The following is a 55,853-nucleotide window of genomic DNA, read 5'->3' as shown; positions in this document are numbered from 1 at the left end:
GTCTTGTAATTCAGCCTTGTCACCTTTTAAGAATTCTAACATATGCATCGCTACTGATAAGCGAGCAAATGATGCATCTACTTCTTCTTGAGTTGCATTATCATTAGCTAAGATTACTCTTGCTTCTTCTAATGCTGCATTGAATTCAGTTACTACTGCTGGTACTACTTTATTTAACTGTTCTTGAGTTACTGCTTCAGCCATATTAATCGCAATAGATAATGCTGTTTTATCAACATTTGGTGTTTCAACCGCTACTAATGCATCTTTTGCATTTATTAAAACTTCTAATGCTTCAGTAACTTCTTGTACAGTTGTTGCATTTACAACTACAGTTTTTGCATTTGCGAGAGCTGTTTCAAATACTTGATAAGATTCAACAGTATACATACTTTCATCAACTTTATCAGCTTCAGCAATTATACTATTAAGATCAGCAACATTAATTAAAGCTTCTTTTAATGAATTGTATTCAATTCTCAATAATTCTAAGGCATTTTCTGAAGCTGAATTCATAACTGCTACTTTTGCTAAAAGATTAGCTAAAGGATCTGCAGTAGCCTTTGAATAATTTGCTAAATCAATTTCTTTTGCATCTTCGATAATTGTATTCTTAACCTGAGTAATTTCTTCTTCTGTTGCCACAACATCATCATGTGCAACATCAATCTCAACTGCTGCTGCATAGTTTTGACCATTATGAGTAGATACAGCAGTTAAACGAATACCATAAGCTGTATAAGTTTGCCCTAATTCAATAATATTGTCAGCACGTTCACTTGAGAATGTACCTTCTTTAATTACTGTATATGTTCCATCAGCATTTTTAATTTCTAATTTATAATCTTTAATTGATCCATTACTTCCTGAACCACGTCCAGTATACAAGAATTTATCAAATGTTTGTTCACCGTTAAAATCAACTGCAATCCAATGTGGATCAGTACATGTATCTTGACCACGATAATTAGTATGCCAATGTGTATTTTTGTTTCCATCAATAGCGGCCATAGCATCTGAATCCCCACTAGCTGCTGGCGCTTCTTGTGAACAAGCTGTTGCAGTCCATCCATCATGAGATGGTGTAATTACAGCATTAACATCCACATCAAAACTCTTTACTTCATCATAGGCAACTGCATTACTTTGAACTATTACTTGCGCTAATTTTCCAGTGAAATTATTATCAGCAATAATAATTTCTCCACCCTCAATATTTTCATTTACATGATCTTCATCATATAATGAACTTGATAATCTTCCATCAATATAAAGTTTTAACATTCCATTTGCTTCACGAACAGCATTGATTGAATGCTCTTTTCCATCATTAACTTTACCTACTGTTAAAACAGTAGTAGAAGTAGGAACATATTCATCTGTCCCAAATGTTCCATGAGCTTTTTCAACAACTGTTGTAATTTCTTCTTTAGAACTTAAAGTAAGATCTTTTACTTTAAATACTACATAACCATCATTATCAATTGATAATGAAACATCATTACCAAATTTAACTAAATTAATATTTGCAGCTTTTGTTTCTACACCAAAATTAACACTAAAATCTTCAATTCCTTTTAACTGATTTTTAGTATCAACGGTATATGCCTGATCTATACCACTTAACCAAATAGTATCTTGATTAGCATTATAAGAAGCAGAAATTCCACTAGCATCTTTTAAATCATTTTCACTAAATACACTTGCTACAACACCATTTTTATAGTATGCAACATTAACATCTTGTGATAATTCATTATTATTAAAATCTCTAACCCCAGATACAGAAACTTTAGTAATATCAGCTAATAAACTAGTTGTATGCAATACTACTGTTCTAAAATCTTCTTTTAATTCAGCAGTTACCTCTTCACCTGCAACAATATAAGTACCACCCTGAATTCTTTCACTAAATTTTAATGTAATTTCATTATTTCCAGTTGCTTTAGCCAAAACAATTCCAGGTTTCTCATTATCAACATGTCCATATTGTTGAATAATTGTTTGATGTGGCTTCAAAGTAACAGTAATTGTATCACCATAAGAAAGAGTATTTTCAATATTTCCTTCAGCATAAGGATATACCTGTACTCCTGTAACATCCTTTAAAGTTGACTTAGCGCCAACAACATCAGTAATTTGTAAAGAATAAGTCTGTTCTTCATCAGTTGGATTTGTAAACGAAACAATTCCTTCATTTCCATTCCAGCTTGAATATCCATATACACCATTTCTTGGCTGATTCCCAAATAATTTAGCATTCTTCAATACTTCATGATTTTCTTCAGCCCAAGATAAAGCATCAGCAGTCACTTTCCATTTAGCATCATCCATAATAGATGGGGAATAGTACAATTCCCAGAAGGCTGTACCACGAACCGCATTAGCGAATAAAAATTCTCTAAATACTTCAGTAGTTGCACTACTTCCATCAGATACACCATAGATTGGATCATGATTATAAATATTCTTTAATGGGAATTGAATCTGATTTTGTTTATATAATTGATAGTAAACTTGATCACGATAATAAATCTTTTGTTGATGTCTTTCACCAGTACCTAATTGACCAGTATCACCAGAATCTTGTACCCAAATCGTATTAACCCATTGTAATAACCACGGACTTAAATTGATATAACATGTAGCATTAATAAATAACCCTTTTCCTTCTTCGGCACGGGCTTCACGAACATTATCAAATAAATCTGTCCATGCTTCCCACATATCAGAAGTAAAGTACATATTTTGATCTCCACCTGTCATATGATCATGACTTGCATCATTACATGGTCTTGAAGCAAAACCATCCCATTTCCAATAATCAATATCAAATTGATCTTGATAATTAATTGCCATTTTTTCAAAATTCTTTAAATATTTTCGAGAACCAGTACAAATAACTTTTCCTAAAGCAGAATTTGGTTGTACAAAAGCAGTTCCTTTTGATTCTAAATATTGAGCAAATGTTCCAAAATAATTATATCCACCTTGTGGTCCTACCCATAACCCAAATGTCGATTGCAATTTATCAGTTAAAGAAGATGATGTATATAACTCATTTGGAAATTTAGCATTAAATTCCCAGAATCCCGTTTGATTTGGTGTAGTACCTTGAGAACTTCCTGGTGTTGTTGTATATTTTCCATCATAGTAATTATTCCAACCATCATCAACTACATAAGAATCAAGCGGTTCCATACCATTTTGTGTCAAACCTTTTTCTGCACCATAGAAAGAATCAGCAATACTTTCATCAGTAATATTCATCATATTATCATACCATGAATTATACTGCTTTCTAAAATCAGTTGGTGTTGCAATATCCTCAATATATTCAAAGAAATCAGTTTGAACTACTGAAGTATCTGTCCCTTGTGCAGCTCCAATAACATTTTGCCAAGTAACAAACTTACCATCTGTTGTAAGCTGATTATCTTGTTGTAGACGTGTAAACGTTTTACCTGAATAATAACGAATTTGTGTTGTATTGTCTTTGATAATTGTATCAGTTGCAGGAAATTCAGATCCCATAAATAAGCCATTTACATATATAGGCTGCCCCAACATTAACTCATGTTGACCAATCCACATTGATGATATTTGACTATCATCTGGATGTGCCCAAATCCCTTGGGCATCTTCTGGTAATACAAATCTATCAGTATCAATATAATCAATTTGTGCTTTATCTTTATCACTTACGCTAATCTCTAAAAATGAACGCATGTAGTGATCACCAGCAGTTAGTACTACAACTTGATCAATATCATAAATAACATCTTCAATTTCATATGGCTCATATGAAATAGTTAATTTCTTGCCATCTTCAATATTTTCAACAGATGTATTTTTATATTGTAACTGACTAGATAAAATAGCTCCTTTTGATATTGGAGTAACTTTAACACTATAATTTGGTCCTTTATATTGATCACTATAAAGATTTAACTCTGCACTAGTAAACTCTTGAACTGAACCAAACGCACATGTTTTTTGAACAATCTTTACATATCTTGTAGTTTGTGGACTGTAAAAATTTACAAATACTCGATCCCCGACATTATGTAATCCATTTTCATCATGTAAATTATAAGCTTCTTTTGTAAAGTTACCAGCTCCTGCTAAATTCCATTTTTCACCATCCGCACTAACATACAATTCAAATTCACCCATAGTACCATTTGTACCATAATTTGCATCTGTAAAGCCAGGACGTTTATCAATTGATAAAGAACGAATAGTTTGCATTGACCCTAAATCAATATCAACTTCAAAAGGATTACCACTTACAGTATATTGATCAGGATGAGTATTTAAGTTACCATCAATCAATTTTGCTGTTTCACCTTCACTGAAAGTAGTTCCATTTGCATTCTTGATCGTCATTGTCCAATCACTACGATCTAACACTTCTGTTGGTTCAACAACCTTTTGTGTTTTTATAATTTCTTGATCATAAAAATCAATTTCTGCACTAGTAAATTCCTGAGCAGTACCAACTGCAACACTAGTTTGAACAACTCTTACATATTGAGTTTCAACTGCAGTATCAAAATTTACATAAACCATATCCCCAACATTGTATAAATCTCCAACTTTATGAAGATTATAATCTTCTCTTGTAAATTCACCTTCAGTTAATTTAGTATAATCCAAACCATTAGAACTTGTCCAAACTTCATATCCACCCATAGTACCATTTATACCATAATTTGAATCAGTATACCCTGGACGTTTATTTACAGACATTCCTGCAATAGTTTGCATTTTACCAAAATCAATATCCAACGTAAAAGGATGTCCGCTTATTTGATAGTAATCCACATATGTATTAAGATCATCATCAAATAAATATGCTATTTGAGCTGCTGGAAAAGTGGCACTACCATTACTTAATGTTGCTTGCCAACCCTCTGTTGATAATGGCGATGTATATATCCATTCAGGGTCATTTGTTATTATGTCATCATCATTTTCAGTTGAGCCTGAAATTATTGTGTTAATAACAAAATCTTCTGAGCCATTTAGAGGTTCCAAATTTTTATTGATTCGTTTATTTAAAATTGAGCTTGTTAGAATTGTTTCATTATTAATAGAAAATTCTCTAGAAATATAATCGTTCCCAATTGATACTGCCTTATCCCCTACTTGAGTAACAACACTATCATTAGTCGCTTTAACACTATTTACACCAGATGCAAAACCACTAACTATCAGGGAACATGATAAAACTGTACTAAATATTTTTCGTATTTTCATCTGTTCAACACCTTCCTGATTTTATATCATTTTTTCTAACTACTATGTGCATATATTATGCAAATAAACATATCATTTCTAACAAAACATTTTAAATAATTCCCTCAAAAAAACTTCCAACACCTCGATATAAATATTATACTATTTATTTTTTCATTTTATTTATACATTTTGTTATAATTTTTATAATTATAGTTCTAAAACAGACAATAATTAATTTATTTATTCTGTATCTAATTATCTTTTATAAATTCCATCCTTCTTAACAAACGTAAATAATTTTATTGAATAAAAATAATATTTATAATATAATAGAAATGGAAAGGATGATAAATATGGAATTTGAGTGGTCAACTAATGATATTGCTAAAAAAACAGTTACTATATACAGTACCAATTTAACCCTGAATAAAGCAGCATGTCGACACTTTGAAGAGGTTAATTTTGTTCTATTAGGCTTAGATCGTAAGAATAATATTCTAGGAATCAAACCAGTTGGTAAACAAGAGATAAATGAAGAAATTTATTCTGAAGATCAGTTGCACCGTATTTCAATAGGAAAAAGTTATGGTCGAATTTCAAATAAAAATTTTATTAGTGAACTTTCACAAGAATATAAATTAGATTTAAGTAATAATAAATGTTTTAAATATGATGCTAAATTTGATGTCATACATCAAATTTTATTAGTCAATCTTTAAAGGAGGGGATAAAAATGATACCAATATGGTTAGGAATCATAATTATTGCAATAATTATTGAAGTAGTTACAATTGATCTAGTCAGTATTTGGTTTGCTACTGGTGCTATTATTGCTTTAATTACATGTTTACTAGGAATAAGCCAAACTATCCAGATTGCACTATTTATTATTATTACAATAGTTTGTGCTATAATAGTTAGACCGTTAGCTAAAAAATATATGCGTGGAAATATCGAAAGAACTAATTACGATCGTGTAATTGGAAAACACGGTTTAATTACTAAAACAATTACTGCTGATAATAAAGGTGAAGTAAAAGTAATGTCAACTTTATGGTTAGCTTCAAGCATTGATAATACAACTATTAATGAAGGTGAATATTGCGAAATACTTGCAGTTGAAGGCGCTCATTTAGTTGTTAAAAAAATAGAAAGATAAAGAGGGTAAAACAATGGATACTATAATTACTATTATTTTATGGACTTTTCTTGCATTAATTGCAATATTCTTTATTGCTTCAACAATTAGAATTGTTCCACAATCAAAAGCTTATGTAGTTGAACGAATCGGTGCTTATAATCGCACATGTAATGTCGGATTGCACATCCTGCTTCCAATTTTTGATCATGTTGCTAATAAGGTTTCTTTAAAAGAACAAGTTGTTGATTTTGCACCACAGCCTGTAATTACTAAAGATAATGTCACAATGCAGATTGATACTGTTGTTTATTATCAAATAACTGATCCTCGCTTATTTACTTATGGAGTGGATCGTCCAATCAATGCAATCGAAAACTTAACAGCAACAACATTAAGAAATATTATCGGTGATCTTGAATTAGATGAAACACTTACTTCAAGAGATATTATTAATTCAAGAATGCGTAGTATTCTTGATGAAGCCACTGATCCTTGGGGAATTAAAGTTCATCGTGTTGAAGTCAAAAATATTATTCCACCTCGTGATATTCAAGAAGCTATGGAAAAACAAATGCGTGCTGAACGTGAAAGACGTGAAGCAATCTTACAAGCTGAAGGTAAAAAGACAGCTGCCATTTTAAATGCTGAAGGTGATAAAGAATCTATGATTTTACGTGCAACTGCCGAAAAAGAGGCAGCTATCGCTAAAGCCGAAGGTGAAGCTGAAGCATTAAGATTAGTATATGAAGCACAAGCTAAAGGTATTAATTATATTAATCAAGCAAATCCTGATAGTGCCTATTTAACCTTACAAGGATTTAAAGCTCTAGAAGAGTTATCAAAAGGTGAAGCAACAAAAATTATTATTCCAAGCGAGATTCAAGGATTAGCTGGTCTTGCTACATCACTAAAAGAATTTGTGACAGATAAAAAGAATAAGTAGTTAATAAAAATGAGCAAATCTGCTCATTTTTTATTAAACCATTTAATAAATCCTCACTGTTTTACTTGAAGATATTCAAGATATCTCAAAAATAAAAAACTTGAAATTATAAAAAAATGTCCTGAACTTGAATACCTAATATCTGCCATTCCAGTTGAAAAATATTCATATTTAAAAGTTATCATCTCATCACAGTATTTCGATAATAATGTGTTTCCACTTTTAGAAATTCCAATTCTTTTTACATGTAATCCTTCTAACGCTTTAGCTAGCGTAACTGATGTTTCATTATCACCAGATAATGAAATAATTATAAAAATATCTTTATTTGTTACATTATTTAAAATCGTATCTATTTCTGTTCCACTACCAACGGGGTGAAAAACCTTATTTGCATAAATAAATTCTCGACGCATTTCACGTGCCATATGATTTTGAACTACTCCTGTTCCATAAACAAAGATTCTTTCTGCCTGGTCTATCATTTCCATTATATTTGTAAAATCTCGTTCTTTCATCATATTCATTGTTTCAATAAATTCATGATATGTATTATCAATAATTTTAAGCTCAAAATTAGATTTTGCCATCAAATCCCATTTAAGATATACCTTTAATTCACTAAATCCCTCTAACCCAATTTTCTTTGTAAAACGAAGTATACTTGTATGGGAGACATTACAATTATGTGCAAGCTCCTTAATTGACATCTTTTGACATTCCCTTTTATGGTGCAAAATATATTGCCAAATATATAAATCATTTTCATTTAATTCATGGTAATACTTGTCCACCAACTTATCTAACTTCACTATTTTTCACCTCTATTATTTACGTACTCAATATAATTGGCTAAAATAAAATCAACTAAGACAAAATATATTCCAACTAAGTATTCACGTCTACCCATATTTGTTATAATCGGCATCGTTCTAACATGTAAGCTATAATCTGATATATGTGATAATGTACAATTATTATTTGCAATTATTGCTATAACAATAATTCCCTTTGTTTTTAATCGATAAATATAATCAAGTAATCTTTTATTTTCACCTGCATATGATATAGCAATAAAAACGTCATCAGCTTCAAATAAGTTAATATATCCCTCAAAATCAGCTAAACAATCTATATCTAAAAATAATTTATTAACCATTGAAAATGATCGTTTTAAATATTGGGCTGTATTTTCTTGAATAAGTCCTGTTCCATAAACAAACAAATTCTTAGCTTCATAAATACATCTGGCAATATCATGATATCGATATCCTTCAAATTGTTGAATCATTTCAATATAACCATTATAAATATTATTAACTATCAAACTATCACTATCACTTTGATTATTAATTCTTAAAAAAACTTTAAATTCCGCATATCCTTTTAACCCTAAACGTTTTGAGAAACGTAAAATTGTACTTCTTGAAACATTACAACGTAACGCTAATTCATCAATAGAAAGATGTTCACACTCTTTTTTATGATGATTTATATAATTCCATATATATAAATCATTCTCATTTAATTGTCTATAATTTTTATTTATTAACTCTTCTAATTTCATAATGCACCTCATTCCAATTTAAAATATTATATCAATATTTTAAATTAAACAAAAGCATTGTAAAACAATTGAATACAAATAAAAAACTGAACAAATTAACTTTATCATTAAAAGCCAATTTGTTACAGTTTCCTATTTATATTCAATTAAAGGAGATTCAATTATATGAACACTTTTATTTACATTAAATTTAATGAATTCATGACCATTATCCCCAACTATTACCATCATAGTAATATCATTAATTCCATTACCATTTATACTATCCTTATCATAAGAAATTAATAATTGACCAACCTTCACATTATCTCCAATAACTACATGTGTTTGAAAGCCCTCGCCCATCAAATCAACTGTATCTAAACCTACATGAATCAACAATTCAACTCCATCATCAGTTTCAATTCCTACAGCATGTTTAGTATTATCCATAACCATTGATATTTTACCATCACATGGTGCATAAATCTTTCCTTCATCAGGAATTACAGCAATTCCATCACCCATCATCTTTGTTGAAAAAACCTCATCTGGTACTTCTTCAATTGCAATACTTTTTCCATTAGCCATCGAATACAATACCTTATTTGCTTGTTTTTTCTTTCCAAATAATTTAATCATATTATTTCAACTCTGGCCAGAATTCTTTATTAGCTTCAATTAAATCATCTAAGATCAATTTCGCTATTCTTGCACTTGGTACTGTTTTTGATAATGTAATTGCCTGCCATAATTTTTGATAACTTCCTGTTATCCATGCATCTACTACCAATTTTTCTACCGATACTTGTTGTTCCATTAACCCTTTTTGGAATTGTGGTATTGATCCTTGACAAATTCTTTCATATCCATTGCTTCCTACGATACATGGAATTTCTACCATTGCACTGCGATCAAAATTTTCTATTGCTCCTTCATTTGGTACGATCAATAACATTTTTTCTTTTGTGTTTTTAGCAATTGCACATGCTAAATCTACTATATATTCTGCATGTGCATCTGGTTCAAAACCACCATCTACAGCTGTTCCTTTTTCAATAATATTTCTACAAGCTGTAAAGACATTCTTTTCACGATGTTCCATTACTTCATTTGCCCGTGTATGGTTCGGATCTGTATGTTCTACTACATAATCAGGGTATAAATAATATTTTAAATATGTGTTAGGAATCGTTTCTGGATCTAAAGCATAAATATCTTTAGCTTTTGCAAACGTTTCGATCCAGCTTTGTTCTACGTGTTGATTTGTTCCTGATAATGCATCAGCAAAACCATTAGCTGCCATATGTTTTTTGATTTCCGGCATTAAATCATTACCATCTTTATCTTCAATTTTATGCCACCATCCAAAATGATTTAATCCATAATATCCAACAGACATCTCTTTACGTGATTTTAACCCTACCATGTTAGCCATTTTTTCTTCAAGATCAATTGGCATATCACAGATATTTAAAATCTTAGAATTTGGACGTAATCTTCTTGTTGCTTCAGCTACGATAGCAGCAGGATTTGAATAATTTAACATCCAGGCATTTGGAGAATATTTTTCCATATAATCTAGGATTTCAATAACTCCACCGATAGAACGCATACCGTAAGCTATTCCACCAGGACCACAGGTTTCTTGACCAACAACATTATATTTCATTGGAATCTTTTCATCTTTTTCACGCATTGCATATAACCCAACACGAATATGACACATAACGAAGTCAACATCAGTGAAAGCTTCTTCTGGATTAGTAGTATAAGCAAACTCAACTTCTGGTGCATTTTCTTTTAAATAAATTTCACAAGCTTTAGCGATAGTTTCTTGACGCTCGGCAAAGTTATCATAGAATTTAATCTTTCTAATCGGGAAACGATCCATATGATCTAACAATAATAAACAAATCCCAGGTGTGAAAGTACTTCCACCACCAGCAATAACAACTGAATATTTCTTTTCCATTTTCTTTTTCTCCTCTTTTTTACATTAATCTAAGCGCTGCAAATAAACAAATAGTTGAAAAGGCTACTACAATGAAGCTTCCACCACCATATTGGAAAATATACTTCACTGTAAATTCCCTAAAGGTCTTGAATACTTTAATATCATAAGTTTTAACTGTTACATAGAACAAATAAGCAATAATCATAAAATATAAACTATTTAATGTTAAGGCTTGAGCTAAAAGCAATAATAAGAAGTTAATACAAGCAAATTTAATATCACCTTCTTTTAATTTTCTTTGTGCAATATTTAGTAAATAAGCAATATACGGATTAATCATTACAATCAAGAAAACTACTGCTACACTAGGCTCACTGCTCAACACTTCTGGTAAAGTAATTGAACGCATCATCGCTAACAACGATAAATATAGATAGGCAATAAACGGTGTAACCATTAAGAACACTTTAGCGATCATATAATATCGATCTAATTTTTTTAACTTCTTTTCATTAATTCTTTTTGCCATTTTCAAGACCATCCTTTTCATTTATTTATAGTAATGCTTCAAAATCTTCTCTTACACTTGGTACTTTTAGTCCTACAATTACTTGAATATTTGTTTTAGTAGCTTTTAAACCATGCGTACCAATAGATTTAAAATAGTTATCTGATTGAACTAGTTTTTCATCTTTTACATTAACTCTTAAACGAGTTGCACAATTAGTAACATCTACAATATTATCTTTACCACCTAATCCTTCAAGAATAGCAGCTGCTAAACTTTGTTTTTCTATTTTTTCACCAGCTTGTTTTTCTCTAAATTCAGCTTTAGTGTGGAATTTAATTTCTTCTTCATCATCTTCACGACCAGGTGTCTTGAAATCAAATTTTAAAATCAAGAATCTAAACACTACAAAATAAATACCTGTAAATACTAAACCTACTACTAATAATGTTAAATATGTTGGCCAATGTGTAGCCATTAACGGAATAAAATTAAGAGCTGAAATTTCAATTAATCCACCTGACATACATCCTACAACTCCTAAAGCATTAGCCACAGTAGCTAAAGTAGCAGCTAACAAGGCATGTACTACAAATAGTACTGGTGCAATAAACAAGAATGTAAATTCAATCGGTTCAGTAACACCACAAAAAATAGCAGTTAAAGTAATTGGTATTAATAAACCAGCAATTTGTTTTTTCTTTTTATCTTTTGCAGTTGCATAAAACGCAAGAGCGATCCCAGGACATCCAAATATTTTTGATAAACCAGTAAGTTGTGGCCATGCCCATGGTGCTAATTCTTTTAATGGTTTAGTTGAAGCAGCTAAGTCTGGTAAAGCGTTTGCCCAAGCTGACATTACCCCACCATTGATTACTACTGAATCATAAAAGAATGGGAAATACATTAAGTGATGCAGTCCAAATGGAATCAAGATACGTTCCATGAAAATAAATACCCAAACCCCCAATAATCCAGCATTAGAGATAAATCCCTGGAATGCTCTCATACCATCTTGTACGACTGGCCAAATTATTGCTGAAGCAAAAGCAACAGGAATTAAAACAAAGAATCCAATAATAACAACAAATGAAGCACCTGAGAATGTTCCTAACCATTCAGGTAACTCAGTATCGAAGAATTTATTGTGTAAATATACAACGATACATGAAATCATTAATGCTCCAATCATCCCCATATCCAGAGTTTTAATACTAGCAATCATTGTTAGACCACTTGTACCTCCAGTTTCTGCTGTGAAGTCAACTCCGAAAGTTCCTCCCCATTGACTTAAGATCGTACTTAAGAAATATTGGAATGTTAGATAAAGTACTAACGCTTCCATACAACATCTTGCTTGTTGTTTTTTTGCAAGACCTATCGGTAATCCAACCACAAAGATCAATGGTAACTGATTAAATACTGTCCATCCTCCTTGGAGAATAACATTCCATATCTGATACCACAATCCATCAGGGTTAGCTATACCACCCATAATTGCTTCAGTTGTAAACAATGTTCCTATACCAATAACTGTTCCTGCAAAAGCAAATAACAGTACTGGGGTAAACATTGCTCCACCAAAACGTTGAATTTTCTGTAACATATTTTTTCCTCCCTCTTTTCTTTTGACAACCATATCATAAAATATTGAAAGCCTTTTCACAATAGTTTAACCTGACTTAGAGACAAGGATATTAATTCTATTACTTATCACATTATCCGTGAATTTTCACGCCATCTTATTATGATGTTATTGGTATATATATTTAAACATCTCATATAATTAAATGGGGTGATAATAATGTGTGGTTTTTTATGTATGTATAACCATAATGATGATTTAACCAAAGAAATTTCTACATTCAATAAAATGTTATCCTTACTAAAATATCGTGGTCCAGATGATTATAATATTTCGCATGATAAGCATGTTTTATTGGGGCATTGCCGTTTATCAGTTATTGATATAGATGGTGGAAGACAACCTTTTAAATATACTTATAACGATGTTGAATATTCTATTGTTTACAATGGTGAAATCTACAATATGGATAGCATTAAAGAACAGTTAATTAATGAAGGATTTCATTTTAAAAGTCAAAGCGATACCGAGGTAGTTGTTGCTAGTTTTGTAGCATATGGAACTAGATGTTTAAATTTATTTGATGGTATTTTCTCTTTTGTTATTGCTTATCAAGGAAAAATATTTGCTGCAAGAGATCAATTAGGTGTAAAACCTTTATTCTATTACCAAAAAGAAGATCTTTTTATCTTTAGTAGTGAAATAAAATGTATTCTTATGTATTTACAATGTTGTATAATTGATGAAACTGGCATAAAAGAACTTTTAGGATTAGGTCCTAGTATATCTCCTGGTAGAACAATTTATAAAGACATATATAGTTTACGACCTGCTCATTACATGAATGCATATAATGGCTTCAAAGAAATAAATCGTTATTGGGCTCTAGAACGATATAACCATAAACGTACTTATGAAGAAACTGTATATGATGTTAGATGTCTTGTAAATAATAGTATTAAACAGCAGTTATTAAGTGATGTTCCTATTTCTTGTATGTTATCAGGTGGACTGGATTCAAGTATTATTACTGGTGTTGCTAGTCAATATGTTTCAAAACTCGCAACTTATAGTGTTGATTATCAAGATCAAGAAAAATATTTTCAACCTTATGAATATCAAACAACTAGAGATGACCATTATATAGAAGAAATGCGTTTACGTTATAACACGAACCATAAAACTGTCACTCTATCTCAAAAACAACTAGTTATGGCACTAAAAGAATCACTTATTGCTAGGGATGCTCCTGGAATGGCTGATATTGATTCAAGTTTTCTGTTATTTTCTAAAGAAATTTCTCAAAATCATAAAGTTGTTCTTTCTGGAGAATGTGCTGATGAAATATTTGGAGGATATCCCTGGTTTTATCGTAAAGAATTAACAAGTATTGATGGCTTTCCATGGATGCGTGAATTAGATAAACGAATGGAATTATTTTCTGATGATATAAAAGCATTAAATATTAAAAACTATGTTTTAGATAAGTATCATCAAACACTAAATGAAATTGATTATCATGACAGTACTTTTGAAGATGAAAATAAAAGAAAAATGATATATCTAAATCTAGAATGGTTTATGCAAACCCTTTTAACCCGTGGTGATAGTCAAACAATGCGCAGCTCAATAGAATTAAGAGTGCCATTTGCTAATAAAGAAATAATTTCTTATCTCTATAATGTTCCTTGGCATTATATGTATCACAACGATATAGAAAAAGGCTTATTACGTGATGCTTTTAAAGATTTTTTACCGTCTGACATATATAACCGTAAAAAGAATCCATATCCAAAAACTCATTCTCCAATCTATCGTGATTTGATTGTAGAATTGTTGAAAGAATCATTAAAAGATCAAGATAATATCTTACTCAAACTATTTAATTATGAAAAATTATTAGATTTAATAAATTCTGGGGGAGAATCTTTTAAATATCCATGGTTTGGGCAATTAATGACTGGTCCACAGCTATTAGCCTATATTTATCAAATATATTTGTGGGGCAGAATTTATCATATAAAAATAGAACTAGAATAATCGAAAAATTATAAATTTATATATTTATTTACACACTATATTAAAGATTTAAAGGCACATACTGGGTTATATGTTAGTATGTGCCTTTTGATATTCAAAAAGTATCGAAAATGTATCAAATTTTTTGAATTATAAATAAATTTATTTTTTTAATGGAATAATATCTTCTTTTTCAATTTTAGTCGAAATTTTATTAATATAATCTCGTATTATTATATTTAATAATATCGCAAGATACTGTTTAATATTTATATCAAAATTATTTATTGAGATTAAATTCAAATAATTACAATGAATCAGCTTATTTCTATAATTACTAATATAAATCTATGATTACCTTTCCGTTCATTGTTCGAGTCAAGTCTAATTTTTTTCATTTATATATTTGTATATCTCATGTGTTTTATCATTAAATAATATACAATCATAAGGTCCTCTTGTAATATCAAACTAAGCGATATGGGTTTAAAACGTTTATTAAATTATATTAGATCGTTGTTTATGAAATATTTTTAAAACACATCTAAAAAGGATACTACTAAAAATGGATGAAGAAACATATATACACCATATTAACGAGCTATAAAAACAAATCATAATGCTCTAAAAACAAATTATGCAATTGTAATAAAATATTGGAGCTGTAATCATTAAAATCTAAACAATAAATCAACCAGGTAAATTTTAGATCCATCAAAACATAATAATATTGCACATGCTATATCAATGTATGGCAATAGATATCAAGTATTTTTTATGTATGTACTTTTTTATATGTACGTTGTTTCTATAAAGCATAATAAAAGGCACAGCCTAAATATTTGCAAAAGAAAAAGAAACCTATTTATAGATTTCTCTTCTATGACCAACATTAATAACAAGTATAATAAGCTTATCATCTTCTATATTGCATAAAATACGATAATCTCCCACTCTATATCTCCATTGATTTTTTAAATTACCTTTTAATGCTTTCCCATAAATACGTTTACCTAGATTTTTTTCAATCCAATTTACTAGCATTAACTTTGTGTAGTTATCCATTTTCTTGAGCTGTTTTAATGCAGTTTTAGAAAAAACAACATTATATCTCATAATCCTAATTCCTTTTTTACCTCATCCATAGAATAGGTAGTTGAATCATTTAAATATTCTTTATGTGCTTGTTCTGCTAATGCGACATCATATTCATCTTCGATTTTTTCAAGTAAAGCTTTTTTTAAAGCTTCACCCAAAGAACATCCATGAAACCTCGCATAACTTCTAAATAATTTTTCTTCTTCTTCATTCAATCTAATTGAGAAACTCATATAGCCTACTCCCTTTCGTAATACAGTGTACTACATCAACTGATATATGTCAATATATCAATATGATTCCCTTGTAACTTAAATATATAATGATTTTCCTCCTACATAAAACAACAACATAACCATGAAATAAAATTACAATCAATATATACTCTTTTTCTTCTTTTTTTAAATTAGTGGTTGATTCTATATCAAGATTTTAGGTCGTAATCAATGCTGATTGCATATATTTCCAATACTTTTTCAGAAAAACAAATATCACAGATACGAATCAATAATTCATCAAAATAGATTCCACATCTAAGATTCTTAAATCGATCATCATCTAATACGAAACCTTTTTTCATATATTCTTTCAAAATCAAAATTACCCATATTCTAAATTGTATTCCTCTAAGGGCTTTTATTCTAGCATCCAAACCCCTTCAACAATTGAAGAAACAAACACTTCATTATCAACCTCTACTTCTCCCATTGTTTTTTACTATATTCAAATTCATCATCTGAAAATTCTAAAGGATTTTCTCTATGAATGAAATCATAAAGCCCATTTTTATCAATACCATGTAAAATCTCTAATTCCAAAACTTGAGAAGAAACTTTCCCTTTGCATTTACTTCTATCCCAAAACCAGATTTCATGATAGCTTTAGGATCTTGCTAAAACGATTGGATTATATGTTCAATATACTCTCCTGTATAGGACAGCATCACCTCAACAGAAAAATCTATTTCCAACATATTATCAATATAGAAATTAGAAAAGCATAATCCGCCAATGTTATTTCAAAAATCTTCAATATAAATGAGTAAGCAAATTACATGACTTTAGCATATATATGCAACAACATTATTTACTAATAATGTAAACCACACAAGATTTATTAAGACATAGCAGTTTTAAAACTACTATGGACGTTTACACACATATTAATAACGATCATAAAAATAGTATCGTTAATGATATTTTCAGTTTAAAAACGTCGAAAAAGCGGCGAAAACAAACAATGATATAAAAACTCTTAACTAATTTGGCTCTAAGACAAAGTTTTTAAGCAATTTATCAAATAATAATTAATAGAACTAGATTAATCGAAAGATTATTTTAGTTCTATACTTACATATTCATCTTTTAATTTTATATCTTTGATATATTCATTATCAATAATAATACTTTCATCATTAATTACTAAATAAGGGATATCTTTAACAGTTTCCTTCAATACCTTATTTAAATCTAAATTAATAATTCCATATTTAATTACTCCTTTAATATCAATAATAATTTCATTTTCTACTCTTATTCTAGCAATTGCTTTTAATTTAGTATCAATATTATAGTAATTCAAATTCGCTTTAATATGAATATAATTATCAATTTTAATCTCTAAATTATTTAAAACAATATCTTTATAATCAAATAATTTAGGATATAAATATTTACACAACTTTTCTAATTCATTTTGATTTATTAACATTTAATCACCTAATTTATATTATGAAATACTTAAAAAAAAGTGTAAAAAAAGGACTAAAAGTCCTAATTATTTTCATGAATGATTTTTAACATCATATTTAATGAACGAACATCAATTTGTCCTAACGCAGAAGCATCATGATCTTTTCCAAAAGTAATTGCAGAACCAAACTGTTCACCTAAAATTCTTGTTGCAGTTCCTAGATTTGACATAGACATTGTCACAATTGGCTTATCATGTATTTCATTAGCTCGTAAAGTCATCTCTAAAACTAATAAAACATCTTTGTAATCTTCTGGCATAACTGCCAATTTAATAATATCTGCTTCTAATGAATCCATTTGTTTAATTTTCTCTAACATAGTATCTAAACTTGGCGTTCTAGTAAAATCATGGTTAGACATAATAACTTTGCAATTTGATTCGTGAATCATATTATTCAACGTAATAATAGTATTTGTCCCACTTGATAATTCAACATCATATATATCAAATGCTCCACTTTCTAAAGCTAAGGAATATAAATTAATGTATTCTTCATAACTTAGATTTCCTAAGCCACCTTCTTTAACACTTCGATAAGTTAAAATAAGAGCCTGTTTTATTTCTAAAGAAGCTATCATTTTAAATAACTCATTTAATTTTTGATGATTTAATAAATCCTTAAAATAATCAATTCTAAGTTCAATTAAATCTATTTCAAGATCTTTCAATCTAATTAGATCCGTAATAATCGCTTGATGATTATCACTTATCACTGGTACACATACTTTTGGAATCCCTTCACCAATTAAGATATCTTTTACTTTACATATTCTACTCATATGTCATCCCCCTAAAACCATGCTTAATCTATAATCAAAGTGGTATATACATAATTAATTACCTTTTATACTATACCATTATTAAGACCAATATGATACTTTTTTATTATAAAAATTTAAATTATTTTGCCATTATATGATGATACAGAGCCCCTATCAAATTTGCCTCATTATAATGTTTACAACCCATGACCTTTGGTATTAATAACTGACTAGTCTGATTATAAATTGACATTACTGCATCATTAATCATGTCAATTAAAATCTCTTGCCTCGATATTCCACCACCAATACAAATAATTTCAGGATCATACATATACTGCAGATTATATAATTGAATTGCAATATCAAAACAAAAAGATGATAATACCTGAGTTACTTTTTTGTCTTTTTGCTTTACCAGTTCAAATATTTCTCTTCCATTTATATTATCTATTCCTAAAACTCTTGCTACCCGTTTACAAAGTGCTTTAGTTGATGCTATATCTGACCAAGTTACAATTTTACATTGACTTTCACCATAATCAACTATAACATTACTAATTTCCCCTGCAAATAAATTAGCACCATGATGAATCTTTTTATCTTTAATTACCACTCCCCCGATTCCAGTACCCAGTACAATTACTACTGCATCTTTATAATTTACACCATTACCACACCACATCTCTGCTAACCCTGCACACTTAGCATCATTTTCAATTGTGACCTTTATACCATTACATGCTTTTGATAGCATCTTTGTTAAACATATTCCTTCTAAATAAGGATAAGCCACAATCGTTTTAATCACTCCTGTTTTAGTGTTTATAACCCCAGGACATGATAAAGCTATCCCTTTAATTTCATATTTACTTTCAAAATATATTTTACTTAAAGTATCAATAAATATATCTAAATCAGTTAATTCAGAAATAAATTCATCTTTATCTATAATTTCCCCTTGTTCATTTAAATAACCATATTTTATTACTGTACCACCAATATCAAATACTAAATACATTTTTATCACCCTATCTAATTATAAAACAAAAGAGCCACAATTAATATGGCTCAAATAATTAAATATCTTTTTTCAACATCGTTTTAAATGATACTCCATATAAAACAGCTGCCCCTATTATATAACTAAATGTCACTAACAAACCATTTAATGATGTATTAATATCATAATAACATACATTAGCAAGAGCTACATCAATATCAACAGCTTCAGAAATATATAAATTAGTAAATATTGTAAATATAGCATTTGTACTTTGTGAAAGTGATAAATCTCCAATACTACCTAAAAAGTTGTTAAATATTAATCCGAAATGATAATTTAAATCAAAGATATATAAATTAAATTGATTATAATATCCAAGTTGAGTCAATATCACTCTTACAATTGGAATAATTCCAAATATTAATCCTGCTAATGCTACCATAATCAAAACAGCAGGCACTTTCTTTTTAAATATTGTTGATAAAAATGTTCCTAACCCACCAATAATAAAAATTACAACCATACCATAAACAATAAATACTAATGTAGCTTTAATAATCAGTAACAAAATATCTTTTTCAACTCCACTAAATAAACAAAAAACCAAGATAAATACTGAAAAGCTTGTAATCAAATAAACAACACTGCCTAAAATCATTCCTGATATTTTACCAGCAACTAAATGCATTCGAGTAATTTCTTTTGATAACAACAATCTAATTGTACCCTCATGTATCTCCTGTGCAAACAAACCAGTAGAACTATTAGAACAAATAATCCAAATCATTATCCCTACAATTATCATAAAAGCCATTAAACTATAAATATTCATAATATTATTAGAAAAACGAGCATAAGTTAAAATACTTTCTGATAAATTATTATATATATATGCAAACAGTAAACCAAATGCCCCACTAATCAACCAAACAACTGTGACAGGAATAACCTTAAACATCTTTGTAAAAGTCTTACATAACAACACTTTCATTCTCATTATCCTCCACAACTTGCTGATAGAGTTTCTCTAAAGTAATTACTTCTTCTTTAAATAAATCTAATTCAACATCATTTTCATAAATAAATTTAATTAAATCCCGCTTACAAACAGCTTTATCCTTTGTTGTAATTCTAAAAACATTTTTTTCTAAATTATAATTATAACCATTAATATCCAGATACTTCTTCAATAAACTATTTTGTTTAGTACTAACCAATACCTTTTCTTGATTAAATCCCTGTTGTACAACCTCAATAGGCTGATTTAAAACAACATGTCCTTTATTAATCATAACTACATGATCAATAATCATTTCTAATTCACTTAATACATGCGAACTTATTAATACTGTCATTTTACGTTGACTAACCAGCTTTTTCAAAGTTTGAATAATTTCGCTTCTACTAGTCGGATCTAGGTTTGCAGTTGGCTCATCTAATAATAATACTTCAGGATCATGAAGCATCGCCTGTATCAAGCCAACTTTTTTCTTCATTCCCGTAGAAAACTTAGCAACTTTTTTTAATTTATGTTCTAATAATCCAAACTCGTCTAATAATTCCAAAGCCCTTTTTACCGCTGTATCAAAATCCAGATTTGATAACTGCCCCATATAAACAAGATATTCCAGACAGCTCATATCACTATAAAAATTAGGAAATTCAGGTGAATAGCCCATTAATTTTTTAGCTTCATTAGAACCTAAAGGATAACCTTTTATTGACCCACTTCCACTACTTGGAAAGATAAGTCCCATTAATAAAGACATCGTTGTTGATTTTCCTGCACCATTTGGTCCAATAATTCCATAAATCTTTCCACCTTCTAATTCAAAGGATAGATCATCAATTGCTTTAAATGATCCAAAAAACTTATTCATCTGCTCAACTTTAATTATTTTTTCCATGTCTTACACCCACTTTCTTTTCCAACCGATATTTTGGGTATACAACAGTAAATATACCTGCTGATACAATTATTAAAGTTAATAAAATTGCGAAATATTTAATTATCGAAGATTTATGCACTTCAATTTGCTTAGTTATATGTGTAACTTTGCCCTGTCCATCATCATAAGAAAAGACAAGTCGATGTTTACCTGCCAATAATTTTAAATCAATCTTTTCTGCTGTACTAGTTGCAATCAGACTTCCTTGATCATAAACACTCATCATCCCTGATTTTTCACTTTGATATTTAATAGTGATATCCCCACTATTAAACTTTTCATGCTCAAAATCAACTAACTTAAAATCACAATGATCATCAAAAGCATATAATTGCCCACCATTATTTTCAATTAAGATTTGTCCACTATTTAATGTTCTTGCACTAACTGCATCAATATTACAACCAGCTACTAATACTTCATTTTTATAATCATAAATCTGATTATTGTCATCACCTTTTATTATGATTTTACTCTGTCCTAAAACAGGCACTATAATTAAATCAGAATATTTAAGATTATCCAAATTACATACCTTCAACTCCTTTAAACTTTTCCCATCCAGAATTCTAAGTTTAATATAATTATTATTTTGACTATAATCAAAATAAATATAACCTAGTTCCCTAACATTATCATCATTTATATCTTCCAATTGATATATAATTTGTCCATTATCATCAATATTAATAGGAATAATATTTTCTAATACAGCTGGTGTACTTTCTTGACCATATTCATCACTTTCTCTTTTAATATCAGTAATTAAAGTTCCATCCTTACCACTTATAATTTTTTGTTTATTTTCTGGTGTATTAAATAACAGATCATCAATTCCATCATGATTATAATCAATTCCTGTTAATGTAAAACTCTCTCCCCAATCAAAAACCCCATCTTCCATTAAATTAAAACGTACTGATAAATTTTTTGGATCAATAGCCTGATAATACTGACATCCATTTTTATTACGAGCATTAATTACAAATAAATTAATTCCTTTATGATCCAAATCACCTATTACTTTAACTTGTTGATTATTTAATAGATTCTTATCATACTTTTTAACAAGATTACTTTTTTGATAAGTTATCTCATATCCATTTTTATTTGAATAATAAACACGCATCTCCGTTTCACCAACACTAACTAAATCACTAATTCCATCATTATTTAAATCTCCAGCATCAATAACTGTTCCATTATCTTCAACTAATTGTTCATAATGTGCTTTAAAAGTATATGTACCACCATCAATAATACAATCATCAATTAAAATTTCTTTTTTACCATCATTATTCAAATCACTAAAATAACTTATTTCATTGCCAGTTAAATACTTATTTTTCTCATCTAGCCCATTATTAATTAAAACTTTTTTATCACAAACAATATTTCCATCTCCTGCATTAATTATTAAAATATGACTTGCAATAACTTCATTTAAACTATTTTTCTCATTAACTAAAGTTAAAATTTCATTACTATCTTCATTATAATTAATTGCCTCAAAACCACTATTTAGATACTGATCTGGTATATTGACTTGCATCAAAACATCATCTCTACCATTTAAACCTAATTTAAGAATTTTATTTATTTTACCATCCTGATTACTAGAAACAAGTATTCCCTGATCCAAATCAGTTATTTTATTAACTATTTTAGAACTTCCTAATGAATTAATCGTTTTTAAATCTTCCTTCAAAATATAACTACTACCATCACTAATCTGTAATAAATAATCATTTCCATAATTACTAATATTTATTTTTACATTCTCTAAACCAACTCCTAAATTTTTTAAATCATTTTGCAAAATTAATTTACCATCTAATGAATAGACAGAAACTCTTAATATCCCTCTATTTACACTACTAGGAATAATCAATACATCTTTTCCCTGATAAGTTGACAAAGTAGTATTAGAACAATCTAAACTATATTGATCCAGTTTAATTTTACTTTTAACCTCTAAATTCTTTGTATCAATCAATAATAATGTCGGCTCAATTCCCTTATTATTAATACCAAAATCAGAAACCAAATAATAATCCTGATCACCTAAATATGCTTCTACTAACATAAGATTATCTTTAAGCATTTTCATTTTATATCCATTAAAAGCTTTAGAAAATACACCAGTAGCATAAACTGTTTCCTTTCCTTCACTAGGATTATATCGTGATTGTTCAGTTAATCGCTTAGATATCTTATCTTGACTAACTACACTTAATTCTAGTTCTTTGATTACTTCACCTGTACCAATATCCATTTGATAAAGTTTATCGATTTCACTAGTAACATATAATTTATCTTTTAAAATTAAGATATCCCAAACATTCATATTTACTTCTTGCTTTTCATTGTTGTGATATTTAACTTCTATATCTAATGGCTTAACAACAGTTGTCCGATAATTGAGATCACCCCTTTTCTTATCAATACTGATTACCTGTCCTTGCTGAGTTGTAAAGATGATTTGATTATCAAATATGACCATTTTCCAAATATTATCTTTGTCCTCATAATCAAAAATAACCTCTTTTTTATCAGCATCTATAGCTAATAAATGATGATCATAAATTAAATAAACTATTTTATCATTACTTAATATTTGTCTTACAATTGAATTTTCTACAATTACACTATTATTTTCATCAATTGTTTTATGTGTTAATGCAGTTTCATATAAAACTTTAGAATTTTTAGAACTAACTATTTGGAAATTGCTATAACCAGTACCTGTTTTTAGATAAACTGCAACATCCTTTACACCATCATTATCAATATCATCAATTACTTCAAAACGTTTAACTGGATGATTAAGATTAATAATAAAATTTACATCATCAACAAACTCTAACCCTTCATCACTAGCAACCATCATCCCCTTTAGTTCATCACTAAGTACAACTTCTTTTGCGACAACATCTCCCTTTACCTCTTTTCCCTGACTATACGATTCAATACTTGTAACTTTCTTTGCCCCTTGAATAGGTATTGGCACAATCATCAACAATATTACTACTAATGATAATAATTTTTTCATGATATTCCTCCTAACTGTATCACTATGATTAATACAGTTTTATTATAACACCACATCAACTGTATTACAATATGTAGTACACTTATTTTATAATTAATTACAGACAATTTTAATTAATATTATGATATACTTAAATTAGAGGTGATTATAAATATATGAAAAAACTTAATATTCTTATTATTATATTAATTATACTTACAGGTTGTAATACAAATAATAAAATTAGACTTGAATATGCTGATAAAATAGATTTAAAACTTACAAGTGAAAAAGGACTTATTGAAATTCAGCTAGATTATGATGAAGCAAAAATATTTGTTGATAATATTAATAAATTAGAAGTTGAAAAAATTAGTAAACAGAATATTAAAGGATGGAGCCTTTATGCAAGAGGTTTTGACAAAAACAATAAAGAATTATTTAAAATATCATTTTTAAATTCACTAGTTAACATTAATAATGACTGGTATCAAACAAATCAAGATAGTATTATAAAAATCACTGATAATTACAAATAAATCGACATTATTCCCCAGGAAATATCTTATAATATTACTATCAAATAACAATTAATAATGATAAAATAAATATATAAGATACATTCGATTTTTATAATATTTTTAGATTCGTTAAAAAAGGAGGTTAAAATTATGGATCAATTACTTAAAGAAATCGAAGTTGCAAAAAACATTGAAAATAAACTAATATTAATTATTGGTAGTCCTGGTAGTGGTAAATCAAAACTTATTCATGAATACAGTGATTATTGTGGTATCCCTATTTTAAATTTAGATAATATTTTTAAAGATAATGCAACTGATTTAGTAAAAATTATGGATGATTTTTTACAAACATATGATAAAGATATTTTATTACTAGATAATAAAAGAATTCTTTATGCTAAAGATTCAAACATTGATATGTTAGCTTTTTTAAAAGCATTAGCTAAAAAAGTTATTGTCATTGCTACTTGGAATGGTAGAATTGAAGATAATAATTTAATTCATATTCGCTCTAATTCCCCTACAGATTTGACATATTCATTAACTAATGAAGACATTAAATTTATTCAAAAATAATTTACATCTTTAATCAATTAAGTTAAAGTGGTTACATTTTATTATGTAATCACTTTTCTTTTAATAACAAAAAAAGACTCAAATAATATGAGTCTCATCGTTTCATTTCTTTAATAACTTTTTGACGTGTAAATTCTTCTCTCTCTTTTTCTTCTAAAGCTTCAGATATAACTTTTATTGTTGATTCAAAACGAGGAATTGAAATATTTTTTAATGCATTAGCTCTTTTTTGTGTCTTTCGGATTGTATTTGCTAAACGATAGACACTATTTTCAACCTCTGCCAATAATACTGTTAATTGTTTTACATTATAAAAACAATTATAGGCATAATCAACTCTTGAATTAGAACGTTCAATATCATATGTCATCTTCAATGGTTGTTTGTTATATGATATTTTTGGTATTTCAACCCCCATAACACTGCGATAAGCAATTGAAATTCCATAATCTTCAGGTGTACTGTTAACTATGTCAGTAATTAATCCCATTGAGATATTAGCTTCCTGAAGAGCATCATATGCTTCTTGATATGAAGATGTAATCTGATCACGAATAATTTTTACATCATCTAATAAAGTCATCATTTCTTTAATCAAAACATTACGTTTTTGATCCATTAGATTATATCCAAGGTTAGCTAATTGCAATGATTTTTTCATTGCAATTAAATTACCTTTAGTAGGAACTACTTTCAAGGCCATAATTATTCACCTTCTTCTTGTAATTCTTTAATAATCTTCTTTTCTTTAATATTAAAGCGCTCAATTGCTTTTTCATGGTTATAATATTGATCCAGCAATGTGTTATCAAGACGATCTAGTGCCTCACGTGGAAGAACTGAAACTAGATTCCATCCTAAATCCAATGTCTCTTCAATACTACGATTAGTATCAAAACCTTGGTTGATAAAATGTTCTTCAAATAAATGACCAAAGCTAATATATTTTTTATCTAAATCTGATAATTCATCTTCACCAATAACAGAAGTCAAAGAACGTACATCTTGAACATGAGCATAACATGCAAACAACTGGTTAGCAATATCTTGATGATCTACACGTGTAAATCCTTCACCAATACCATCTTTCATTAAACGACTTAATGAAGGTAATACTCCTACTGGAGGATAAACACCAGCTGAATTTAAATCAACATCCAATGTAATTTGCCCTTCTGTAATATAACCTGTTAAATCTGGTACTGGATGAGTAATGTCATTGTTAGGCATTGTAAGAATTGGAATTTGAGTAACAGACCCTTCTGCATCCTTAATAATTCCTGCTCTTTCATACAATGAGGCAAGATCCGAATATAAATAGCCAGGATATCCTTTACGACCTGGAATCTCACCTTTACTTGAAGAGAATTCACGCAATGCTTCACAATAAGAAGTTACATCAGTATATATTACTAGTACATGCATATTTTGTTTAAAAGCTAAATATTCAGCAGCAGTTAAAGCACAACGAGGTGTTAAGATACGTTCAATGATTGGATCATTTGATAGATTCAGGAACATAACTACTCTTTCCATAACCCCTGCTTCTTTAAAGCTTCGTTTAAAATATTCAGCTACATCATTAGTTACTCCCATAGCTGCAAAAACAACTGCAAATCCTTTACCAGCCTCATCAGCAATTTTTGCCTGTTTAACGATTTGAACCGCTAAACGATCATGTGGTAAACCAGATACTGAGAAAATTGGTAACTTTTGTCCACGAATCAATGTAGTCAAACAGTCAATTGAAGAAATCCCAGTATTAATATAATTACGTGGATATACTCGTGATACAGGATTTAATGGTAGACCATTAATATCCATTTCAGCTTCAGCATATACTTCACCTAAACCATCAATAGGACGCCCTGCTCCAGAAAAAATTCTTCCTAGAATTTCTTTAGAAACAGGTAATTCCATCGGTTTACCTAATAATCTAGTTTTAGTATTTTCCAGTGATAAGCCATTAGTTCCTTCAAATACCTGGACAACAACTTTTTCACCTTCGATTTGAACAATTCGACCAGCTCGAGTTGTTCCATCATTTAATTGTATATCTACCATTTCATCGTATGAAGCACCTTTAACGTGGTCTAAAACGACTAATGGTCCATTAATTTCATTTAATCCTACATATTGTAGTGACATAATCATTTCCTCCTACGCTACAGATTTTATCGCTTCATCAATATCATGATAATAAGTATCTAATTTATTAATATTATCATTTGGAATATCATATTTCATTTTAATCAATTGATCAAAAATTCCCGTTTGAACGATTTGTCTAACAACCTTGCCTTGAGCAACTGCTTCTTTGCAACGATGGTTTAAGTATAAAATAACTTCCATCATTTTCAACTGTTTTTCCATTGGTACATAAGTATCATCTTTATGGAAAGCATTTTGCTGCAAATATCCAACTCGAACAACTTTAGCAATCTCAATAATTAATTTCTGATCCTCTGGTAAAACATCAGGCCCCATTAATTGAACTATCTCATTTAATTTAGCCTCTTCAGCTAAAATATAGGCAATTTCCTGACGATCACTAACAAATTTATGACCAACATTCTTACTATACCACTTTTCAAGATCATATACATAATCACTATAACTTTGAGTCCAATTTATTGCAAAATAGTGTCTAGCATAAGCCAAAGCCTTATCTAAAGCCCAGAAACAACGTACAAATCGTTTCGTATTTTGAGTAACTGGTTCAGAAAAATCTGCCCCTTGAGGTGATACTGCACCAATAATTGATACTGAACCTTCTTGACCATTTAGCGTTTCCATATATCCAGCTCGTTCATAGAATTGCGATAAACGAGATGGTAAATAAGCTGGGAAGCCTTCTTCAGCAGGCATTTCTTCTAGACGACCAGAAATTTCTCGAAGTGCTTCAGCCCAACGTGAAGTTGAATCAGCCATGATTGCAACATGATATCCCATATCACGATAATATTCAGCTAATGTTACTCCAGTATAAATGCTGGCTTCACGAGCCGCAACTGGCATATTTGAAGTATTAGCAATCAATACTGTTCTATCTGTAAGTGGTTTACCGCTCTTAGGATCAATTAATTCACTAAACTCTTCAAGAACCTGAGTCATTTCATTACCACGTTCACCACAACCAACATAAACGATAATATCAGCATCACACCATTTAGCAATTTGATGCTGTGTCATTGTCTTACCAGTACCAAAACCACCTGGAATAGCTGCAGTTCCACCTTTAGCAATTGGAAATAGTGTATCAATAACACGCTGTCCTGTTACTAACGGTATTGCTATTGGCAACCGCTTAGCTACTGGTCGAGCTTGTTTGATTGGCCATTTTTGACATAATGTACATTCAATAATTTTACCATTAGTGTCCTCAATTTTCATAATTACATCATTAATAGTATATTGACCATCTTCTACTACTTCAATTACTTTACCGCTAATTAACGGACTAACCATACATTTATGAACAATTAAATCAGTTTCTGGTGTAGTTGCATAAACAGTACCACCTTTAACTTGATCACCAGCTTTAACCATCATTGTTACATCCCATTTTTTATCAACATCTAAAGAATCTACATTACTTCCTGCATGAATAAATGCACCAGATTCTTTTTCAAGTGCTTTTAAAGGACGTTCGATTCCATCAAAGATATTTCTTAAAATTCCTGGGCCTAACGTTGCACAGATTGGTGAGCCAGTTGATACAACTGGTTCACCTGGCTTAAGACCAGTAGTAGTTTCATATACCTGGATCGTAGTAAATTCTTTAGAAATGGAAATTACTTCACCCATTAAAGAATCATTACCTACATATACCATTTCCAACATGGAAAAAGAAACTGTATCTTTTACTTTTACAACGGGTCCATTAATCGAATAAATCACATTATTGTTCATATATTAACCCCCTGTCTATTTTATCATTAATCCTGATGTCTTATAGAACCTATCTTTTTGGTTTTCTAAAGCAAAGTCTAGTGATTCATCAACAACAACATTAGTCGCCTTATTTTCAATAATAAAACCACCAATTAAAATCTTATCACTAACTTCGACCTCTATAGGCATACCATATGCTTTAATTAATTTATCTTTATATTTCAAATCTTCTTTTCTTAATTTAAGAATCGAATTTTCCATCTGGTATAATTTACCAATCTTTTCTATATGTTTAATTAAATATGCTTTATAATCTTTGCTATCTACAAACTCTACTAATTTTTCTTTAGCTTCACCAAAGATATTAGCAACATATTCCTCTCTTTTTTCAACCAATTTCTTTGTCTTTTCTTCTTGTGATAAAGAAGCTTCGACACTAGCATTCGAAGAAATCTCAACTAATTCTTTAGCTAACAATACTTCTGCATCTTTTTTAGCCTCAGCTTTAATTTGGTTATATACCTCTTCTTCAAGCTGCTTTGCCTCAGCTAATATTTTTTCTTCTTCAAAACCTGCTAGTCTTTCAATCTCTTCTTTCATATAAAGAAATACTTGTTCTTTCTTTTCCATAGCATTTTCCTTCTATAACTTCACACCAATTGCTTCAGAAACATATTTATCAATAGTTTCACCAATTTTTGATTCACCATGACGGTCTGGTATTTCTACAAGCAATGGTTTTTGTTGTTTTAACTTGATTTCTGAGATAACATCAGGCGCAAGCTCAATTAAATTAGTAGTAATTAAGATGATTCCAATCGAATCATCTTTTAATTTTGTTTCCAGTAATTCAAGAAACTCTCTTCTTTTATGAACTACTTGACCCTCAATTCCTACTAATCTAAGTCCTACCTGAGTATCTACGTTATCACTTATACAATAAAATCGCATAATGACCACATTCTTTCAATTAAATTTTGTTGATAATCAAGATTGAAATTAATAATCCGTAAATCGCAACCCCTTCACCTAAAGCAACAAAGATTAATGATTTACCAAAGTTCTTTTCATTTTCAGAGAATGCTCCAATTGCAGCAGGTGCAGCAGCAGCAACAGCAATCCCTGCCCCTAAAGCAGATAAACCTGTAGCTAAAGCGGCAGCTAAGAAACCTAAACCTTGTGCAATAGTTCCTGTAATTACTGCAGAATCTTGGGCATGTACTCCATTAGTAACTGCTGCTAAATATAATGCTAAACATACAGCTCCTACAAAACCTGCAATATGTGTTGCCAATCTAATCTTAGCACTTTTTGCACTTACTTTTCCTCTAAACATTTTAACTAATGGTAAAGATAATAAAATAACTACTAATGCTGGTAAAATAAATTCTAAAATTGTCATAATGACTTCCTCCTCAATTTCTAATCCTCTTTAATAGTTCTAAATGGAACTCCATTTCCTTCATAGTATCTACTAAACATTTCATAGAACTCTAAACGTAAAACCTGAATTCCAACAATTAATCCTTCTAAGCACATTACAAAAATATTACCAAATAAAATAACGGCTAGTTCACCAACACCACCGACCATTTCCGCCAATGTATATACAACCAACATCATTCCTGCATGAGATAAAACAAATCCCCCAACTCTTAAAAATGACATTGTGTTAGTGATAAAAGATAAGACTACTTCAAATAATTCAAAGAATCCTTCTACAAAAAACGCACCAAAACCATTTGGAAACATTTCTTCATGCTCCACAAATTTCCTAATTAATGGTTCTTTTAGGAAAATCAATAATAATGGTATGGCTATTAACACAATCACATATATTGCATTAACAAACCCTAAACCTAAAAACATATTTATTACTAAGCCCAAAATAGAAATATAAAATATTAAACCACAAACTCCATTTTGGCTCAGCAAAGCTTCACCAATATTCTTCTTTTTAAAATTTAAAACAACATTAAATCCCATTGAGATAATAATTAAAACAATTCCTAAACAAATCGCTGCAATCAATAAAGTCATTGTATTATCAGGCGACATTGCATTAAACATAGGAATTAAGATTTCCTCATTTCCAAATACCGAGCCAAAAACAATTCCAAATAAAGTACTCGAAATTCCTAATCGAACACCAACAGCTCCCAACTGAAATCCAAACTTCTTATATGCAATAAGACCAACTAATGATAAAATTAACCCTTGTCCAACATCACCAAACATTATTCCAAATAATAAAGTATAAGATAATGAAACTAGTAACGTTGGATCAGCATCATTGTATTTAGGAACTCCATACATTTCTACAAACATTCTAAATGGTCGTGAAAACCAGTTACTCTTAAGCAATGTTGGTGGTGATAATCTAACATCACTATTTGCTGGTTTAATATCAACTGTTACCTTTTCTAAAGATTCAAAATCTTCTTTAAATTTTTTAGTACTTCGTACTGGGACAAAACCATTAACAGTAAGTTTATCACCAATTACAACAACATATTTCTGCATGACAAATACATCATTTAAATGTTTTGCAATCGTATAAATTTCATTAAGCTTATCTCGATCATTTGTAAACATCTTATCAATACGCATCTTTAATTTTTTACTTTGTTCTCTTGCTACATTAGCTTCCTCTTGTATCTCACTAATTGCTAGTTCTGGCGAACCATGAACAAATGTTGGAATATGAATCCGCTCAAAATATAACGATGAAAAGATATTATCAACTTCTGGTGCATCACCAGGTGTTGTTATATACATACACCAAATAAATTGATTATCATTGTGAAAAGCTTTAAATACAAAAGGTAGTGTTTCATAATAATCTAATTTAGTGACATTATTTGCTGGAATCTTTCCAAACCTTACCTGAAGATATTTACAACTAAATAAATCATCAAAATCTACATCAATATCAGCTACATGCTGTAACTGAATAATAGCTTCTTGATTTTCAATAATCATTTGGTCCAACTGAACCTTTACTGCATCAATACGCTCAACATCAAGTAATAAATCATCTAAATATTCTTTTACTCGTAATACATTGATTTGGTTTGTTTTTACTGGTACTTCTTCTAATTTAAAATTATATTTATTTGATGCATCATTTAATCTAACCAAAATTTCTTCATATAAATTATCTTGATTATATACACTTAGTCCTGTTACACTATCAATAAACTTAGAGGCTAATTCAGGATGAAAATCATCATGGCTAAAAAGCTTTAATAATACTTCATTATAATGATACTTATCAAAATTAATACTCACTAAGTTTAATCTTGAGATTGCCATTTTATCCCTCCTCTATATCTTAATTGACTTTCGCGTAACTTTTTTAGCAATAATTAAAATAATTATTGCAATAATCCAAACACTGAATCCAAATAAAAATGTATGAATCACATGTAGTGGTAAATTGAACAATGGCTGATATAATTCAATTTGATAAAATACAGTTCCATAAAACAATCCACCAATTAAAATCGCAGCACCAATTCGTTTTAACATACCACCAAAATTATTTGTTTTTTTAATCGTAAATAAAAATCCTAATACTATTAATAATGCTCCCACACCAATATCTCCAACACAAATCGCTCCAATAACCATTGTTATTACAGCTACAAAGATGGTTGGATCAAAAGTATCCCCAAGTGCTACGCTTAATATATTTTCAAATGGTTTAAAGAATGAATTATTTTTAACCAAAATTGGTGCAGTAATATTTCTATTTTCATAAATATTTACAGGTAACTCCATCACCTTAACACTATCTATATTCTTAAATATTGTTTCAATCTCTTTTAAATCATAACTACTAAAAGTATAAATAGATGCTTTTTGTGAAAAATCAACAACATAGCGGCAATGATCATATAACTTTTTCAAATTATATAAACTTGTAAAAGTATCTAATAGTTTTTCCTGATATTTATTTTTAACACCTTCAAGTTTAGAATCCATTTTATTAATATACTTTTCCATAGCAATCGATTCTTCAGTCAATTCATTAATTGCTTCATGAATCTTTCCATGAGCAAAATCTGGTAAAGTAATTTGTTCAAAAGACATTGAAGAAAACGCATTATCTATTTGTGAAATACTATTTGTAAGTCCCGCATAAACAATCCATACATACTGTTTTGAACGATTCAGCTCTTTAAAAATAAACTCGTAATCCCGATAATATTGGATTTTAGTAAACTCATTGACAGGAATTTTTCCAAACCGACAAGTTATATATTTTGTATTTTTAACATCATCTACACTTATCTTTGATTCTTCTAAGTTCCTCAATAAAATGACAGCTTCATCATTTTCTTCTTTTTCCTTAACAATTCCCTCTTTAATATTAACAATATTATCAACTTCATCATTAATTTCATCTATTAACTTATTTACATTATGCAAATTAATTTCTTTAAATTCACTATCCTGCACGTTACTTTCAAGATTTAAACGACTTAAAATATGATAAATATTATCTAGTGGTTCATTATATGGATTAACTGCATCCATAACTGATACCCCTTTAACATTATTTGCTATTTTCCTAGAATCTTGAGGAAACATATTTTCTTGATACTCAGTCATCTTAATTAGCATTTTCATTAAGTCTTTATGTTCAAAGGAAATATTAAAGAAATGTGTTTTCATAATAGCCATTCATTAATCCCTCCTACGCAAAGATCAGCATCTCTTCAATACTAGATGCATCTCTATTATATCTTATACCTTCAATAATATGTTTCAAGTTATCAACCTCAACTTTTTGTAAAATTGAATATGTTAAATACACTAATGGTGCATCACTTGAAAAACGCATATAGCGCTTAGCTATATTATATTTAATTTCTTCCACATAATATTCAATATAGGCATAATCTCTATCACCAATATATAACTTATATTTTGAATTAGCCAATAATTCTAACATTTCTTTAACATCACGTGCTTCAATCAATGAATCCAGCATTCCTTTAGACATCCGACAATGCTCTAAATATAAAGAATCTCTTATTGTTTCATTCGATTCTATAAAATACTTCTTAAAACGATAAATTTTAGTAATATTGATTAATTCAATAGATGTAGATAAAACATCTAATAATTCTTTTTGTTTTTTACCCTTAAAATTTTTCTTAATAGCAGCTACATAAGTACTATAATATAGTGATTTCATTTGTCGTTCTAAAGCATTAATATCAATTGGTGTTGTAAAATCAAAATCAGCTAATATTTTATAATACCTAGTATCTCTTAAATATAATATTAAATCTTTATAATTATCAACATTAATTAACCCATAAATATTGAAACTCATTTTACTCGCTAAATAATCTGGTATCTCTAAAGAAAAACTTGCTTGGTCTTTTTCCTTTATACTGACAACCTTATCAACAATCAATTGAACCTCTATTCCAATAACCTCTTGATTATAAAAATCATGATGCTTCTTTGGCGCATATTTCATCAACCTAGCACAACGTTCAAAATATTCTTTACTTAAAGCAGCCTCTAACTGACGACGATGAACATTTCTAACATTAACATCTTGTAGAACCCCACAATACTTTGTTTGCGATTTTAAATAGGTTACCATCTCACCAAGCGTTTGTTTTCTACATAAATCACTATACCCCTGTTCACCAATCCGATATCCATACATCGCTTTAGCCTTAGCACATAGTGCATTTGACGATAAAGCCATATCTTCACCTTCTTACTTTAAACATCTTTCAACAATTTCATTAATCCATTTATCTTTATTTTGACTATAAAGATTTTCTAATTTAATTACCATATCACTATAATTTTGATCAAGTTGTTTAGCCTCTTGTTGATTTTTATTCATCAATTCAGCTTTATGTTCTTCAATTTTCTTGTTTTGTTCAGCAACAAACCCTTCATATATCTCTTTTCTTTTTTCATTCATGTTGGTTTGTGCATCTAATTTTTTTACTTTTGCAGCTTCAACACGTTCGACACATTTACGGTCTATTTCTACTAACCTTTGAATTACATCATCCATAGTATAACCCCCCCTTTGCCTGAAATAAGTATACTCCTATATTTTAAAAATGCAATGATAATAATCCATCAATTACAAAAAATATCATTTACTCTGTAACCTTTAATATCATATAGACTTACAAAGATTTATTAAACATTTTTATAACTATCATTTTAACTTTTTACTATAATTATCATGCTTTTTTAAACATGATAATTATACTCTTTTGTTTTACAACAAGCATTAGACAATTTAAATAATTTGTCTAGTATATAAAAAACAATTTTTCATATACTTAATTTTTATTACTGTCCTATCCACTTAACTAAATCATACCCATACTACTCAGGATTATTCTTTTACACTTAGCTATCTTTTTTTAAAATTATTTATATATTTTTTTATATTCATTGAGGCTTCAATTTAGTTGTGATAAAGTAATAACAGTGAGGTTATAAAAATGATAAAAGAAAATATTATAAAAATTCAAACATTAATGAAAGAAAAGGGAATTGATATTTATATTATTCCAACTAGTGATTTTCACCAAAGTGAATATGTAGGTGAATACTTTAAAGGACGTAAATTTTTATCTGGTTTTACTGGTTCAGCAGGTACTTTAGTAATTAGTTTGACTGAAGCCCGTTTATGGACAGATGGTCGTTATTTTATTCAGGCTGAACACCAATTAAAGGGTACCAATATCATTCTAATGAAGATTGGAATGCCTGGTGTCCCTACTATTAAAGAATATCTTAATCAAAATGTTGATAAAACAGTGGGATTTGATGGACGAGTAATGTCAAATCAAGAAGTTACTTATTTAAAAAACAGATTAATCTCTGATGTTGATTTAGTTGACGAAGTTTGGCAAGAACGCCCAAGCATTTCTCATCAGCCAGCTTATATTTATGATGAAAAATATTGTGGTGAATCACGTCGTTCAAAACTTGAGCGTCTTCGTAAAGCAATGGATGATTGTCAACATCATATTATTACCAGCTTAGATGATATTGTATGGTTATTTAATATCCGAGGAAATGATGTAGATTGTAATCCTGTAGTTCTATCTTATGCCTTAATCAACCAAGATAATGCTATTTTGTATGTTCAAAAAGATGTAGTTGATGTTAAAACTGAAACTATTTTAAAAAGAGATAATATCATTATCAAAGACTATAATGATATTTATGAAGATGTTAAAAAATTAACAGGTAAAGTATTATTAGATGATCAACTAGTTAACTACCAAATCTTTAACAATTTATCTTGTGAAATAAAAACAGCACCAAATCCAACTCAGCATTTTAAAGCTATTAAAAACCCAACAGAGATTAACGCTACAAAAAATGCTCATATCAAAGATGGGGTTGCAATGACCAAATTTATGTATTGGTTAAAAACTAATGTTGGAAAAATTGAATTAGATGAAGTAACTATTTCTGATAAATTAGCTGCTTTTAGAAAAGAACAAAGTGAATTCTATGATTTAAGCTTTGATACTATATGTGCTTATAAAGCTAATGCTGCACTAATGCATTATAAAGCAGAACGAGATAGTTGTGCTAAAGTTACTAATAATGGGTTATTGTTAATTGATTCTGGAGGACAATATTTAGATGGTACGATTGATACTACAAGAACATTTGTCTTAGGTCCTATTAGTGACATCGAACGTCGTGATTACACAATTGCTTTAAAAGCTATGTTTAGATTACAAACAGCACATTTTCTAGCTGGAACTACTGGTCCTAATCTAGATCTATTAGCTCGAGGAATTGTTTATGAATATAATCTTGATTATCGTTGTGGAACAGGTCATGGTGTAGGTCACTTCTTAAATGTTCATGAAGGTCCTAATGGTTTTAGACCACATGATCGTCCTGGTTTTGCAAAAATGTGTGCATTTGAACCAGGTATGATTACAACAGATGAGCCAGGTATTTATATTGAAAATAGTCATGGAGTTCGTCATGAAAATGAATTATTGTGTGTTGAAGTAACCACTAATGAATATGGTCAATTTCTAAAATTCGAACCAATTACAATGGTTCCATTTGATCTAGATGGTCTAGATTTAGATTTGTTGTCTAATCATGAAATTAAACAGATCAATGAGTATCAACAATTAGTATTTGATCATGTTGCTCCATTTTTAACAAATGAAGAAAGGTCATGGTTACAAGCAAATCTATTAATAAAATAAATATTAATCTACAGGTCTACTAATAGTGGTAGATCTTTTCTTTTGTACTTTTTTAAGTAAACTTTTAATTAAAAAAAGACAGAAAGTACAAACATAGTACCTCCTGTCATCTAAATTCCCAATTCTTTTTTTATTCCATCTTGTAAAATCTTAGAAAAATTAAGCTTATTTTTAATTCCTAATTCATTCAACCACGATGGTAATGTAAGAGTTTTATTTATCGTTTTACTCGAGTTTCTTTTTATCAGCTGATCCACATCAACTTCAATAAGTGCCACACACTGATTACTCTCTACCTTAATATCTTTTATTTGTGATGGCTTAGAAGCATCTTCAAACATATTAAAAATATAATCTTCCAAAACTAATTCCAAAGCATCTTTAGCCATATAAAATGCCTCTTCAGTAGAATCTGCCTAACTATAACATCCATCAACATCTGGAAAATAAACACAAATACCATCATCATATGAAAAAACTGCTGGATAAATTAACTTTCTTGGTAATGCCATATCTTATCACACTCCTATCATTATACAATAAGAGATGGGGTATTGAAACATCATTTAGAGAAGTGAAATATGCACTCGGGTTGAACGCATTGCATTCTAAAAAAAGAAAGCTTATACAACAAGAGATATATGCAAGACTTATCCTATACAATTTTTGTCAAAGGGTCGTACAAGTGATAAAAATACCAAAAAAGAAAGAAGAAAATATATCTACCAAATCAACTTCACGAGATCATGTCATATAATAAGACACTATCTAACTAAAAAAGGTGGGAAAATCCCACCAATAGAACATCTCATAGCTAAAGAAATCTTGCCAATTCGCCCTGACAGAACATATGCACGACACATTAAGCCAAAAACGGTCGTATACTTTAACTATAGATATGACTAGTCGATACAATTATACACCTTATCAGATGTAGTATCAATACTACACTTTTTTAGCTTGCATAAATGAAAAACCAGAAGATAATATCTATTTGATATAAACTTCTGGTTGAAATATTGTCTTCTTAACTTAATGACATTGCCAATCTAGATTGTTCTTTTTTAATTTTTCTATATTATGATCTCATTATATTCATTTGTCTCATATTCAATGACTTTTTCATACTTTAATGATTTTTGAATATTTATTAATCTTTGATTAGTTGAACCTCGATATAATAGTGATAAACTTTTTTTATCCTGCTCAAATTTACCATCTATCAACATATCACAAACTTCTAATAAAGATTTCATTCTTGAATCTTTAATGATTTGTTCAAACATAAAACCACTATAAATCACAATATTTAAACCTCGATATTTAACCGCTTTACAAATCTCTATTAATGGTTCTATCTGAAGCATTGGTTCACCACCAGAAAGAGTAATTCCATCCAATAATTGATTTTCATCAATTTCCGCTATTATCTCATTAATATCTTTTAAATACCCACCATTCATATCATGACTTTTAGGATTATGACACCCTGGACATTTATGATAACAACCTTGGGTAAAAATTGTATACCTTAAACCAGGTCCATCAACAATTGAATCATTAGCTATTCCAAACAAACGAATCTTCATTATTCTATACCATGTTTAACTCGATCATGTTCCTCAGCTTTTTTACCATCATTGAAACGATCTAAAGTACCAACTAAATACCCAGTAATCCTACGAATTCTTTCAAACCCATGATGTTCTTCTTCAGTTCTACCACAAAGTGGGCAAACATCATCAATAATCCCATTATAACCACAAACTGGATCACGATCAACAGGATGATTTATAGCTCCATAACCAATCCCATTATCATGCATTGCTCGAACAACTTTTTCAAATGCAGCTAAGTTTTTAGTTGGATCACCATCCATTTCTACATAACTGATATGTCCTCCATTTGTTAAAGCATGATATGGCCCTTCTAATTGTATTTTCTTAAAAGCACTGATCGGATAATATACAGGAATATGAAAACTATTTGTATAATAATCCCGATCTGTAATTCCCTCTAACTCACCAAATAACTTTTTATCCATTTTCACAAATCTGCCTGATAAACCTTCAGCAGGTGTTGCAATCAAACTAAAATTCAATTGATATTTTTCACTTGCCATCTCCATTGCCTTAGACATATGTTCAATAATTTGTAATCCTAGAATCTGTGCATTTTCACTTTCACCATGATGTACACCAATTAAAGCTTTTAAAGTCTCAGCCAAACCTATAAATCCAACTGTTAATGTACCATGTTTTAAAACTTCCCTTACTTCATCATCCGGTTTTAGATTATCACTATCAAGCCAAATACCCTGTCCCATTAAAAATGGATAATTTTTTACTTTACGTCGGCATTGAATTTCAAAACGTTCTAGTAACTGTGCAATACATAAATCTAACATTTTATCAAGTTTATCAAAAAATTCATTAACATCACCGTTTGAACGAATTGCTAATCTTGGTAAATTTATTGAAGTAAAACTTAAGTTTCCACGACCAAAACTTATTTCATTATCTTTATCACATATATTTGCCATAACTCTTGTTCGACATCCCATATATGCAATTTCAGTTTCTGGAGTTCCTTTATAATATTGTAAATTAAATGGGGCATCAACAAATGAAAAATTTGGAAATAAACGTTTAGCTGAAGTTTTACATGCTAATTTAAATAAATCATAATTTAGTTCTCCTTCATTATAATTTATTCCTTCTTTTACTCTAAAAATTTGGATTGGAAAAATAGGAGTTTCACCATGCCCTAATCCTGCTTCAGTAGCTAATAATATATTACGAACTACCATTCTACCTTCACTTGATACATCCATTCCATAATTAATGGAACTAAACGGTACTTGAGCCCCTGCTCTTGAATGCATCGTATTCAAATTATGTATAAAAGCTTCCATCGCTTGATATGTTTCTTTATCTGTTTCTTTATATGCACTAGAAGTAGCAAAATCAATAATTTCATCAACAAATTGATTAATATTATTTTTAACTAATATCTCTTTTAATTTTTGATTAAAATTTTCATTAAAATCAAGAGTTGGCTTTAAACACATTTTTTCTTTAATTCTAGATACAACTTCATCTCCATCAAGTTTTGTAAGCAAAGTAACAGCTCTACTAAGATTATAATAAAAGTGTTTTATATACGATTTAGCAACCCCTGGTGCCATACCATAATCAAAATTAGGAATAGCTTGTCCACCATGTTGATCATTTTGATTTGATTGAATTGCAATACATGCTAAAGCTGCATACACACTTATACTATTTGGCTCTCTTAAAACACCATGCCCTGTTGAAAAACCATTTTTAAATAATTTAACTATATCTATTTGACAACAAGTAGTTGTAAGAGTCAAAAAATCCATATCATGAATATGAATATCCCCATTTATATGTGCTCGTGCATGTTTAGGATTTAATACAAACATCTCATTGAATTGCTTTGCTGCTTCAGCACCATATTTTAACATTGTTCCCATCGGAGCATCAGCATTAACATTAGCATTTTCTCTTTTTAAATCGCTATCTTTACTATCTGCAAAAGTTATTTCTTCAAATGTTTTCATTAACCGTGAACGCATATCCCTTTCACGAGTACGATTAGCTCGATACAAAATATAAGCTTTAGCTACCCTAACATAACCTTGTTCAATTAATACCTCTTCAACAGTATCTTGAACTAACTCAACTGTTGGTAAAGCACTTTTTTTCATTTCTAATTTATTTTCTACTATTTTTGCAATTTTAATTGCTGTCTTTAATTCATACTTATCACTAGTTGCCTCAAAAGACTTATATATAGCACCAGCTATTTTATCTAATTCAAAAGGAACTAAACGCCCATCTCTTTTTCTAATATTTTCTATCATATGTTTTCCTCCACGCACTATTGCACCATTAGTATATCTTACTTACTATAAAAAATCATTTAAAATACTCTATTACCTAATAATATTTAACCCCAAGATAACACTATATCTTAGGGTATTTATTAATAATCACTTGATAATTTTTATATGTTGCTACTAAATAATAATCATCTAATTCCTCAATAAGACTATATCTAAATATGTCTTCTTGATTTAAATCATACTCTTTAATCAACTTATGCATTATCTTTCTACTATCCTCTTTATTTAAAGTAGCTTTCCACCATCTTTTTGGTTTAACTTTTGCTAGAAGCAAATAATCTTCAATCAAATCACTTAAATATTTATCATTTAAATAACTATTCAAATAACTAAATAATTCATCATTTTGATAATTTATATGTTTATAATTGTGTTTTTTATAATAATTTCCTAAATCCAAGAAGAAATAAAAAGGCGAATCAACCTGTTTCATAATTTTATTCATTGTAATTGGCATTTTTCCACTATTCCAATACTTTTCCAACATATCTTCAACGATATGAATTTTATTTATATCTTCTTTTGATAAATCATTACTAGCAATTAATTCATAAGGAGGATTAATATCATATATATATCCATACTTATTAGCATCTTTTCTTAAACTTGTTCCACGAAGAAGTTTTAAAAAACCAAGTTGTAATTCTTTAGGATAAAAGCTAAAAACATCATCAAATGATTTGGCAAACCTATTTAGATTTTCTAAAGGCAATCCTGCAATTAAATCTAAATGAAAATCTATTTTATGATTAGTTTGCAATTGTTTAATAACTTCACTTAACCTTGTAAAATCTTGATACCTTTTAACTATCTCATTTGTAGGTTCATAAGTTGATTGTATACCAATTTCAAATCGTAATAATCCCTCTGGTGCATATTTATTAATATAATCAATTATTCTTTGATCCAAAACATCTCCATTAATTTCAAATTGAAATTGTATTCCTGGACGATAATGTTGAAAAATAAATTCCAGAATTGCTAGAGCATGGTCGGTTTTAGCATTAAAACTACGATCTAACAACTTAATTATTTTAACATCTGTTTCCATCAATAATTTTAGTTGTTGTTTTAAATAATCAAGACTAAAAAAACGTAATCCTTTTTCTAAAGACGATAAACAATACTGACACTGATATGGACATCCTCGACTAGTTTCAAAATATAAAACCCTTTTTGACATATCCACTAGATCTCGTTTTAACAAATATGGTGAGTCAAGCGATTCAAGATATTTTAAATCAACAGGAACTGTTTGATGATAATCTCGGCTACTCTTATTACTAACACCTTGAATAAATATCTCTTGTTCCTTTTCTAAACAATCCAATAATTGTTTAAAAGCAATCTCTCCTTCCCCACTAATTATATAATCTATCTCATAGTTATCTAAAAAATAATCAATTTCATAACTAACTTCAGGACCGCCTAAAATAATAATCAAATTCTTATTTTGATCTTTTAATTTAATACATAATTCCTTAATTAACTCAACATTCCAAATATAAACACTAAATGCAACAATTTGAACTTTCCTTGCAATAATATCAGCAACAATATTATCAAGATCTTCTTTTATTGTATATTCTACAAAATCTACATCATGATAATCTTTAGTAGAAACATATAAAAGGCGTAAAGATAATGATTTATGTATGTATTTTGAATTTAAAGTAGTAATTAATGTCTTCATTTATTTACCTCATTAAAATAATCTAGAGTAAATTCTCTAGATTATTGTTTTTTAACTTTTGGCATAATATTATTATATAAACAATATTCCTCAAAAGTCCATTTCTTTTCCACTATTTCCTTAGCTACATCTTCACCAACATATCGTAAATGCCATGGTTCATGTGCAATTCCAGTAATACCATCTGTTCCATCTTCAAAACGAATTATAAAACCAAATTTAGCACAGTTTTTTACAACCCATTTATATTCATCAGTATCACCAAATGTAATTTTCTTTCCCTCAACAACACTTTGTGATGTTAGATCTATCCCTAGTCCTGTTTGATGTTCACTAGCCCCAGGTTGAGCAACATATTCATTTGCATACTTAGTATTATAACGTCTTACAAAATCTGCCATTGTATCAACTTGTGTTTGATATGAGCGATAAGCACTGTTTACTACTAACTCTAAACCTTCTTTTTGAGCCGCTTTATACATTTTTGTTAGAGCATCTGATGTTTCCTTGGTCATCTTTGAATTTTGACAATCGGGTGCTACAGGTATTTCGGGATCAACTAAATCTGGTTCATAATCTTCCGATAAATAAAAACCTTTTTTTACTAATGTTAATAAATTACTAGGATTTGTTATAGTATATTTTTCTTTTGGTTCACCATTACTTGATATGATAAATGGATAATTAGTAATGCAAACAGCATAATTATAATCCTTATATATATTATATGCATTAATATAAGATTCTATATTTTGAAGCTGATATCCCTTTACTTTACGATAAGGTGTTATATCCTTAGCAGTATATTTATGATCAATTAAATATTGAAAATCATTCTGTGATGCACCTTCATCTATTAAACTCCAAATTAATTTTTCATTATATCCCATACTTTTTAACTTAGGAACCTGGCCGATAAACAAATCATCAACATACTCAACAACATCAGCATATTTCATTTTTTTATTTATCCCAAAATACCTTTCATACTCATCGTATAAAGTAACTTTAGGAGATTCTTTGATCCAATTAACAATATGGTCCATTTTTGGATGGGATAAAATTTCTTCTTCTTCATCTTTTGGTAAAGATAAGATTTTACTTGTTTGGGAAAAAGAATATCCTTTCACTAATAATTTAATCCGACTTAAATTTAAAAATACTAATAAACCAACAATTAAAGCTACAGCTACAATAGCTGCAATTACAACTCTACCTACTCTTAAACGACTCTTATGTCCACTATTATACGAACTATAATATGAATAGTCTCTTCTTTTTTTAAACATTACAATATTACTCCTTATTTACACATATTTAAATAATCATTTCTACCTAAAATATATTGATCATTACCATAGCTATCAATAATAACTACCAGTGGCATATCTACCACTTCTAATCTTCTAATTGCTTCAGGTCCTAAATCATCAAATGCAATAATCTCACATTTCTTTATACAACTAGACATCATTGCACCAGCACCACCAATTGCACCTAAATAGATACCACCATATTCAATAATTGCATCTTTAACACTTTGAAGACGGTAACCTTTACCAATCATTGAACGTAAACCTAATTTAATTAATGTTGGAGCAAAAGCATCCATTCTTCCAGAAGTAGTTGGTCCTCCACTACCAAAAACTTTTCCTGGTTTACTTGGTGTTGGACCCACATAAAAAATCACTTGATCTTCAAGTGGAAGAGGCAGTTTTTCTCCTTTTTCAATTAATGCCATTAATCGTTTATGAGCAGCATCACGTCCTGTATAAATAGTTCCACTAAGTAATACCTCATCACCAGCATGTAACTTTTTTATTTTTTCAATTGTTAGTGGCGTAGTTAATCTAATCATAATTTTGCCTCCTTATGACGTGCTACATGGCAGCAAATACTAACAGCTACTGGCATCCCCGCTATATGAGTTGGATGAGTTTCAATATTTAATGATAAAGCTGTAGTTTTCCCACCATACCCCGCTGGTCCGATTCCAGTATTATTTATCATTTCTAATAGTTCTACTTCTAAATCAGCATATCGAACATCTTGATGATGACTACCAATTTCTCGCATCATAGCCTTTTTTGCAAGCATAGTTACTTTATCAAATGATCCACCGATTCCTACCCCAATCACCATTGGTGGACAGGCATTCGGTCCAGCATCATTGACTACTTTTAAAATAAAATCTTTGACTCCTTGTAATCCATCACTTGGTTTTAACATCTTTATTTGTGACATATTTTCAGATCCAAAGCCCTTTGGTGCTACTATGATTTTAAATTCATCACCCATAACAATATCAAAATAAATAATTGCTGGTGTGTTATCTTTTGTATTAATTCGATCAAACAATGGATCACTAACAACTGATTTTCTTAAATATCCTTCCTGATATCCCTGACGAACACCTTCATTTATAGCTGCTTTTAAATCACCATTAATATGTACTTCCTGACCTATAGTAATATAAACAAAAACCATTCCAGTATCTTGACAGATTGGCATCATATTTTCATGTGCTAAATTAGCATTATCAATTAAAACATCAATTGTCTTTTTAGCAAGTGGATAAGGTTCTTCATTTTTTTTGTCTACTAACGCACTAAAAACATCACCTGGTAGATCACAGGCAACATCAATACATAATTTTTTTACTGTTTGAATGATATCTTCACATTTTATTTCTCGCATAATTTTTCCTTTCATAAAAAAAGATAAAAAACTTTTTAAATAATTTTATTTTAAATATTTGGATAATATAAAGAATAATATCTAAGTGATATTAACTCTATCATTGTAAGCAATGTATGTTTACCTGTTTTAGGTTGTTCACCATCACCTAAAACAATCATATAATCAATATTAATACCAATATCAATTTCAGGATTACTTGTCATTAAAACAACTTTACATCTTGATTTTTTTAGATACTGTAAAATTTTCGGGTTACTATGGACAAAATACCCATTAACTGTGACAATTATTGCCACACTATTTTGATCTAAAGATTTAGCACAATCAATCTGGCGTTCTGTTTCCATATAAGCCATCGTAAACTTTTCTAACATCAGCAAATCAGTTTGAAAGTTCAAAGCAACAGAATGAGAAAATTGTACTCCAAAAAATACTACTGAATCACTATCATGGATAGTTTGTAAAACTTTATCAATCACATTCCAATCTAGTTGATTTGGTAACTTAGAAATTGCTTTACAAACCTGATTACTATAATATTTAGTACACTCTTTTGGTTTATTCCTCATCATATTTAAAGGAATATTTATTAAGTTATTAAATTCCCTACTATCTAGAGTAAAAGAAGAACATGCCTGTTTCAAATGAGCATAATTTTCATAACCTAAAGTACGACAAAATCTCGATATTGTAGCTGGAGAAACATAACACTCTTTAGCAAGTTGACTAATTCCCATTTTTGCAACTTTAGAAAAATTATGAGCCATATACCATGCAATATTATAATTTGTATCTGCATCATTAGCAGTATCCAAAAAAGTAATCAAGCGATAAAATAAGTTTTTCATTCTTATTCCTCCATCTTAGATGTATTATACACTAAATTTCGACATTTTAAAATAGTGCTAATATTATCAAAAATCATTATCACATATTTTAAGACAATTTTTATACATTATTACCATTGTTTAATTATATACTAACAATGTAGTCAAAAAAGAAATATGATTTTCCCTTCAAAATATTATGGCTACAAAAAATAATAAAGATATCCTTCCCTGATATCATATAAATTATTAGTATCCTTTCCCTGATAGCTAATAATTAAAATGACAAGTTTTTTCCCAACTTGTCATTTTTTCTTTATAAAATTGTCTGATAAAGACGCAAAACATTTTTATAAAATACTTTTTCAATTTCTTCTTCTTTTAAACCTGCCTCAAATAATGCATCTTTTAACATTGGCATCATTGAAGCATCTTTTAATTCAAGATCTTGTGAAATACCATCAAAATCACTACCTAAACCAACATAATCAATACCTACTAAATCCCTAATATATAAAATATGTTTTACCATATCCTCAACACAAGAACGTACTCCACCAGTTTTTGATGCTTTTAAAAAATCTCCACAAAAATTTATTCCCATAACACCATTTCGCTTTGCTAATAATTTAATCATATCATCAGACATATTTCTAGCTACTCCACACACAGAACGGGCATTACTATGAGAAGCCACAAAAGGTTTTGTTGTATACTTCAAAACATCATAAAATCCAGCATCTCCCAAATGAGAAACATCAATAATTATTCCTAGTCTTTCCATCTCTCTAACATATTCAATTCCAAAGTCTGTTAAACCATCCTGGGTATTTATATGATAGAGATCCTTATATTCTTTTGTACTTATAAGATTTGGATATCCAATACCATTTGGATGATTCCAAGTTAAAGTAATCATTCTTACTCCTAAACGATAATAATTACGTAAAATAGCAAGATCATTATTTACTACAGCACCCTCCTCAAGTGTCAACATAGCTGACATTAAACCATCTCTTTGATTATCTTCAATATCTTGATAGCTAAAGATTGGCTTTATTAAATCTTTATTTTTTTCAATTTCCTGATAATAAAGATCTATCAATCGCTGAGCTTTTGTCAATGGATCATCTTTTTCCCCAAGATTTACAAACATTGCAAAATTCTGTAATAAATAATCCCCCTTTACCATTTTTCTTAAATCAATATTAAATTCATTTTCTAATAAATTACCACCCTCATCATATAATCTTAAGATGGTATCACAATGCATATCAACTACTTTCATTTTCTCACCTATTCCATCTTATGCACATAATGTACAGCTATACATCCAAGACCACCATGACATGTTAATACTGCTGGTAATTTATTTATAATTATATCAATTCCTGGAAATGTTTCTTCAAAAATATTTTTTACATTGATTGCTGAATTTTCATTATCCCCATGCGATATGTATAAAGTATAATCCTTTCTATTTACACCATCCTCTTTAAATTTATCAATTATTGTCTTGTTAATTTTTGTTTCAGTTCTACTCATTGCATACTTATCAACACAACTTCCGTCTTCTTTTAAATATAATAATGCTCTCACTTTTAATATTGATGCCATTTTAGCTGCCACTGGAGATAAACGACCACCTCGTACTAATTGTTTAAAATCTTTAGGAACCAAAAATGAAAAACTATTTTTTGTCTTCATTTCCAGCATAGTAAAAATATCATTTACATCATATCCACGATCTGCCATATTTTTAGCAGTAATAGCCATATCCATAACAGGTGCTCCAACTTGACGACTATCATATATATACATATTATTCATTTCTAATTGATTTTTAACTAAATTAAATCCACTCCATGTACCACTTAAATCACTACTACATGTAATTACAATAATGGCATCATACTTCTTTGACTTCCATTTCTCCACCAATTCCTCTAAATAACCTGTATTAGGTTGTGATGTAGTAGGAACATAATCCTCTTTTAATTTTTGATATAATTGATCCGTTGTAATATCAAGTTGGTCTTTATACTCTATCCTATCAATAAGCACACTTAAAGAAACAAGTTCAACCCCATATTCTTTTGCTTGAATACTATTCATAGCACTAGTCGTATCAGTTACAATTAAATAATTTTTCATTATCTTCTATCCTTTCAAAATTCTAATTCTCTTTCTTTATATTCTGTCGTAAGATTCTGATATTTTTTTAACCATTCTATCCCTTCGATATACTCTTCTTCACTTAAAAGTTCATCTAAAATTCCAAACCTTACTAATGAACACACATCATAGATACTTTGCCATAAGGCATCAAACTTATTTTCATCAACTTTGATATCACTTTGTTCACTTTCTTCATAAACTACTAATTGATGAGCTTCTCTAGTTGCTTTATCAATATCTGAAATTGTCATTATTTATCCTCCTTGACATTTGTATATTAAAATTATAACATTATTTTAGCAAAAGGAGACAAAAACATGAAAACTATTTCAATTTTTCAAGTACAAGATATCAATAATTTATTAAATCAAAATAACTATGACTATGTTTTAAAGCTTAATGACACTTGTGGTAATCAAAGTTTATATCTTCAATGTACTGGTAAAACTACAGATATAAATGAACTCTGCAATCTAATTAATAACTATTTAAAAAATAATTATCTACAAGTTATCCCTAGTACTATTAATCCTTATAATCTGACTTTAAAATAATATCTCTATTATAATCATAATTAGATAATTTCTTATTTAAAAATATTTTTATATTTTATTTCAATTTTCATACTTAAATTTATATAAAAATTTAAATTGTAAACAAAAAAAGACATGAACTTATAGATTTTTAGAAAACCTTAAGCTCATGCCCAGACCATAATAATGGTCTTATTTTTATTTACATTCTTTTTTTCTTAAAAATACATAACCCATCCCTAACATAACAATTCCAGATACCCAAAACATACTGATAATTGAATCAATATTTTTTCCATCACTTGTTTGAGGTTGAATTGGTAATAATTCATCTCTCATTTCAATTCGCTGAACTTTGTTAGTATCTTCAACTATAAACTCTATTGCTTTAGCAATTTGATATCCTTTAGGAGCAGCTTCCTCACTAAGTCGATATTTATGTCCAACAATCAAACCTTCAAACATATGTGGTTGATTACCTGATACCCAACGTTCTATAAAAATATTTTCACCAGTTGAAATATCTTCAAGTAGTAACCGAGCTCCTGGCAACTCTTTTGAATTTATTATATCTATTTTAGAAATTTCAACTTTTGTAAATTCATCAACCATCACTATTTCTTGATCTTGCTTATCATCTTCAACAATAAATTCAATATCATCTGCTAATACATAACCATCTGGTGCTTGTAGTTCTTTTAAAATATATGTTTCTCCAGCTATTAACCCTTCAACATTATGATTTTCACCTTCATCTACAACCCACTGATCAACAATATTTTTTGTCTTTGTTGATACAACCTGTAAAAGTGCACCATCTACAACCTTACCATAAATATCTATCTTTTTAACACCTACAACTTTATCAACCATGTGAACTTTTTGTTTCTCACTTGTATTTTCAATTACAAAACTTATCTCCTTTGCCTGTACATAACCAAGGGGAGCAAAGTCTTCTTTAAGAATGTAAGTTTTACCTATTTCTAATCCTTCTACAACATATGGTTTTTTACCCGAAATCCATTCGCATACAACATTTCGATTACTATCTAAAAGCTGCATAAAAGCTCCTTCAAGCTCTTTTGTTCCAGTTACTGCTGTTTTACTTATTTCTATCATAGTTGGTTTATTTACAATATTTTGTGTTACAGTATAAACTTTAGTAGTTAGATCAGTTTGTATAAACTTAATCTCATATTTAATTCCATTATGAACCAAACCTTCTAATGTTGATATCTCTTGTAATTCATATATTCCCATTGGCAAATCAGATACTGTTAATTTCCCATCTTTAGATAGATTATATTCTCCAACTATTGCATTTTTTCCATAAATAATAGTTCCATCCGCCATATCTAATATATTTTCTTTAGCAGTTAATCTAAATTTAATTTTGCTTAAATCGTTATTCTTAATAAATGATTTATCAACTATATTTGATTCTATTGACTTAACTACTTTTAATTGACCCTCTGGTTTATCATTTTTAATAACTACTTCTAAAATTGGATCTCCATCTTTATCTTTATTGTAATCACGAATGTTTTCAATTATAAAATCAATTGGTTTATCTAATGACAAATAACCTGTTGGTGTCTTTATTTCATCAATGTAATATTTACCCACATCTAATTGTAATGGTAACATTACACTTCCTATATCTCCATCATTATTAAATGAACCTGATGGTACTACTATATTATCAGCACTAGTAGTAAAACTATCATAAATCTTTCCACCAATTTTTTGTTTAATCACTTCTCCAGCCTTATAAATAATTCTTCCATTAGACACTATATCTTCTCTTGCTTTCACTTTAAATGTAGCACTATTCAATGTAACAACTTTATTACTATCTAAATCTTTTTTTACAAGCTTTAATTGTGCTGTTGCAGGACGATTATTAATATTAATAATTTTGATTTGCTCAACATCTATATATTCACTATAATCTTTTGTTACTGATACTATAAAATCGGGTGCTGTAATATAATCTTGAGGGGTCTTTGTTTCACGAACTATATATTCACCATATGGTAAATACTTAGTATGTGCTTGACCATTTTGATCAGTTGTAATTACATCATAAATAATAGAATTATCCCATCCAATTTTATCTACTTCACTTTTTAATTTAAAAGTAAATTCAGCATTAGCAAGTCCTACAACAATCCCAGATTCTGCATCTTTTTCACCTGCTTTAAAAATCTGTATTTTTTGCATATTAACACGATTATCAGTGTTTGTAGAACGAAGTATTTTAGAAACTATTTGACCTTCATAGTCAATAGAAACATCAATATCATCAGAATTTAAAACTAATGTTTCATTACTTTTACTCTCTTCTATGTAGTATTTCCCAATATGAAGATCATCAAATTTTAACTTACCTTGTTCATCGGTTGTCTGTATATCAATAACATCATCTCTTTCAAAGTAAGTAACAGTACCAGTTTTATTAGTAATCTTTTCTTTAGCTTTTAAAGTGTACTCATTTCCTTGTAAATATGCATCACCTAATTTACCATCAGTTTTATCTGTATTAATTTCTTTTGTTAAATTAATTTCACCACGTGGTTCTTCATTTACCACCACTTGGGTAGTTGTCTGATCTCTATTTACAGTTAATGTATATATTGTTTCATTTAACAAATAACCCTCAGGGGCTTGAATTTCCTTTAATTCATAAGTTCCTACAGGCAAATATTCAACTAATAATTTACCATTTGTAACAATAATATCTTCTGAATATCCGTCAAAAGAAATAGATTTAAGATTGAATACAGCATCATCTATTAAATCTGTATTAGTATTAGTTTTCTTAATTTCAATTTTTCCAAGATCTATCCAATTGATATCTAAATATAATACTGTACCATCTGGATCCCACATCCAAGTCCCCTCTGTTTGATCACCTTCAATACCTGTTTTAATTGCAAGAGCAGTAAACATCTCACAACCACTTCCACACACATTTCCACTTTGATAATTGGATGGTGAATTTTTACATGGAGTGGTAAAATAAAAAGATTCTCCACCATGAACTGTTGCTATTCCACCTGTTTGAACAAAACCTGTTTTTGTTATGTGAATAGTAACATTATCTTGTAATGGAATATTAATAACTGCTAAATTAGTTCCATTAAAAGTAACTGTATTTGTTTTTTGGGTTTTAGTTTCTTTATCAAATTCAGCATTAAATATAGCTGTTTTTCCAACTGTATTTCCAGACCAAGAAACACCATTACCAGGTTCAGGTAAATTTAGTATATCACGATACATATTCATTATATTTGTACCATAACTTCCACCAAAAGCCTTATTAAATAATTCTTCATTAAATCCGTTCCAATCATTGCTATATGCTCCAGATAAAAATATATGTGTCAAAAGATATTTAACATCATCATTTGTTAAATAATCATCATCTGGACAAATAGCCTCCTTTAAATTATAACCATTCGCAAATTGTCCCCATGCAGCTGGACCTCCAAAACCATAATATAATAATTTACGTACTGCTTCATTATTTTCAATTACTTCAGCAGGATATTGACCATTTTGAGGTGAATTTTTACTCGATTCTAAACAATATGCCCATTTACCATTATACATAGTTGAATAAGTACTCCAACTTGATAGCCCAGATATTTTCCGTCCCCACCATTCTGGATACTTAATATTCTTAATTCTTGTAAATTCATGTGGTACCTTGTCATCCCAAGCATTAACAGAATTTAACTGTGAAAAAGACATAGAAAAAATCACTAAAGATACAAGTAAAAGTTTTCCTATTTTTGTAAAAATTGTTTTCATTATTTTCCTCCATACAAAATTTAAGCAGTTTTAGTCTTACTTAGGACAAATTATCTAAATTGTTTCTTATCTTTAAAAATGAAAAAATAATGACGTTAAAACTGAAAATTATTCCTTTAATATTTTCTAACATCATTTTACTTCTTTAAATTAGTATTATAATCAAACACATTAATCATCCATAAAATAATAAGACAATCATTCGATTGTCTACCTATGGTTTAAATATCCATTTATTTAAAAACATTTTATTACCTTTCTTAAAATAAATTTCCATAATAAAAAAAGACTCATTGTCTTTTTTATTCAACCAATATTTATTTTTCATACATGCCATAACCATAATCAGAACAGTTAGAATATCTATCTGCTTCAATATGCATTATAATTTTATTTTTTGCCTCTTGAATAGATACTGTTGATTCTACATAATATCCGCACTCTTTACATTTAGCCCAATAATATTTAGTTTTTTCAAAAGATGGAGGCAGTGTCTCTCCTGATGAACTTCCTGAATTACTTCCACTATTTGGTGAGCCATTGTTGTTATTCCCATTTGATGATCCACTACTAGAATTATTGTTAGAAGAACCACTGCTACTGTCACTAGTATTGTTTCCACCATCTAATGGACCACTGCTATTAGAATTTTGACTCGAATTTGAGCTGTTGATTGTAGTTGCTTTCTTCTTAGCTATTGTCTTTACAGATTTAGAACCATCATCATTTATAACTATCTCTTCACTAACTTCTTCATCACTATCAGGTGGAGATATAATTATCACTGTAAATTCTTTTTCTGATTTATTTTTATTTACATCCTCAATTGATACTTTAACTCTATATTCACCAATCTTATTTATATCAATAGTACTTATATCAATAATATAATCATTAAGAACTGCTAAATCAGTTGCCTGCATAAATCTCTTAAAATCAAAAGTATCTAAATCTGTTCCTAAGAAAATCTCTATATTTTTAGGAACAATTAATTCTGGTTTAGTAGTATCTTTTACAATTACTTTTACTTCTTTTGTCTCATTTTTATACTTTAAAATTATTCTATATGTACCAATTGCAGCATAGCCCTTATCCCTCTCACTCTTTGTTCCATCGCCATTATCAATAATCTCAATTTCATTTTTTACATTAGACTTAAGTTTAGTATTTTCTAAAACATCATTTTTATCATTCATACTCAATTTATTTACATTTAAATAGTATTTTGGATCTGTAGGAATTACTTGACCATATTCTACTATAATAACCTCATCATTTACTTCCAATAATTCTCTCTTTAAATTTACTAATAGATAAACACTTAATCCAATTAGAATAACTACTACACCCCATATAATTATAATCTTTCTCTTTCTTGTAAACATCATCTATCTCCCTCCTAGTATATTATTGCTATAAACAAAAATGTACCAATAACTGGTACAATCCATCTAATCTATTTAATTATAGCTCTCTACGACATAATATTATCATTGTTATATATTTCTGTCAATCTTACCCAATATATCTAAAAACTATATAAATCTATTATTTTCACAAAAAAACAGTAATTTATTTATATATAAACAAAATAATTATCTTTATAACAATATAAATATGAGACAAACTTGATACTATTATAAAATATTTTCTATATTATATTTAACATATAAACAAAAACTATATAAATAATTCAATCAAAAATAACAATCAGATTATACATCTTTATAAATGTAAATCACAAAAAATTTGCCACACTATCTATGAAAGCAATTGATAAAATTGTCAATTCAAATCCAAAACAGTTACTTCTACATTCAAAAAGGTATCTCAAACCTCGTTAGATTTTAGATACCTTTCTTCAACTTTAAATCAGTTTATGAAGTTGCTATGCCCTATTAAATTTTGAAATTTAATTTCCACTAACCCCATCAAAATTTAGAGACCCTTTTATTGATTAATACAATAAAATTTGAAATCCCTAATTCTTATTAATCTTCTTTTCTTCTTAGTAAACTTAGTCCAGCTAAACTTAACATTGTTAATCCTGCAAAGATTCCCACTAAACCATTATCTCCAGTTTTTATACTTGCAGTTGTATCTCCAGCTTTTACTAGTTCTAATCCTTCAAGAGCTTTTGTCAATGCTTTCTCAGCAGCTTTTACTTCTGCCTCACTTGCTTCTGGATCTTCTAATACTGCCTGTGCTTTTATTACTTCATTTTCTACTACTGCCCATGTCTTTGCTGTATAACTTGCTGCATTTAACCCATTTGCTTTATTGATTAAATCCGCTAATAGATCTTTATTTGGTTTTAATCTTAAGTTCAAGTATCCTCTTGTTAATGCATCACATGCTTCATCTACTTCTGCCTGTGTTGCTTTTTCATTTCCTA

General features: G+C 29.1%; 49 protein-coding genes. 9 read left to right on the top strand and 40 right to left on the bottom strand.

Going from position 1 to position 55,853, the window contains the following annotated elements; all coding sequences use genetic code 11:
- The coding region (locus BMW96_RS04880; RefSeq protein WP_092353082.1) for a discoidin domain-containing protein at positions 1 to 5,262 on the bottom strand (5,262 nt) is incomplete at its 3' end.
- 335 nt (positions 5,263 to 5,597) lie between these two features.
- On the opposite strand from BMW96_RS04880, the gene BMW96_RS04875 reads away from it, so the two are divergent.
- From BMW96_RS04875 to BMW96_RS04865, 3 genes are read left to right on the top strand one after another with little or no spacing between them, the layout of a single operon-like run.
- A complete protein-coding gene (locus BMW96_RS04875) occupies positions 5,598 to 5,963 on the top strand; it encodes a hypothetical protein (protein ID WP_092353080.1) in 366 nt (121 codons plus the stop codon).
- A gap of 14 nt (positions 5,964 to 5,977) precedes the next feature.
- The gene (locus tag BMW96_RS04870; protein WP_092353078.1) at positions 5,978 to 6,403 is read left to right on the top strand and encodes an NfeD family protein; all 426 of its coding nucleotides are present in this window, start codon (positions 5,978 to 5,980) and stop codon (positions 6,401 to 6,403) included.
- Positions 6,404 to 6,416: 13 nt separating this feature from the next.
- Entirely contained in the window at positions 6,417 to 7,328 is a 912-nt protein-coding gene (locus BMW96_RS04865) for an SPFH domain-containing protein (protein ID WP_092353076.1), read from the top strand.
- 53 nt (positions 7,329 to 7,381) lie between these two features.
- Here the strand turns inward: BMW96_RS04865 and BMW96_RS04860 are convergent, their stop codons facing one another.
- The 6 genes from BMW96_RS04860 to BMW96_RS04835 all read right to left on the bottom strand — a co-directional run bounded on the left by BMW96_RS04860 (position 7,382) and on the right by BMW96_RS04835 (position 12,945).
- Complete coding sequence (locus tag BMW96_RS04860) at positions 7,382 to 8,140, bottom strand: MurR/RpiR family transcriptional regulator (protein ID WP_092353074.1); 759 nt, start codon at positions 8,138 to 8,140, stop codon at positions 7,382 to 7,384.
- Positions 8,140 to 8,895 (bottom strand): MurR/RpiR family transcriptional regulator, encoded by a 756-nt coding sequence (locus tag BMW96_RS04855; RefSeq protein WP_092353072.1) that lies wholly within the window; start codon positions 8,893 to 8,895, stop codon positions 8,140 to 8,142. Before BMW96_RS04855 ends, BMW96_RS04860 begins: the two co-directional genes overlap by 1 nt.
- A 132-nt stretch (positions 8,896 to 9,027) precedes the next feature.
- The gene (locus BMW96_RS04850) at positions 9,028 to 9,516 is read right to left on the bottom strand and encodes a PTS sugar transporter subunit IIA (protein ID WP_092353070.1); all 489 of its coding nucleotides are present in this window, start codon (positions 9,514 to 9,516) and stop codon (positions 9,028 to 9,030) included.
- A gap of 1 nt (position 9,517) precedes the next feature.
- The gene (locus BMW96_RS04845; protein ID WP_092353068.1) at positions 9,518 to 10,849 is read right to left on the bottom strand and encodes a 6-phospho-alpha-glucosidase; all 1,332 of its coding nucleotides are present in this window, start codon (positions 10,847 to 10,849) and stop codon (positions 9,518 to 9,520) included.
- Positions 10,850 to 10,868: 19 nt separating this feature from the next.
- A complete protein-coding gene (locus BMW96_RS04840; protein WP_092353066.1) occupies positions 10,869 to 11,360 on the bottom strand; it encodes a hypothetical protein in 492 nt (163 codons plus the stop codon).
- A 25-nt stretch (positions 11,361 to 11,385) separates the two neighbouring features.
- A complete protein-coding gene (locus BMW96_RS04835; RefSeq protein ID WP_092353064.1) occupies positions 11,386 to 12,945 on the bottom strand; it encodes an alpha-glucoside-specific PTS transporter subunit IIBC in 1,560 nt (519 codons plus the stop codon).
- A gap of 198 nt (positions 12,946 to 13,143) precedes the next feature.
- On the opposite strand from BMW96_RS04835, the gene asnB reads away from it, so the two are divergent.
- A complete protein-coding gene (gene asnB / locus BMW96_RS04830) occupies positions 13,144 to 14,964 on the top strand; it encodes an asparagine synthase (glutamine-hydrolyzing) (protein ID WP_244881258.1) in 1,821 nt (606 codons plus the stop codon).
- A gap of 840 nt (positions 14,965 to 15,804) precedes the next feature.
- Here asnB and BMW96_RS04825 read toward each other — a convergent pair.
- The 9 genes from BMW96_RS04825 to BMW96_RS04785 all read right to left on the bottom strand — a co-directional run bounded on the left by BMW96_RS04825 (position 15,805) and on the right by BMW96_RS04785 (position 24,564).
- The gene (locus BMW96_RS04825; RefSeq protein ID WP_157796140.1) at positions 15,805 to 16,059 is read right to left on the bottom strand and encodes a type II toxin-antitoxin system RelE family toxin; all 255 of its coding nucleotides are present in this window, start codon (positions 16,057 to 16,059) and stop codon (positions 15,805 to 15,807) included.
- Complete coding sequence (gene relB / locus BMW96_RS04820) at positions 16,056 to 16,274, bottom strand: type II toxin-antitoxin system RelB family antitoxin (protein WP_092353060.1); 219 nt, start codon at positions 16,272 to 16,274, stop codon at positions 16,056 to 16,058. Before relB ends, BMW96_RS04825 begins: the two co-directional genes overlap by 4 nt.
- A 191-nt stretch (positions 16,275 to 16,465) precedes the next feature.
- Positions 16,466 to 16,693 (bottom strand): RhuM family protein, encoded by a 228-nt coding sequence (rhuM, locus tag BMW96_RS04815; protein ID WP_092353058.1) that lies wholly within the window; start codon positions 16,691 to 16,693, stop codon positions 16,466 to 16,468.
- Positions 16,694 to 17,373: 680 nt separating this feature from the next.
- Positions 17,374 to 17,751: a hypothetical protein gene (locus BMW96_RS04810; RefSeq protein WP_092353056.1), complete on the bottom strand. Its 378-nt coding sequence runs from the start codon at positions 17,749 to 17,751 to the stop codon at positions 17,374 to 17,376.
- Positions 17,752 to 17,813: 62 nt separating this feature from the next.
- Complete coding sequence (gene aroD / locus BMW96_RS04805) at positions 17,814 to 18,575, bottom strand: type I 3-dehydroquinate dehydratase (protein WP_092353054.1); 762 nt, start codon at positions 18,573 to 18,575, stop codon at positions 17,814 to 17,816.
- Between the two features lie 121 nt (positions 18,576 to 18,696).
- Complete coding sequence (locus BMW96_RS04800; protein WP_092353052.1) at positions 18,697 to 19,578, bottom strand: ROK family protein; 882 nt, start codon at positions 19,576 to 19,578, stop codon at positions 18,697 to 18,699.
- 58 nt (positions 19,579 to 19,636) lie between these two features.
- A complete protein-coding gene (locus BMW96_RS04795) occupies positions 19,637 to 20,554 on the bottom strand; it encodes an ABC transporter permease subunit (protein WP_092353049.1) in 918 nt (305 codons plus the stop codon).
- Positions 20,535 to 21,470 carry an ABC transporter ATP-binding protein gene (locus BMW96_RS04790; protein WP_092353047.1) on the bottom strand — a complete coding sequence of 312 codons (936 nt, stop codon included), beginning with the start codon at positions 21,468 to 21,470 and terminating at the stop codon, positions 20,535 to 20,537. The genes BMW96_RS04795 and BMW96_RS04790 overlap by 20 nt, the downstream gene beginning before the upstream one ends.
- Positions 21,454 to 24,564, bottom strand: a complete 3,111-nt coding sequence (locus BMW96_RS04785) for a hypothetical protein (RefSeq protein ID WP_092353045.1) — start codon at positions 24,562 to 24,564, stop codon at positions 21,454 to 21,456. The genes BMW96_RS04790 and BMW96_RS04785 overlap by 17 nt, the downstream gene beginning before the upstream one ends.
- Positions 24,565 to 24,719: 155 nt before the next feature.
- Here BMW96_RS04785 and BMW96_RS04780 point away from each other — a divergent pair, with 155 nt between their 5' ends.
- Both BMW96_RS04780 and brxF read left to right on the top strand, forming a co-directional pair.
- A complete protein-coding gene (locus BMW96_RS04780; protein WP_092353043.1) occupies positions 24,720 to 25,082 on the top strand; it encodes a hypothetical protein in 363 nt (120 codons plus the stop codon).
- 132 nt (positions 25,083 to 25,214) lie between these two features.
- Positions 25,215 to 25,643: a BREX-3 system P-loop-containing protein BrxF gene (gene brxF / locus BMW96_RS04775; RefSeq protein ID WP_092353041.1), complete on the top strand. Its 429-nt coding sequence runs from the start codon at positions 25,215 to 25,217 to the stop codon at positions 25,641 to 25,643.
- Between the two features lie 94 nt (positions 25,644 to 25,737).
- Here brxF and BMW96_RS04770 read toward each other — a convergent pair whose 3' ends face one another.
- Genes BMW96_RS04770 through BMW96_RS04725 form a run of 10 tightly spaced genes read right to left on the bottom strand, consistent with a single transcriptional unit; the run spans position 25,738 to position 35,592 of the window.
- Positions 25,738 to 26,346: a V-type ATP synthase subunit D gene (locus BMW96_RS04770; RefSeq protein ID WP_092353039.1), complete on the bottom strand. Its 609-nt coding sequence runs from the start codon at positions 26,344 to 26,346 to the stop codon at positions 25,738 to 25,740.
- A 2-nt stretch (positions 26,347 to 26,348) separates the two neighbouring features.
- A complete protein-coding gene (locus tag BMW96_RS04765) occupies positions 26,349 to 27,791 on the bottom strand; it encodes a V-type ATP synthase subunit B (RefSeq protein ID WP_092353037.1) in 1,443 nt (480 codons plus the stop codon).
- A gap of 12 nt (positions 27,792 to 27,803) precedes the next feature.
- Positions 27,804 to 29,555: a V-type ATP synthase subunit A gene (locus BMW96_RS04760; protein WP_092353035.1), complete on the bottom strand. Its 1,752-nt coding sequence runs from the start codon at positions 29,553 to 29,555 to the stop codon at positions 27,804 to 27,806.
- Between the two features lie 15 nt (positions 29,556 to 29,570).
- Positions 29,571 to 30,167 carry a V-type ATP synthase subunit E gene (locus BMW96_RS04755; protein WP_092353033.1) on the bottom strand — a complete coding sequence of 199 codons (597 nt, stop codon included), beginning with the start codon at positions 30,165 to 30,167 and terminating at the stop codon, positions 29,571 to 29,573.
- A 12-nt stretch (positions 30,168 to 30,179) separates the two neighbouring features.
- Entirely contained in the window at positions 30,180 to 30,488 is a 309-nt protein-coding gene (locus BMW96_RS04750; protein ID WP_003537296.1) for a V-type ATP synthase subunit F, read from the bottom strand.
- Positions 30,489 to 30,507: 19 nt separating this feature from the next.
- Entirely contained in the window at positions 30,508 to 30,939 is a 432-nt protein-coding gene (locus tag BMW96_RS04745; RefSeq protein ID WP_092353031.1) for an ATP synthase subunit C, read from the bottom strand.
- Between the two features lie 20 nt (positions 30,940 to 30,959).
- Positions 30,960 to 32,852: a V-type ATP synthase subunit I gene (locus BMW96_RS04740; protein WP_092353029.1), complete on the bottom strand. Its 1,893-nt coding sequence runs from the start codon at positions 32,850 to 32,852 to the stop codon at positions 30,960 to 30,962.
- Positions 32,853 to 32,864: 12 nt separating this feature from the next.
- On the bottom strand, positions 32,865 to 34,226 hold the full coding sequence (locus BMW96_RS04735; protein WP_092353027.1) for a V-type ATP synthase subunit I: 1,362 nt from the start codon (positions 34,224 to 34,226) through the stop codon (positions 32,865 to 32,867).
- A gap of 13 nt (positions 34,227 to 34,239) precedes the next feature.
- Complete coding sequence (locus tag BMW96_RS04730) at positions 34,240 to 35,271, bottom strand: V0D/AC39 family V-type ATPase subunit (RefSeq protein WP_092353025.1); 1,032 nt, start codon at positions 35,269 to 35,271, stop codon at positions 34,240 to 34,242.
- Positions 35,272 to 35,283: 12 nt separating this feature from the next.
- A complete protein-coding gene (locus BMW96_RS04725; protein WP_092353023.1) occupies positions 35,284 to 35,592 on the bottom strand; it encodes a hypothetical protein in 309 nt (102 codons plus the stop codon).
- 442 nt (positions 35,593 to 36,034) lie between these two features.
- Between BMW96_RS04725 and BMW96_RS04720 the strand changes: the two genes are divergently transcribed.
- Positions 36,035 to 37,780 (top strand): M24B family metallopeptidase, encoded by a 1,746-nt coding sequence (locus BMW96_RS04720; protein WP_092353021.1) that lies wholly within the window; start codon positions 36,035 to 36,037, stop codon positions 37,778 to 37,780.
- Positions 37,781 to 37,890: 110 nt separating this feature from the next.
- On the opposite strand, the gene BMW96_RS04715 is transcribed toward BMW96_RS04720, so the two are convergent.
- On the bottom strand, positions 37,891 to 38,169 hold the full coding sequence (locus BMW96_RS04715) for a hypothetical protein (RefSeq protein ID WP_244881257.1): 279 nt from the start codon (positions 38,167 to 38,169) through the stop codon (positions 37,891 to 37,893).
- An 80-nt stretch (positions 38,170 to 38,249) separates the two neighbouring features.
- On the opposite strand from BMW96_RS04715, the gene BMW96_RS14450 reads away from it, so the two are divergent.
- Positions 38,250 to 38,537, top strand: coding sequence for a transposase (locus BMW96_RS14450; RefSeq protein WP_335743792.1), 288 nt, complete (start codon positions 38,250 to 38,252; stop codon positions 38,535 to 38,537).
- 316 nt (positions 38,538 to 38,853) lie between these two features.
- On the opposite strand, the gene nrdG is transcribed toward BMW96_RS14450, so the two are convergent.
- The 10 genes from nrdG to BMW96_RS04660 all read right to left on the bottom strand — a co-directional run bounded on the left by nrdG (position 38,854) and on the right by BMW96_RS04660 (position 49,360).
- Entirely contained in the window at positions 38,854 to 39,369 is a 516-nt protein-coding gene (gene nrdG, locus BMW96_RS04705) for an anaerobic ribonucleoside-triphosphate reductase activating protein (RefSeq protein WP_092353019.1), read from the bottom strand.
- Positions 39,369 to 41,669, bottom strand: coding sequence for an anaerobic ribonucleoside triphosphate reductase (locus BMW96_RS04700; protein ID WP_092353017.1), 2,301 nt, complete (start codon positions 41,667 to 41,669; stop codon positions 39,369 to 39,371). The genes nrdG and BMW96_RS04700 overlap by 1 nt, the downstream gene beginning before the upstream one ends.
- A gap of 103 nt (positions 41,670 to 41,772) precedes the next feature.
- The gene (locus BMW96_RS04695; RefSeq protein ID WP_092353014.1) at positions 41,773 to 43,404 is read right to left on the bottom strand and encodes a B12-binding domain-containing radical SAM protein; all 1,632 of its coding nucleotides are present in this window, start codon (positions 43,402 to 43,404) and stop codon (positions 41,773 to 41,775) included.
- A 41-nt stretch (positions 43,405 to 43,445) separates the two neighbouring features.
- A complete protein-coding gene (locus BMW96_RS04690; protein WP_092353012.1) occupies positions 43,446 to 44,693 on the bottom strand; it encodes a M15 family metallopeptidase in 1,248 nt (415 codons plus the stop codon).
- 14 nt (positions 44,694 to 44,707) lie between these two features.
- A complete protein-coding gene (locus BMW96_RS04685) occupies positions 44,708 to 45,262 on the bottom strand; it encodes a Fe-S-containing hydro-lyase (RefSeq protein ID WP_092353010.1) in 555 nt (184 codons plus the stop codon).
- Complete coding sequence (locus tag BMW96_RS04680) at positions 45,259 to 46,101, bottom strand: fumarate hydratase (RefSeq protein WP_092353008.1); 843 nt, start codon at positions 46,099 to 46,101, stop codon at positions 45,259 to 45,261. Before BMW96_RS04680 ends, BMW96_RS04685 begins: the two co-directional genes overlap by 4 nt.
- A 50-nt stretch (positions 46,102 to 46,151) precedes the next feature.
- Entirely contained in the window at positions 46,152 to 46,952 is an 801-nt protein-coding gene (locus BMW96_RS04675) for a MurR/RpiR family transcriptional regulator (RefSeq protein WP_092353006.1), read from the bottom strand.
- Between the two features lie 295 nt (positions 46,953 to 47,247).
- Positions 47,248 to 48,219: a dipeptidase gene (locus tag BMW96_RS04670; RefSeq protein ID WP_092353004.1), complete on the bottom strand. Its 972-nt coding sequence runs from the start codon at positions 48,217 to 48,219 to the stop codon at positions 47,248 to 47,250.
- A gap of 8 nt (positions 48,220 to 48,227) precedes the next feature.
- Positions 48,228 to 49,085 (bottom strand): DegV family protein, encoded by an 858-nt coding sequence (locus BMW96_RS04665; protein WP_092353002.1) that lies wholly within the window; start codon positions 49,083 to 49,085, stop codon positions 48,228 to 48,230.
- A 14-nt stretch (positions 49,086 to 49,099) separates the two neighbouring features.
- Positions 49,100 to 49,360 carry a hypothetical protein gene (locus tag BMW96_RS04660; RefSeq protein ID WP_092353000.1) on the bottom strand — a complete coding sequence of 87 codons (261 nt, stop codon included), beginning with the start codon at positions 49,358 to 49,360 and terminating at the stop codon, positions 49,100 to 49,102.
- 66 nt (positions 49,361 to 49,426) lie between these two features.
- Between BMW96_RS04660 and BMW96_RS04655 the strand changes: the two genes are divergently transcribed.
- Positions 49,427 to 49,663, top strand: coding sequence for an RDAC family protein (locus BMW96_RS04655; RefSeq protein ID WP_092352997.1), 237 nt, complete (start codon positions 49,427 to 49,429; stop codon positions 49,661 to 49,663).
- 177 nt (positions 49,664 to 49,840) lie between these two features.
- Here the strand turns inward: BMW96_RS04655 and BMW96_RS04650 are convergent, their stop codons facing one another.
- From BMW96_RS04650 to BMW96_RS04640, 3 genes are all read right to left on the bottom strand, one after another.
- A complete protein-coding gene (locus BMW96_RS04650; protein ID WP_092352995.1) occupies positions 49,841 to 53,458 on the bottom strand; it encodes a prealbumin-like fold domain-containing protein in 3,618 nt (1,205 codons plus the stop codon).
- A gap of 317 nt (positions 53,459 to 53,775) precedes the next feature.
- On the bottom strand, positions 53,776 to 54,846 hold the full coding sequence (locus BMW96_RS04645; protein ID WP_092352993.1) for a hypothetical protein: 1,071 nt from the start codon (positions 54,844 to 54,846) through the stop codon (positions 53,776 to 53,778).
- A gap of 603 nt (positions 54,847 to 55,449) precedes the next feature.
- The coding region (locus tag BMW96_RS04640) for an LPXTG cell wall anchor domain-containing protein (protein ID WP_177165816.1) at positions 55,450 to 55,853 on the bottom strand (404 nt) is incomplete at its 5' end.

The organism is Thomasclavelia cocleata, from assembly GCF_900102365.1.
Classification (GTDB): Bacteria; Bacillota_I; Bacilli_A; order Erysipelotrichales; family Coprobacillaceae; genus Thomasclavelia; species Thomasclavelia cocleata.
The sequence above is the reverse complement of the archived record's forward strand: the minus strand, read 5'-3'. Positions and strand labels throughout refer to the sequence as shown.

What these genes read in the sequence shown, in the direction of transcription:
- BMW96_RS04875 (WP_092353080.1), top strand. Translation starts at nt 5,598, where the DNA reads ATGGAATTTGAGTGGTCAACTAATGATATTGCTAAAAAAACAGTTACT.
- BMW96_RS04870 (WP_092353078.1), top strand. Translation starts at nt 5,978, where the DNA reads ATGATACCAATATGGTTAGGAATCATAATTATTGCAATAATTATTGAA.
- BMW96_RS04865 (WP_092353076.1), top strand. Translation starts at nt 6,417, where the DNA reads ATGGATACTATAATTACTATTATTTTATGGACTTTTCTTGCATTAATT.
- BMW96_RS04855 (WP_092353072.1), bottom strand. Translation starts at nt 8,895, where the DNA reads ATGAAATTAGAAGAGTTAATAAATAAAAATTATAGACAATTAAATGAG.
- BMW96_RS04850 (WP_092353070.1), bottom strand. Translation starts at nt 9,516, where the DNA reads ATGATTAAATTATTTGGAAAGAAAAAACAAGCAAATAAGGTATTGTAT.
- BMW96_RS04845 (WP_092353068.1), bottom strand. Translation starts at nt 10,849, where the DNA reads ATGGAAAAGAAATATTCAGTTGTTATTGCTGGTGGTGGAAGTACTTTC.
- BMW96_RS04840 (WP_092353066.1), bottom strand. Translation starts at nt 11,360, where the DNA reads ATGGCAAAAAGAATTAATGAAAAGAAGTTAAAAAAATTAGATCGATAT.
- BMW96_RS04835 (WP_092353064.1), bottom strand. Translation starts at nt 12,945, where the DNA reads ATGTTACAGAAAATTCAACGTTTTGGTGGAGCAATGTTTACCCCAGTA.
- asnB (WP_244881258.1), top strand. Translation starts at nt 13,144, where the DNA reads ATGTGTGGTTTTTTATGTATGTATAACCATAATGATGATTTAACCAAA.
- BMW96_RS04825 (WP_157796140.1), bottom strand. Translation starts at nt 16,059, where the DNA reads ATGAGATATAATGTTGTTTTTTCTAAAACTGCATTAAAACAGCTCAAG.
- relB (WP_092353060.1), bottom strand. Translation starts at nt 16,274, where the DNA reads ATGAGTTTCTCAATTAGATTGAATGAAGAAGAAGAAAAATTATTTAGA.
- BMW96_RS04810 (WP_092353056.1), bottom strand. Translation starts at nt 17,751, where the DNA reads ATGTTAATAAATCAAAATGAATTAGAAAAGTTGTGTAAATATTTATAT.
- aroD (WP_092353054.1), bottom strand. Translation starts at nt 18,575, where the DNA reads ATGAGTAGAATATGTAAAGTAAAAGATATCTTAATTGGTGAAGGGATT.
- BMW96_RS04800 (WP_092353052.1), bottom strand. Translation starts at nt 19,578, where the DNA reads ATGTATTTAGTATTTGATATTGGTGGTACAGTAATAAAATATGGTTAT.
- BMW96_RS04795 (WP_092353049.1), bottom strand. Translation starts at nt 20,554, where the DNA reads ATGAAAGTGTTGTTATGTAAGACTTTTACAAAGATGTTTAAGGTTATT.
- BMW96_RS04790 (WP_092353047.1), bottom strand. Translation starts at nt 21,470, where the DNA reads ATGGAAAAAATAATTAAAGTTGAGCAGATGAATAAGTTTTTTGGATCA.
- BMW96_RS04785 (WP_092353045.1), bottom strand. Translation starts at nt 24,564, where the DNA reads ATGAAAAAATTATTATCATTAGTAGTAATATTGTTGATGATTGTGCCA.
- BMW96_RS04780 (WP_092353043.1), top strand. Translation starts at nt 24,720, where the DNA reads ATGAAAAAACTTAATATTCTTATTATTATATTAATTATACTTACAGGT.
- brxF (WP_092353041.1), top strand. Translation starts at nt 25,215, where the DNA reads ATGGATCAATTACTTAAAGAAATCGAAGTTGCAAAAAACATTGAAAAT.
- BMW96_RS04770 (WP_092353039.1), bottom strand. Translation starts at nt 26,346, where the DNA reads ATGGCCTTGAAAGTAGTTCCTACTAAAGGTAATTTAATTGCAATGAAA.
- BMW96_RS04765 (WP_092353037.1), bottom strand. Translation starts at nt 27,791, where the DNA reads ATGTCACTACAATATGTAGGATTAAATGAAATTAATGGACCATTAGTC.
- BMW96_RS04760 (WP_092353035.1), bottom strand. Translation starts at nt 29,555, where the DNA reads ATGAACAATAATGTGATTTATTCGATTAATGGACCCGTTGTAAAAGTA.
- BMW96_RS04755 (WP_092353033.1), bottom strand. Translation starts at nt 30,167, where the DNA reads ATGGAAAAGAAAGAACAAGTATTTCTTTATATGAAAGAAGAGATTGAA.
- BMW96_RS04750 (WP_003537296.1), bottom strand. Translation starts at nt 30,488, where the DNA reads ATGCGATTTTATTGTATAAGTGATAACGTAGATACTCAGGTAGGACTT.
- BMW96_RS04745 (WP_092353031.1), bottom strand. Translation starts at nt 30,939, where the DNA reads ATGACAATTTTAGAATTTATTTTACCAGCATTAGTAGTTATTTTATTA.
- BMW96_RS04740 (WP_092353029.1), bottom strand. Translation starts at nt 32,852, where the DNA reads ATGGCAATCTCAAGATTAAACTTAGTGAGTATTAATTTTGATAAGTAT.
- BMW96_RS04735 (WP_092353027.1), bottom strand. Translation starts at nt 34,226, where the DNA reads ATGGCTATTATGAAAACACATTTCTTTAATATTTCCTTTGAACATAAA.
- BMW96_RS04730 (WP_092353025.1), bottom strand. Translation starts at nt 35,271, where the DNA reads ATGGCTTTATCGTCAAATGCACTATGTGCTAAGGCTAAAGCGATGTAT.
- BMW96_RS04725 (WP_092353023.1), bottom strand. Translation starts at nt 35,592, where the DNA reads ATGGATGATGTAATTCAAAGGTTAGTAGAAATAGACCGTAAATGTGTC.
- BMW96_RS04720 (WP_092353021.1), top strand. Translation starts at nt 36,035, where the DNA reads ATGATAAAAGAAAATATTATAAAAATTCAAACATTAATGAAAGAAAAG.
- BMW96_RS04715 (WP_244881257.1), bottom strand. Translation starts at nt 38,169, where the DNA reads ATGGCTAAAGATGCTTTGGAATTAGTTTTGGAAGATTATATTTTTAAT.
- BMW96_RS14450 (WP_335743792.1), top strand. Translation starts at nt 38,250, where the DNA reads ATGAAAAAACTGCTGGATAAATTAACTTTCTTGGTAATGCCATATCTT.
- nrdG (WP_092353019.1), bottom strand. Translation starts at nt 39,369, where the DNA reads ATGAAGATTCGTTTGTTTGGAATAGCTAATGATTCAATTGTTGATGGA.
- BMW96_RS04700 (WP_092353017.1), bottom strand. Translation starts at nt 41,669, where the DNA reads ATGATAGAAAATATTAGAAAAAGAGATGGGCGTTTAGTTCCTTTTGAA.
- BMW96_RS04695 (WP_092353014.1), bottom strand. Translation starts at nt 43,404, where the DNA reads ATGAAGACATTAATTACTACTTTAAATTCAAAATACATACATAAATCA.
- BMW96_RS04690 (WP_092353012.1), bottom strand. Translation starts at nt 44,693, where the DNA reads ATGTTTAAAAAAAGAAGAGACTATTCATATTATAGTTCGTATAATAGT.
- BMW96_RS04685 (WP_092353010.1), bottom strand. Translation starts at nt 45,262, where the DNA reads ATGATTAGATTAACTACGCCACTAACAATTGAAAAAATAAAAAAGTTA.
- BMW96_RS04680 (WP_092353008.1), bottom strand. Translation starts at nt 46,101, where the DNA reads ATGCGAGAAATAAAATGTGAAGATATCATTCAAACAGTAAAAAAATTA.
- BMW96_RS04675 (WP_092353006.1), bottom strand. Translation starts at nt 46,952, where the DNA reads ATGAAAAACTTATTTTATCGCTTGATTACTTTTTTGGATACTGCTAAT.
- BMW96_RS04670 (WP_092353004.1), bottom strand. Translation starts at nt 48,219, where the DNA reads ATGAAAGTAGTTGATATGCATTGTGATACCATCTTAAGATTATATGAT.
- BMW96_RS04665 (WP_092353002.1), bottom strand. Translation starts at nt 49,085, where the DNA reads ATGAAAAATTATTTAATTGTAACTGATACGACTAGTGCTATGAATAGT.
- BMW96_RS04660 (WP_092353000.1), bottom strand. Translation starts at nt 49,360, where the DNA reads ATGACAATTTCAGATATTGATAAAGCAACTAGAGAAGCTCATCAATTA.
- BMW96_RS04655 (WP_092352997.1), top strand. Translation starts at nt 49,427, where the DNA reads ATGAAAACTATTTCAATTTTTCAAGTACAAGATATCAATAATTTATTA.
- BMW96_RS04650 (WP_092352995.1), bottom strand. Translation starts at nt 53,458, where the DNA reads ATGAAAACAATTTTTACAAAAATAGGAAAACTTTTACTTGTATCTTTA.
- BMW96_RS04645 (WP_092352993.1), bottom strand. Translation starts at nt 54,846, where the DNA reads ATGATGTTTACAAGAAAGAGAAAGATTATAATTATATGGGGTGTAGTA.